Raw genomic sequence first — 57,671 nt, forward strand, 5'->3', positions numbered from 1 at the left:
TAAGGTCTTCTGCCTTGTCGATAAAGATCCCGCTCGGCATACCGCTATTCAGTGTAATGATTTCACCGCCTTCCGGTGTCTTTGTTGATTTCGAAATGTTTGCAAGCGCCATCGCTTTTGAGTTTACCCAAATAGCGTGACCATCTACTCGAGTGAGCATGACGGGCTTATCTTTTACGTATTTGTCGAGATCGGCTGCGGTTGGGAATTGTCCGCCGGGCCATAAGGTTTGATCCCAGCCTCGACCTATTATCCATTCACCTTCATGGGCTTTTGCGTAGTGGCTAAGCCGTTTTCCTACTTCTGCAATGGTTTTGCTACCGCGCACGTCGAGTGTGAGTAAATTATTGCCAAGGCCAATGATATGACCGTGCGCATCAATTAAACCAGGTAATAGGGTTTTTCCCTCACCATCAAATTTGGTTGCACTCGGGTATTGGGTACTCAGATCCTTTGAACTTGTTTTTACGACTTTACCGTCTTTAATTACCAAAGAAGAAAAGCGCTCAATTTGCTGCGATTTAGTGGGCGTATAGCCATTTACATTGTGAATTAAGGTTACTTGAGCTGTTGTTGACAGGCTAAAGCTAGCCAAAAGCGCGAGGAATGTTTTTTTCATTATATTGTCCTTCACTGAGAGTATTTATTCAGAATAATCATCTAACTCAATAAAGCCAAGTCTTTGCGTTGAGAGTATACTTGGGTTTTAAAGGAGTGGAGTGTCAAAGTGAAGTTGTTTGTTGTATACCTAGGCGGCCGTATTCAAGGTTGCCATATTGAAATGCATGATGTGCGCTTTGTCGCGGCAAATACAATTGAAGAAGCTTATCCCAAATTAAAGCAGCAATGGGTTGGTGATAAAAACTCGGTGCATATGGATAGCTACACAATCATTGAACATGCCGATGGCTATGCCATTGAACTTACCGAAGAGCGTGTTGAGCAAGCTGAGCATTTGTATTTTGTGAACTTGGGAGGATATAAGCCAGATAGTTTAGCTGAGGCGCATGACTTTGGGCTGTTCGTTGCAACGAATGCCGATGAAGCAAAAGAGAAGGCAAAAGCGTTTTTGCTTAACGGTTTTAGCCATATTCATAAAGACGATTTACATGATGTAGATGACTGTTTTGCCATCGATTTATTTGATCAAAACTTAAATATCAAGCTCACCCACAGTGGCCAATCAACACCGCTTACCCCTTTGTGGTTTGGTTATCATCCTCTATAACCAATGTGAGGGATACTTTAGCCCTCACCCTCATTGTTTTCATCGTTATCTGCTTTTATGGCTATTTTGATAGCGACAATCACGACGGCAAACATTAAAAACGGTAGTGCAGCTAGAGAGTATTCGACAATGTGGCTGTCTTTGTAGCTAGGTTGCAAAATAAAATGGCCACCCACACACATTAAGATCACTACAAACAGCAAAGGTAGCATCATAATCTCTTTGTTCTTTTTGTGTTTTTTCATTCTGAACTCAGCTAATTATTCTTTCATTGAATGGTGAACACTCTCTCACACGCGGTGCAAAAAAGCCTTGATCGAAATCAGTGCGGCGGATTATACCAATTCACTCTGAGTTAGAAATAAAATTCATGAGTTTATACCAATGCAATTGGTATTATTACTTGGGAGGGGGGAAGGTCCGTGGTATAACGAAGCTCTATCGCTGTAAAAACCAACAAATACTATGACCAAAAACAATAAACAAACCATTGTTATCAAGCTCGGCACAAGTGTCTTAACTGCAGGCAGCCAGACCTTAAACAAGCCCAGACTTGTTGAGCTGGTAAGGCAGTGTGTAACGTTGCGTCAAGCTGGTCATCAGGTCATTGTTGTATCTAGCGGTGCTGTTGCTGCTGGGCGCGGTGTATTGCAGCAACAAATTGGTCATTCACTCGCTGAAAAACAGATGTTGGCTGCGATTGGACAAGGTCAATTAATCCATTTATGGCAGTCATTGTTTAGTATTTACGACGTCACTGTGGCGCAAATGCTACTGACACGAGCCGATCTTGAGCACCGCGAACGTTATCTAACGGCACGGGATATGCTTACTAAGCTTCTAGAACATCATGTCGTGCCTATCATCAACGAAAACGATGCGGTGGCAACGTCTGAAATCAAAGTTGGCGATAACGATAACCTTTCTGCTTACGTCGCAATTTTAGCAAATGCTGATAAATTGGTATTACTCACCGATCAGCATGGTCTTTTTACCGCAGATCCCAGAGCCAATCCAGATGCGCAGTTGATAGAGCAAGTAACACATATAAACGACGAACTTAGAGCACTAGCTGGTGGCAGTGGCACACAACTTGGCACGGGTGGTATGGCGACTAAGTTGCAAGCCGCCGACATCGCACAACGAGCAGGCGTTGATGTCGTGATTGCAAAAGGCAGTGAATACGACATTTTACCGCAAGTACTTACGCAAACCGCACCAAGCACGACGTTTTTGAAGTTTGACGCTCCGGTTGGAGGGCGCAAGCGCTGGTTGCTGTCTGGCCCTAAATCAACCGGTAAAATAATTTGTGATAGTGGCGCAATCAATGCGGTATGTAATCAAGGAGCAAGTTTACTAGCAAAAGGTATCGTGTCGATTGAAGGGCAATTTAAACGTGGTGAGCTGGTTCAAGTGTTTTGCCAACAAGGCACGCTACAGGCACAAGGTTTAACTAGCTTAAGTAATCAAGAACTTGGTTTGGTAATTGGCCGTCATAGTAGTGAATTTGCGCAGTGTCTTGGCTTTGAAAGTGCAGAGGAGATCATCCATCGCGATAATTTGGTGCTCTTAAATCAACATAGCCAACAAGAAGTATTAAATTAGCCTATAAATTACTGTAAATTCAGAAGGCTGTTCTACACTTATCAAGAGTCAACTTTATTGAGAGGCCTTGAATGTCGGTTAGCTATTCACCCTGTGGTCACGAACTTACTTTAGAGCTCTTGGCGCAAAAGAGTGAACTGGTGCTAATGCAGGCCCTTGAGCGGGTTATCTCCGATGTTTGTGGGGAAAGCTATGCATTTTATTTCAGTAAAAGCTTATCGGAAAAAGAAGTCCCAAAATCTATATTTGTGAGCCATCGCGACTTTTGTGTTGTGGTGGGACCGGTAGAGGCCGTGGTAGATAAATTACAGCAGCGCCAAGATGACAAACACCTCATTCAATACCACGGCGATAGTGTTATCCCGTTTTATCACCAAGCTCAGCTCGTTGGTTTTTTATATATAGAAGGCCAAGTAAACCTCACCACTGCGACTTTAATGAAGCACTTACTCACTGTTTTTGCGCATCAAATGGCAACATTGCACTTTGCTCGTATCGATCCGCTTTCCGAGCTACTTAATCGCCAAACGTTTGATGAAAAAGTCATGGAAATAACCAATGGGGACGGGTTTACGGTATGTCGTGATGACAGTGAAGACCGCAAGTGGTATTTAGCGATGGTAGATATCGATCACTTTAAACAGGTAAATGACAATTTTGGCCATGTGATTGGCGATGAAGTGATCCTGTTGGTGGCACAAAAGATCAAAGCTAACTTTAGAGCAGAAGACTATGTGTTTCGCTACGGCGGAGAGGAGTTTGCGGTGCTATTTCAAAGTCGCAATGATGACTCTGCTGCAGTAGCACTTGAGCGCTTGAGAAGTACAATAGCTTCCAGCCGATTTCCGCAAGTAGAGCATGTTTCTGTGAGCCTAGGTTTTACTGAAGTGGTCGATACACTACAAGTTTCTGAGCAAGTTCATAAAGCTGACCTCGCGCTTTATCACTCAAAAGAAAATGGCAGAAACCAAGTTACAAACTACCTCGCTTTAGGGTTAGCTGAATCACAATACGCATGTGCAGAAATAGAGTTGTTTTAAGCTCCGCTTATATATAGCGCTTAAAGATTATGCTAAACTCCCCAACCTATTTTTTAGCGAATGTAGCAAAAGGTTTGGGAAACGTTATGCAATTTGTAAGATGGTTTTTAGGACGTCTGATTTTACTTTTTGATTTTATTTTTACCCCGCGCAGTAAAAAACGTGCAGCAGAACAACAGCAAAAGCTAGATGCTATGACGGCAAACTTAAAGTTATACCAATTTAAGGCATGTCCATTTTGCGTTAAAGTGCGCCGTGCTGCCAAGCGTGAAGGGCTTAAGCTCGAAACCCGTGATGCCAAAAATGATGAGCAATATCGCCAAGAGTTGCTAGAGCAGGGTGGTAAAGTGAAGGTGCCATGCTTGCGAATCGAAGAGCAAGGCGAAGTCACTTGGCTGTACGAATCCAATGATATTGTTGCTTATCTAGAAAAGCTGGAAAAAGCAGCTTAATTCACGCGCCTTACTATGCGCTAATCAGGCGCTATGCTAGCATAGCGCCATTAATCGACTAATCCATTTTTAAGAGAATTTTGATGACTATCCGTACTCGTGTCGCACCCTCTCCAACCGGTGATCCGCATTTAGGAACGGCTTATATTGCCTTATTCAACTATTGCTTTGCCAAGCAGCAAGGTGGTGAGTTTGTATTACGAATTGAAGATACCGATCAGGTACGTAGTACTGTTGAATCTGAGCAAGCTATCATGGACAGCCTACGTTGGTTAGGGCTTGACTGGGATCATGGTCCGGATGTGGGTGGCGAGTTTGGTCCATACCGTCAATCAGAGCGTTCTGACTTATACAAAAAGTTTGCACAGCAGCTTGTAGATGATGGTAAAGCGTTTTACTGCTTTGCGACGGCTGAAGAGCTAGACCAAATGCGTGAAGAGCAGATGGCAGAAGGCTTACGCCCTAAATATGATGGCCGTGGCTTACGTTTATCTGAAGAACAAGTAAAGGCAAACCTTGAAGCTGGCAAGCCTTACGTAATTCGCATGAAAATCCCAGAAGAAGGCACGTTTAAGTTTAACGATTACCTACGCGGTGAAATTGAGATCCCATGGGAAAACGTAGACATGCAAGTTTTGTTGAAAGCCGACGGCTTCCCAACTTACTTCCTTGCAAACGTAGTAGATGATCATCACATGGAAATTAGCCATATCTTCCGTGGTGAAGAGTGGATCAACTCTGCGCCTAAACTACTAAAACTGTACGAAGACTTCGGCTGGGAAGCACCTGTGCTTGGTCACTTACCGCTACTTCGTAACCCTGATAAGTCTAAGCTGTCAAAGCGTAAAAACCCAACTTCAATTAACTACTACAAAGAAATGGGTTTCTTACCAGAAGCACTACTTAACTATTTAGGTCGTATGGGTTGGTCAATGCCGGATGAGCGTGAAAAGTTCACTTTGGCTGAGATGATTGAACACTTTGATATGAAGCGCGTATCGCTTGGTGGACCTATCTTTGATATTGACAAGCTTAACTGGTTAAATGGTCTGTGGATCCGCGAAAACCTAACCGATGCAGAACTTATCCAGCGCTTTGTCGACTGGAAGTTTAACGGTGATATGTTGGCTCGCGTACTTCCTGAAGCCAAGGCGCGTATCAACACGCTATCTGATTTGGTGGGGCTAGCAGGCCACTTTGTGGCGGGCTTACCTGAATACGATCCAGCGTTATTAACGGCTGGTAAAGCGGACGAAGAAGTGGTTCGTCAAGCTCTGCAGTTCTTTATTTGGGAATTGGAAAAGCTGCGTATGTGGAACAAGTCTGAGATCTTCTCTATTGCAAAGGCTGTGGCGACACACCATGAGTTAAAGATCAAAGAGTTCTTAGAGCCTATCTTCGTTGCTATTACAGGCAAAACCTCATCGACCTCAGTAGTAGATGCGATGGAAGTGTTAGGTTCAGACCTTTCTCGTGCGCGTTTAAGAGTGGCACTAGAGCATATTGGTGTATCTAAAAAGCAAGCGAAAAAGCTTGAAAAAGCATACCGTGAGTACCCGTCTATTGCATAATAGCGAGACCGTATTGTAAAAGCCGCTGATGTAGCGGCTTTTTTATTGTCCGAAATGTATCGTGTTTACCGCTTTCCTTGTGCCATCAACACATCAAGAGACTGCCTTAACAGTTGAATTTGCTCCATACTTAAGCCCGCTTTTGCCATCATTTGTGCTGGGATACAAGCGCATGATTGCTCGAGGATTTTACCTGCTTGAGTTAAGTGAATGAAGGTTTGTCGTTCATCATCAGGATTTTTGCTACGGGTAACGAGACCACGCTCAGCTAAGCGCTTAAGGAGCGGTGTTAGGGTGTTGCTATTGAGTTCAGCTCGTTCGCCTATTTCTTTCACGAGCTGTCCGTCCTGCTCCCATAAAATCAATAACACTATGTATTGCGGATACGTGAGCCCAACCTCTTTGAGTAACGGCTGATAGAGCCGTGTAACCTGTCTTGATGCACTATATAGCCGAAAACAGATCTGGTTATCGAGATTGAGCTGCGGGTTAGATTGACTCATTTAGTAACTTTTCAATATCTTTGGCTATTTGTTCAGGCTTGGTGATTGGGGCATAGCGCTTAACGGGTTCACCCTGCTGGTTAAATAAAAACTTAGTGAAGTTCCATTTGATTTTATTACCAAATAGCCCCGGAAGCGCGGACTTTAGGTATTGATACAGTGGGTGTGCTTTATCGCCATTAACCTCAATCTTTTCCATCATCTGAAAATCAACACCATAGTTGATTAAGCAGCCTTCTTGAATTTGTTTTGCATCGCCGGGTTCTTGTTTACCAAACTGATTGCAGGGAAAGCCGATGATCACAAGTCCCTGATCCGCGTATTTTTGGTGTAGCTCTTGGAGTCCTTCATATTGTGGTGTTAATCCACACTCACTAGCCGTGTTAACAATAAGCACAGCTTTGCCTTGTAAGTCGGTAAAATGATATGCCTGACCTTGTAACGTGTTTGCTTCAAACTGATAGAGTGTCGTCATTTTTAGTCTCTTGTGATTTAATCGTGTGCGATTTAATTTAGACTAAGTATGACCCTTGTGCAACCGCAGTTGAAATTATTTTGCAGGAGTAAGTTGATATTTGGCGCTTAGCATCGCAAGCCGCCTGGTGATCAATGCGTGATCTTGCTTGGGGAGATATTTTAAGTGTGTGGTTAAGTAGGTACTGGTGGAATATAGTGCACGGATCATCTGGTTGGCCTTGTCGATAAATGCTCGTGTTTCTTGGGTGTGGCTACAAGCAATATGGCCTTCAAGATGAGGGAGGTTATTTGCAATCGGTAATGAGCCCACTAGATGGGCTTTGTCCTTTGGAAAGCTTTGCTGAAAAATAGCGGGGTAGGCTAATATAAAGTCGACTTTACCTGCACTAAACTGCTCCATAATGGTTTGTGCTGAGGTTTTATACGGTCTAATGGCAACATTTTTGTGCTCAAGTAGCGCTAATGCAGAGTCAATGGTATTGCCATAAGATTTGCCGACCTCTTTGATGATAGTGGTCTGTGGATAGTAAGCCATTAAACTTGCAAGCGACTTTAGCTTACCCGTGGCGTTCACAAGGCTGGCATCCATCGGGGTGCGCTGTTTGAAGTAATATAATCTATGGCTCGGATATAGGTGGATGGGGATGGTAAACAAGAAGGCTTGCTGGCGACTTGGGGTTTTTAGGCGAGACACCGCGCACACAGGCTCTTCGCTTGCTAGTAATTGGTTAAGCTTGGTTGGGGTGACAATGTTAAAGTCAAAGTAATCTCGGCCAAACTGGTTTAAAAGCAAGTTGTTGGTATCTGACTCTAAACTATGGGCTTGTCTGGTAAAAAGTCTTTGCTCATCGGCAGGTTCATTCGAGATCAGCAATATTTTTGCGTTGCAGCACGCACCAAATAACAGCAGCATTAGCAGTAAATATTTCATTATTGCTCCAACCCAGTAAAGCAAACACCAGTTTACTATAGAACATTATTACTCGGAGCTGCGAAGTTTGCGGCAAAAACATGTCTAAAAGCCTAACAAACATCGGACAGATGTATATAAATTGGACGCAAAATACGGTGCCAAATCAAGATAAGTGGTTATTTAACCTTAACTCTTTGTGCTGAGTTTTATAACCTGTCATCATTGCAATGATTTTTACCTATGGGGCAAATAAACGATGACCAAAGTGTGGGATGGATTTATCCGCGGGTTTCACTGGCTGCTCGTAGCAGGACTAGTAACCTTATATATTACCGGTGAAGAAGGCATGATGGATCTTCACTTTGTTACTGGCTATTTATTGTTAGCACTGATGGCAGCGCGATTAATTTGGGGTGTCATTGGTAGCCAAACCGCTAAATTAAGCGCGTTATTTCATTCACCTAAAGCAATTTTATCGGCCATTAAATCAAAACAAAGCCATGTAGGACATAATCCTGCGGGAAGTTTGATGGTGCTGCTATTTTTTGTGCTGATCATTGTCCAGCTTGTTTCTGGCTTGATGACAACAGATGATATTTTGGTGGAAGGCCCACTTGCACAATATGTATCTTACGACTTAGTTGAATTAGCAGGTGATATACATCACACCAATATTGAGCTGTTAATTGCGGCCATTGCACTGCATATATTTGCTATTGTGGTGTATCGCCTAAAAGGTCAAAACCTAGTAAAGACATTAGTTACTGGTAAGCAAGAACATGCAGTCAGCACGCCTGTCATGAAATCGGGTGTTGTTGCATACCTTATCTTTATTGCACTTTCAGCTTTGTTACTCTTTACGTGGGGCGCTGAGCCATTACAAGGGTTAATGTAACTTAACTCTAAACAGAGGTTAGCGAGGTCATTGTTTTCAATAACTTCGCTAACTTTTAGTGCCAAGTCCGGTCAATGTAATATTTGTTAACAGATTATCGTAACAGATATGACCTCTATTTCAGAAAATTCTGGTAACATGGCGCAGTTTTATCATAGAGGTTAGAGAAAAGTAGCGATGTTAGAGCCGTATTATCAACAACAAGCAAATGAGATCACCATTACCAGAGAGCAGGGGAGTTTATTTGCAAAAGGAGTCGCGGACGACTACAACCCACTGCACGACATCGATGCAAAGAAGTTTTGTGTACCGGGTGATCTACTTTTCTCCTTAGTGTTAAAGCACTACGGCTTAAGCGAGAATATGGAGTTTAGCTTCGTGGGCATGGTTGATGAAACAACAACCCTTACATTGCCAGAAGGTGCTGCACAATTTGATATTACCGCAAATGATAAAGTGATGCTGTCCGTGTCGCGCGCTGGCGAAACCAGCACGTGCCCAACGCTCATCAATAGTTTGACGAGAAATTACGTAGAATTTTCAGGCACTACCTTTCCTCATGTGATTATCCCATTGATGGGTGAGCAAGAGGTAATGATAAACCCAGCAAGGCCAATGGTGATATACGAATCTATGTCTATTCATATGGATGATATATCGGTAACGGAAGTAACATTGGAAGCGGCTAAGCCAGAGTTTAGCTATGAAGGCAAACGTGGCAAGATCAACCTGCGTTTTAATTTACTGTCGAACGGCACTAAAGTCGGTTATGGTGAAAAGCACATGTTAGTTTCTGGGATCCGTGAGTATTGTCAGCAAACCGTTGATGATTTGATTGCCTATTACAACGATAGAAAAGTAGCATTAAAGCCGTAACCTCCCAATACACGCTGACGCACCTGTCAGCGTGTTGCCCACACCGTTTTCCTTTGAAACAATAATTCATCCACTCTTCAGCTGTCCGCTATACTGTTTAGATAAAATGTAATTGAATTAAATGGTATTACTGTGCCGTATGCTGACTTGCTCAAACCAGAAGCCTCACAACAAACATTATTAAAATGGCAAAAAACAGTCGATTTGATGGCGAAGATTTTTTCGGCGCCTGCTGCGTTTGTGGTACAAAAAAAAGAAGACGGTTTTGCAGTGATGATTGCAAGTGACCAAGAAGAAAACCCGTATCCTGCAGGTGGTTTTATACCGCAAGAAACCAATATCTTTTGTAAGCATGTTGTCGCTAATAATCGCAATCTATATGAGCAGCACGCCAGCGTAAACTATCAATGGGACGATAACCCTGAGGTTGCCAATGATGGCTTTGAGTCTTATTTGGGTGTACCAATCCACTGGCCCAATGGAAAATCGTTTGGCACATTGTGTGTGATGGATTTTAAGCCTACAAATTACAACGCTTCGTTGGTTGAATTTATAGAGCACTTACGCGATATGCTAGAAGACGATTTGGTGATGATTGAGCGCTATAGCAAAATCAAAGCGATAGCGATGCAAGATCCGTTGACTGAAGTACTAAATCGCCGCGCGACTGAAATACTCGGTGAACATAAGCGTGATATTGCCTTAAAACTGGGTGGTGCGCTTTACTGTGTCTTTCTTGATTTAGATGGTTTTAAACCGATAAATGACAGCTATGGTCATGAAGTTGGAGATCAGGTGTTACAAAGTTTGGCTGAAGCCTTGAAAGCCGCAAGTAGCGAAGATGATATTATTGGGCGCTATGGCGGCGATGAGTTTCTGGCTATTGTACAACGAGATAATGAAGAAGCAGTAAACGACTTTATTTTTCAAAGTGAGGCTAATTTCTATCAGGCGTTAAAAAAGAAAAAGCTCCCCAAGTGTGGTTTTTCTGCGGGATTTGCCAAGAGCGACAGTAAGTTTGAAAGCATGACCAGTTTATTCTCTCGAGCAGACAAACACATGTATCAGAAAAAAATGAACTAGCGTGCCTACAAATCGCGCTTTCCTTAAATTAATTCCCTTAGTCACCGTCTACTAAACAGAGTGCATGTAACCTCATGACTCGGTTACTAAATCTTTCAAACGGGCTTTGTCGCTTCAATGACAGTCGTTTGTGTAATTTAAGTGGAAAAGTATGTATTCAATTCACCCTTTGTGGCAGCAATTCCCTTGTACCGACAAAACCGCGCTGCAAGGTACAGAGCTTGCCTCGTATCACAACCCGCAGCTCAATAAGACGGTGCGCTTTAAGCTGATCTCAAAAGCGGATTTACCACTATTTTGTCAGTGGATGAACGATCCTCGAGTTGCACATTTTTGGCAGCAGGCGTGGTCAGAAGAAAAGCAGTGGCAGTATCTCAGCGAACGTTTAGCAGACAACTTTAGTTTGCCGCTCGTCATGTATTTTGATGAGCAGCCATTTGGCTATGTTGAAGTTTATTGGGCTGAGTTAGATAAGTTAGCGGGATATTATGAGTGGCAGCCCAAAGATAGAGGCGTCCATTTATTAGTTGGCGAGCAATCATGTAGAGGTCCCGAAAATTTTCGTGCTTGGATGACCAGTTTAAGTCACCTTATTTATTTAGGGCATGAAGATACTCAGCGTATTGTGCTAGAGCCTCGCCATGATAATACGCGGCTACTCACTCGCATTGCAGAGCTTGGTTATCATAGCCAGTTTGAGTTTGACTTTCCTCATAAGCGTGCTGCGTTAGTGATGGCTGAGAAAGCTTCATTCTATCGAGACGTTTTTCCTCAGTTTGCTTAGGTTACTTAGCGCGGCTTTTCTTTGCACCATATTGTGCTTGTGTTTGGGACAGTCGCGGCAGTAATTGCCATTTTCTCGGTCGTGGAGAAGGCAGCATTCAGGGCGGATTTGATATTTGCCACTCGGATCATGTGCGGTTATTTCGGCAAACTTAAGCGGATTCTTTAGCGCCCCTAAGTGGGCGGATGTAGTCAGTATTTGTTTATCTTGAAGCAATGTTGGATGCGTACCCACAAGCCCCATAATAATGTCGAAAAAGTCATTCAAGCGATAAAAGCAATTACTCCATAACGTCCGCTCTTTTACGCCGAAAGCTTGATGTAGCAGGTCGTGAAGCGGTGATAAGTGATTGAACAACAAGTCGTGATAGCGTGTTTCTGTGTCACTGTTTTTAAGTGCTTTACCTTGATGCGGCAGCAAAATGCTGAGCTGCTCAGGGTTGTAGCTCAATTCGCAAAGCTTTAGTGGCAAGGGTGTTAGCAATAATGAATGGCTTACGATGATGCTTGGGAAAATATTGAAGGTGTAATACATATGCCACACGGAGGCTTGAGCCCTTGATTTCGTTACGCCTTTCTCTAAGCTAAAGCGAGTTATATGGTCGATAAAATGTGGTGACTCTAATAACTCAGAAAAAGTCGCTGTAGATCGTAAAGGGGTGAGGTCAACACCATGCGCATACGTATCATAAGGAGGTTTAAAAAAAGGCACTAAATTCGGCAGCATTGAAACGAACAGCTATAGAGGTTTATGGTTAATGACGAAGCGCAACTTCATTAATTTAATACCGCCTTTTAGTCTCAAACTCCCACATTACTTTAGTGCTTATGTTTGTTTGGCTGTTATCTGCCAAAAACGGCACTAGAAAAATGCAGTTAATGGTCAAATTACATGTTTTGGCGGGGTAAAAAATACCGAACGCCGACAAATCAATAATCTTATGTAAAAAAATTTAGTTTAGTTTCGTCACTAGTCTGAGTGTCGTGGTTGCTGCTTAAAAGTGGTGTGCAACAAAAACAAATATTCGGCTTGGGAACTAGGCTCTACATGCAAGAACTAACTAAAAAAATAACCCAAATAAGTACCTCTATAAGTCTTCTACAGGAGTTCATCGCGGCGCCGTCTGTGACGCCTTGTGATGCCGGGTTGATCTTAACAATCGCCCAATATCTTGAGGAACTCGGGTTTGAAACCTCATGGTTTGAAGAAAATGGAGTGCGTAACCTTATAGCCAAGCAGGTTTTTTCTGAAGGGCCAAGTTTTGCATTTTCTGGTCATGTTGATGTTGTCCCCGCTGAGCAGGAGCATTGGCATTCCGATCCATTTAAAGCGACTGTCGTAAACGATGTTATCTATGGTCGGGGCGTGTCCGATATGAAAGGGGGCATTGCTGCCATGTTGAGTGCCACACGCGTCTTGCTGGCTTCGAGGCAAAAGCTTAAAGGCACTTTTTATTGGTTGCTGACATCCGACGAAGAGGGGGAAGCTGAATTTGGTACCAAGCGAATCGTCGAGCGACTCAGTCAAGATGGTGTAACGATTGATGCTTGCCTTGTTGGAGAGCCTACGTCGCACAATCGAGTGGGTGATGTGATCCGAAATGGTCGCCGCGGCTCAATCTCAGGTGCCATAAAAATTGAAGGGAAAGCAGGCCATGTCGCTTACCCCGAACAAACGGTCAATGCAGCACATATCGCGGGTAAAGTAGTGGCGATACTATGCAGTTTACAGTGGCAAAAAGACCAACCAGATGTCAAAACAACCCTTCAAGTCACGGGCGTCAATACGACGACTGATGTGGATAATATCGTACCTGAAGCGTGTCAGGTTAATTTCAATATTAGATACAGCCATGGATATTGTAATCAAGAGATCATCGGCATTATCGAAAATCATCTGGCAAGATTTAAAGACAACCTGAGCCTAGATTGGTCAAGGGCATGTAACCCCTACTATACCAGTGCAGATATCGAAGATTCATTCTTAAACCTAGTGGAAAACGCGATAGTGCAGTGCACTGCGAGATACCCCATAGTGAACACCGCTGGAGGTACGTCTGATGGGCGTTTTTTTGCCAATGGTCACACCCAAACGATTGAATGTGGTGTTAAAAACGACACGATACACCAAGCCAATGAGTGTTTACCCATAAGTGATTTACTGGAAATCGAGCAGATTTATTTAACGGTGCTCAGTGATTTTTTTGGCGCTAAGCAACACCTTAATTTGCCCGCTGGTGAGTAAGTTGCTCGCCTTTAGGCAGACAATACCAGTTTGACTTCATACTTGCTCGATTTGGAGGGATTAAATCTGACGCGAGCTGTGTTAAAAATTTATCAGTTAGAACAACTAAATAGCAAAATTTTTGCCTGGCTAAAGACAAGATTTTCTGGCCTCAACATTTAGGTAAATTGGTATAAATCTAGTTTTTTTTAGACTTTCGTTAAACAACTTTAGAAGTGCTTCGTCTTGTTGCTATCAGACTCAGTAATTGAATTATGAGGAAATCGTGTGCTTGGGTATTTAATTCGTCAATCAAAATGGTTGTTAGGTGCGGCTGTGTTCACGAGTGCAATCTGCGGTGTGTGTGCCGTATTGTTACTCACGCAAATTAATAAGGTATTGAATTCATCACAACAAGAAGCCAATCAATTTTTTGGTATTTTTGTGGCTTTGGTGGTGGCTGTGCTGGTTTTTCAGGTGGTGGCTTCAACATTGTTTGAGCGATTGAGTCAACAGGCACATGCTGTGCTGAGAAGGCATATTTCAGATAAGGTGCTGCAAGCAGATTATCGTCAACTTGAAGAAGTAGGCGGAGCCAAGGTGCAATCAGCGCTGTCTGAACACTGTTTAAAAGTTGCTGAGTTTTTCGTCCGGTTACCGGTGATCGTCGTCAATGGTATTATTGTAATTGGTTGTATGGCTTATATCGCTTGGTTATCGCTGGATGTATTTGTGATGGCGCTGGTGGTCTTGGGTTTAGGCTCTATTGGCTATCATTTGGTTCACCTCAAAGCCATCGGCTATTTAAATGGTGCAGCAAAAGAGCAAGATCGCTTGTTTGGACACTTTAGTGCTTTGGTTGATGGTGCCAAAGAGCTACGCTTGCATGCTGGTAAAAGACAGCGATTTGCAGATAACGTGCTTGGAGATTCCATTGAATCGGTTCGTAAGCAACGGACGGTGGGCATGTCTGTCTTTGTTATTTCTACCGCTTGGGGAAATTTCTTAATCTACGCATTTATTGGCGCGGTTTTGTTCGCGCTGGTAGCAGATTCAGCGCAGCGTACCCAAATACTAACGGGCTTTGCGTTGGTCTTTATATATATGATTGCGCCCTTAGAGAACTTACTAAAGGCTCTGCCCGCGGCCAATATAGCGAAAGCATCAGCTGCACGCATTGAAGCTGTTACCGCGCATTTATCCGAAGGAGCGAAAGAAAAGCACTTACCGAATGCGCCTTCCTCGTTTAAACAGCTTGAATTAAGCGGGTTAACACATCAGTTTTATCATGAACCTTCTGATGATTTATTCACACTTGGACCTATCGATTTATCGTTTAAACCGGGGGAAATTGTCTTTTTGGTTGGCGGTAATGGCAGTGGCAAAACCACGCTGGCTAAGATGTTGGTCGGATTATACAAGAGTAATACTGGTCAACTTCGCTTAGATGGCAAAACCATTAACCCTGAAGATCTAGATGAGTATAGACAGCTTTTCACCGCAATTTTCTCTGACTTTTATTTGTTTGAAGAATTGCTGGATATCCCTTCAACTGAATTAGATGCGGCCGCAAACTCACTGTTAGAAAAGCTCCAACTTAATCGTAAAGTGCATGTTGCCAATGGTGCATTTTCAACGCGTGCGTTATCTCAAGGGCAAAGAAAGCGGCTAGCCATGGTGGTAGCCCATTTAGAGCAGCGTCCGTTTTTAGTCTTTGATGAATGGGCGGCGGACCAAGATCCTATATTTAAAGAGGTGTTTTATCGCCAGTTATTACCAGAGCTTAAAGCGCAGGGTAAAACGCTGTTGGTTATCTCTCATGACGATAAGTATTTTGACTGCGCCGATCGACTGTTGCGAATGGAGCACGGCCAACTTTATCAGCGTGAAGAGGCAGCTGCATAAATAACCTGAGTGGTTAAAGTTGAGCGCAGTGCAAGCCAACACTATCACTGCGTTTAACTTGATGACCGCTTAGCGGCTAAGCATATTTAGGCCGCGATATCCCTACCTATATGCTTGCAATTATCTGCACTGGTAAAAAATCAGAATATAGACGCTTTTTTCTTTAAACAATTCGCATTTCTATTCGTCTACAGAGGCAATATCGCCAAATTTATTGGCATGTTGAGAAGGTAGCACGGAGATACATACCTCATGGCTACCCAACCTCATCAGAATGTAAACCGACTGCCTATAGTAGCAGTGCAATATTTATCAGGAGATGTCATGTCAGTGAGCTGTTTTGACCGCGAAGATGAAACCTTCATCGTGCTTATTAATCAAGAAGAACAATATTCAATTTGGCCCGAGTGGAAAGCGGTACCAGCGGGTTGGCAAGCTGTAGCTGGCGTTCAGGGCGATAAGGCCCACGTGCAAAGCTACATTAACGAGCACTGGACTGATATGCGTCCTGCTTCTTTGCGTCAGTGGATGGCTGAGCAAGCGCAACAAGGTGACGCGTGAGTACACCAAGCATTAAGCTGTTGTGCCTGCCTTGTGCTGGGGCGAGTGCCTCAATGTACTTACGTTGGAGTCGGCAATTGCCTAGCTGGATAAAGCTAGTGCCCATTGAGCTTGCAGGAAGAGGCCCTAGGTTAGATGAAGAGAAAGTCGAAAACTACTACGAGCAAGTGAGTGCGATACTTCAGTGTTACCAGCATGAGATGATCGGTGATTATGCTTTTTTTGGTCATAGCATGGGAGCTTTGCTTGCCTATGGCGTAACACTGCAGTTGCAACAGCGCAATTTACCTTTGCCTAACACTTTGATGCTATCGGCGTGTCCTGCGCCACAGTTTATTCATCCTGAGCGCTATCCAGAACCTAATGATCGGCAAGCGCTCATTGCTGAATTGCGAGCGCAGGGAGGAACGCCAGACATGCTATTTGACAATGCTGATTTATTGGAAATGACGCTTGAGGTGCTGGCCGCTGACTATCGCGCATTGCGCTCGTTTGCGCCATCTAGCCCTTCGCAAATAACCGTGCCGGTAACCACTTTTTATGGCCACGATGACTTAATCAGTGTTAGCGAAGTGCTGGCGTGGCAGCAGCACGCCCGTCATCCATTATCGCAACAAGGTTTCGCTGGTGGGCATTTTTATATTCACAGTGCCCAAGCTTCAGTGTTGTCTGCACTTGAGCAAACACTGAGTCGCCATAATACATCAGCGGCTGCTTTGGTCAGTAGTTGTGAGTAAAACCAAGCGCTGCACTTGAGGACTTGGGTTATCACACAGCATTAAACACTTGGTATTAGTCGGTTCGCTTTTTAATCTTGTCTCTAGTCGCGAGCCCATTTAGAAAAATTGAGGTAGAGCTGCAATATGCAACACAAGCCATTACAACTAAACCCGTATCTCACGGGCGAGACGCCCCACAGCATGGTTGAGCGTTTACAACACCTTGCCCAGATCCAAGCAGATAAAACCGCGTTGGTGGTCGTTAGTGACAAAGAAGGTGTGCTGGATGAGCGCTCATTTACCTATGGTGAATTAGATATACAGATTAAAAGACTAGCGGCCGAGCTGCAGCTACAGTGTCGTCAAGGTGATCGCGTGCTGTTGATGCTAGATAACAATGAACAGTATGTTATCAGTTTCTTCGCATGCCTTTATGCCGGTCTCATCGCGGTTCCTTTATTTGTTCCCGAATCTTCACGTTCTCAGCATATTCAGCGCGTTGTTGGGATTGCGTTAAATTGTCAAGCAACCGCTATTTTAGCGCATTCTGCAGATCATCAGTTAGTTGAACTAGCCAAACAAGAAATGCACAACAGCGGCCTAAGTGCTGCAAGTTTAATGTTTGTTGACCAGTTAAATTATCAAGAGAATACCTGCTGGCAAGCGCATACGCCACAACCACAAGAGTTGGCATTTTTACAATATACCTCAGGCTCAACGGCAGCACCAAAGGGTGTTATGGTGAGTCACGGTAATTTGATTGCAAATGAAATTGCCATCAGCGAAGGGAGTGGGGTGATAGCAGACGAGGTTGTGGTGTCTTGGTTACCTCTGTACCACGATATGGGATTAATGGCTGGCTTGATTTTGCCTTTATTCAATGGCTCAAAATGTGTCTTGATGTCGCCTCGCTACTTCCTTGAAAAACCGATCCGCTGGCTTGAAGCAATTGCTAGACATCGAGGTACGTCAAGCGGTGGTCCAGATTTTGGTTATCGCTTGTGTGTTGAAAGGATAAGACCAAGCGCAATGGCGAATTTGGATCTGTCTTCTTGGCAAGTGGCCTTTAGTGGCGCAGAGCCTGTAAGGGTCGATACGCTTGATAGCTTTTTTGCACAAGCCACGCCTGCAGGTTTTAATCCTCAAGCCATATACCCTTGTTATGGATTGGCTGAAGCCACCTTATTTGTTACTGGGCCAAAAAGACAATCTGGCTTAGTGGTACAGTCACTTTCTGCCGCCTCGCTTGCACAAGGTATCGCACAACAAGCTGAGCACGGCGTAAAACAGGTAGCCTGTGGCGTACCAGCTTCACATCATAGTATACGGATCACAGACAGCACGACCAAGGCGGCATTGCCGGCAGGACATGTGGGTGAAATTTGGGTATCGGGGCCGAGTATTGCTCAGGGCTATTGGCAAAACCCAGCTGCAACAGCAGACACCTTTGTAGAACATGAGCAAGCGCGCTGGCTGCGCACTGGGGACTTAGGAGTGTGGCAAGATAATCAACTATACATCGTTGGCCGCATCAAGGATTTGATCATTTCTCATGGTCGCAATATCTACCCTCAGGATATTGAAAAAATTATCGAAGCAGAATTTGAGTTCGCCCGTAAAGGTCGGATCGCGGTATTTGCAGCCACGGATAACCATAGCGAAGGCGTTGGCGTGGCCCTAGAAATTGCGCGCAAGGTTCAGCGCCAAGTGAGCCCGCAGTTGTTGGTTAATCGCTTAAAGGAAATCGTTGCAGAATATTGTGATGAGTCCGTCACAGGCGTTTTGATGATGCAACCTGCAAGCTTGCCAAAAACGTCCAGTGGCAAATTGCAGCGCAGCGCCTGCAAACAAATGTGGACGCAAGCCGCTGAACTGAGTGTCGCTGCGCCATTGTCAGAAGATAATGCTGATAAGGCTTATGCGATTTATGCACATAATCAGCTGGTGCGTGGTCAAACACTGGCAGATACTTTGGCCCCAGCACCTTTATCAGAACACGAGCAAGCACTGGCCAATATCTGGCAAGCCGTGCTCAATCGTAAGAGTGATTTTAGTCGTGACGCACACTTTCTAGCAGAAGGCGGTAACTCGCTAAAAGCGGTGCAGTTAATTCACGCCATTGAGCAACACTGGCAAGTGAAGTTTGATCCTACAGAAATATTTCATTGTTTGCGCTTAGGCGAGCAAGCCGATGCTATTTTGGCCGCGTCACAACGCCAACAGTTGGTGGCTAAAGAAGCTTCCAACGTGTCATCAATCAATTCCATTATTGCCAACGAGTATGGAATTGAGCAGGCCGTTCCAATGTCTCATGCGCAAGCGAGACTATGGTTTTTATGGCAACTAGAGCCCCATAGCAGTGCTTACAATATTGGTGCGCGCATCAACCTACACTCAGATATCGACGCTACGCGCTTGCAAAACGCATTAAATACTCTGGTGGCTGAACACCAAGCGCTGCGCACACGCTTTGATACCGATGAACTTGGTACGGCAATCCAAGTGGTTGCGCAAACGGGTCATTGGCCGCTGCAACAATTTGACTTAAGTAATGTTGCAGCGCCGCAGCAAACTTCGGCATTGACTGAATTGGTTGCCACAGTGAGTCAATACGCATTTGATTTAACTAAAGGGGATGTCGTCAACGCGGCGCTAATTAATCTAGGTGAGCAAGGCTATCAGCTGATTATAGTGATGCATCACATCGTTTCCGATGGCGTATCGATGCAAATATTACTAGACCAACTTGCGCATATTTATTTGGGAACCTTGAGTGCGAGTAAAGTGCGAGAGGGCGCAATCACCTATCAAGATTTTTCTTTGTGGCAGCGCTCATATCTCACCTCCGATGCGGCACAAGCACAATTAGCGTGGTGGCAAGCACTACTCGCCTGCGATGAGCAACCTATTTTGCAGTTATGCACGGATTTTCCTCGAGTCAATAAATCGCACTCTCCTGAAAATAATAAGCAACTGTTAGGTGCAAATCACAGTGTCGTCTTACCGGCTCAACTGGTTAAGCAACTTCGTCGCCAAGCGGCCAAACAAAACGCCAGCTTATTTATGGTGATGTTAGCCAGTTTTCATGCTTTGCTTTATCGTTATACTGGGCAACATGACATTCGAGTGGGGATACCAGTTGCGAACCGCCATTTGCCTCAACTCCAAGAGTTAGTAGGCTTTTTTGTAAATACCCAAGTGATCCCTGCGAAGTTTTCGGGTCAGACTTGTTTGCAAGATATTGTGGCGCAAGTCAAAACTGCCGTCTTGGGCGCACAAGCAAATCAAGATGTTCCTTTTGAGTATCTAGTCGAAGCGCTAGCGCCGGAACGGAGCGTCGATACGCATCCGCTTTTCCAGGTAATGTTTAGCCATACGGAGCATGATACTCGTGCATGGCAGCCGTTGGTCGCAACGGATACTAACTTATCAGCCCGCGCTTGGCAGCCGCTAGAAGTGGCGCCGCAATTTGACTTAACGCTCGAAACTTACGAGCTAGAAGAGGATCAAGTAGCGCTAGAGTTTGTTTATCCCAGAGCACTATTTTTGCCGCAAACGATAGCGCGTATGGCTGAGCGATATGTTGCTCTGCTACATGCCCAGCTTGAGTCTGACGCAACGCCACTTGCGCAGCTATGTGTGCAAACCTCGGCAGAGCAAGCGTGGTTGACTCAGGTTGCCAAAGGGCCTGCGGTTGCAACGGATGACTCTACCATTTATCAATTGTTTGAGGAGCAAGTGAAGCGCACGCCAGATGCGCCCGCACTTATCTTCAACCAACAAACCGTGAGTTATAACGCATTAAATCAACGAGCCAACCAGCTCGCGCACTATTTAAAAAGTCGAGGTATTGGGCCTGAAGATTGTGTCGGTATGGCGCTTGAGCGCGGTATTGAGATGTATGTCACCCTATTTGCGATTTGGAAAGCGGGAGCCGCCTATGTGCCACTCGATCCGACGTACCCTGAGGACAGGCTTGTTCACATGGTGAAGGATAGCGGGGTTAAGTTGGTGCTGACGAATGCTGCGCTCGTGGCGCATATTCCAAACGCTGAAAACGCCATCCCAGTGCTTGCATACGAGCATATATCACTTGGCGACTTTGCGACGACTAACCCTGCGATTGCATCACATTCCCAGCACTTAGCGTATGTTATTTACACCTCAGGTTCGACCGGGTTGCCCAAAGGGGTTGCCGTTACGCATGGCCCATTGTCCATGCATATTCAAAATATGGTTGACGTATATGGAGTGGATAGCGAGCACACGGAGCTGCAGTTCTTTTCGATTAACTTTGATGCCGCAGGTGAGCAGTGGATGACACCACTGATCAAAGGTGGTGCGTTAGTGCTGGCGACTAAGGCGCAGCTCAATGTGGAGGCCGTCAGTGAGTTAATAAACGTGCACAAGGTGACGGCACTGCATTTACCGCCCGCCTATTTACGCCTTTTGACGCCGCATTTGCACGACTGTAAGCAAATTCGCACCTGTATTGTCGGCGGTGAAGAATTTAGCCGCACAGATTATCAAGACGCTCATCGGGCGTTTTCTGCGCCTCGGATTGTCAACGCCTATGGGCCAACTGAAACCATTATTACACCAACGGCATGGATCAGTTTACCAGGTGAGCTACATGAGGTTAGCACTGTACCAATTGGCAAGCCGATAGGTGCGCGTGAGGCCTATATTTTAGACGCCGATCTGAATCCTGTACCACAAGGAGCAAGCGGTGAACTTTACGTGGGTGGTCGTGGTGTTGCTCGTGGTTATTTGGGGCGTCCAGCCCTGACCGCAGAGCGTTTTGTTGCCAACCCATTTAGTAGCGATGGCGAAGTCTTATATCGAACGGGAGACTTGGTTCGTTGGAATCAACGCGATGAACTGGAATATTTAGGGCGCATCGATCATCAAGTCAAAATTCGTGGTTTTCGGATAGAGCTCGGTGAAGTTGAAGCGCAATTAATGGCACTTCCACACATTAAAGAAGCGGTTGTATTGGCCAAAGACGGTGATGGCCAACATGGTCATTCTGGGACACATTTGGTGGCTTATGTTGGCGCTGAGGCGAATGGCCAAGGCGTATTACCTAGCGCGCAAACACTGAAGCAAAGTTTACTGCAAAAACTACCAGACTACATGGTCCCGAGTTGTATCACCGTATTGGCAAACTTGCCTGTGACGGCCAATGGCAAAATTGACCGTCATCACTTACCCGAACCTCAGTGGGGGAGTGGTGAAAGCCATCAAGTACCAACAGGCGGCTTAGCAAATAAAGTCGCTGCGATTTGGGCGGAAGTGCTAGGTCTAGATGCGAAACAAATAGGCCTGCATGACAACTTCTTTGACTTGGGCGGTCACTCCCTATTGTTTGGTCAAATTCAGCAACGTCTTGAAGCTGAATTTAGCTGCAAATTGACCATGTTAGAACTGTTTCATATGACAACCGTAAGTGCCATGGCCACTTACTTTGAACAACGTACACCTGAAGGCGTTGCGAATGCACAGCAAGCAGTTGCCAAAGAACTGAAAAAAGCATCGGCGCGCGGTCAACGCCAGCGCCAAGCCTTCTTGAAAAAAACACGCACAAAAGTGGAAAGCTAAGCATGACTACAGAAACTTATTCAAGCACAGATATTGCCATTGTCGGCCTAGCAGGTCGTTTCCCAGGAGCTGAGAACGTAGATGCCCTGTGGGAAAACCTAAAAAACGGGGTTGAATCAATCAAAACCTTCACAGAGGCAGAATTACGTGAACTTGGGGTGCCGGAAGCGACTATTGCTGACCCCAACTTTGTCCCTCGGTGTGCATTGTTGCCTGATCAAGACAAGTTTGACGCGTCATTTTTTGGCTATTCACCGCGTGAAGCCGAAGAGCTTGACCCGCAGCAACGTCTCTTTTTAGAAACCGCTTGGCAGGCGCTGGAAAATGCTGGCTACGATGGTGACAAGTGTGACTTTCCAATAGGTGTCTATGGCGGCTGTGGCGTAAACACTTATCTAATCTCTAATTTGATGCAAAGTGGCCGTTTTAGCGATCTTGGTAATATCTCGCAGCTACAAGCGCTGATGAACGGTAATAACAAAGATGCCATGACCATGACACTGGCCTACAAACTAAACCTAAAGGGCCCTGCGGTAACGGTACAAACGGCGTGCTCAACTTCCTTGGCTGCAGTCCACATGGCGACACGCTCATTATTGAATTATGAGTCAGATATGACCTTGGCTGGCGGCTCATGGTTGAACTTTTTGCATCAGGGCGGTTATGTATATCAACCCGGCGCAATTTTGTCTCCAGATGGTCACTGTCGTCCGTTTGACGCAGATTCTCAAGGGACGGTAATTGGTTCTGGCTCTGGTGTCGTGGTACTTAAACGCCTTGAAGATGCAATGGCTGATGGCGATACCATTTATGCCGTGATCAAGGGCTCTGCAATGAATAATGATGGTAATACTAAAGCAGGTTACACCGCACCTAGTGTGGATGGGCAGGCTGAAGTTATCGCCGCAGCACTGGAAATGGCTGATACCCCGGCAGAGAGCATTGGTTACGTTGAAGCGCATGGTACCGGTACGGTGATTGGCGACCCCATTGAAATTGCTGCGCTCACCCGCGCCTACCGAATGGATACTGAGCAAACGCAATATTGTGCTGTAGGCTCGGTAAAATCGAATGTTGGCCACCTAGATGCAGCCGCAGGGGTTACCGGGTTAATTAAGGCCGCGCTGACAGTGAAGCACGGACAAATCCCGCCGAGTTTGCACTACAAACAAGCTAACCCAGAAATTGACTTTGCCAATAGCCCGTTCTATGTCGCGGATAAGCTGACGCCTTGGTCAAATGAAACAGGCCCACGCCGTGCTGGGGTGAGTTCATTCGGTATTGGTGGCACCAATGTGCATGTGGTCCTTGAGGAGCCACCAGTTCAACGTGCGACGCAGTCGCAGCGCAACTGGCAAATCTTACCGCTGTCGGGCCACACCAAAACTGCACTGGCCAGTCGCCGCGAGCAGTTAGCAACTTGGTTTAAGCAAGCTAGCACTCAGCCTTTGTGGCAAGACAGTGCTTACACTTTGCAAGTGGGTAGGAAAGGCCTAACCCATCGTGCCGTCGTGGTGGCGCAAAATAGTGATCAAGCGATTGCAGCACTGGCTGACGATACCAGCACATTAAGAGCGCAAGGGCAGTTAACGGTTTCAGGTGACAGGCCCGTTACCTTTATGTTCCCAGGGCAAGGTTCGCAGCATATCAATATGGCCCGCGCACTGTATGAGTCAGAAAGCGTGTTTAGAGATGCATTTGACCGCTGTCGGGAGGGCCTGATAGCGCATGTTGGGCAAGATATTAAAGACCTTATTTTTGTTGATGAAGCGGACGTTGAGCACGGTGCGGCGCAACTAAAACAAACCTCAGTCACTCAGCCGGTATTATTTGCTGTGGAATATGCATTGGCGCAGCAATGGTTGGCGTGGGGAGTAAAGCCCAGTGCTATGATTGGCCACAGTATCGGCGAATACGTCGCCGCGTGTATTGCGGGGGTGTTTAGTTTAGAGGATGCATTATACCTGGTCGCCAAGCGGGGCGAATTTATTCAGGCGCAAGCACCGGGCTGTATGTTATCGGTGGCGCTCTCAGAAGCCGCTTTAGCTCCTTATCTTGATACCGACAATCTTGAGCATAAAGTTGAGCTGGCAGCGGTGAATAGCCCTGAAAACTGTGTTGTATCGGGCTCAGAGCAAGCGATAGCGGCACTATCAAATAGGCTCACTGAGCAAGGGGTCGTAGTACAGCCTTTACATGTTTCCCATGCGTTCCATTCGTCCTTGGTGAGTGATGCAGGTGATCAACTGGCTAAGTTGATTGCTCAGGTTCAGCGCAATGCCCCAAGCATTCCATTTGTATCGAATGTAACAGGCACTTGGATAACCGACCAACAAGCGACCGACCCTCAATATTGGGCGCAGCATTTAGCACAAGCGGTGCGCTTTAACCAAGGTCTGCGCACTATCGTCAATCTTGACAATCCAGAGTCAGAAAATGGCTTAGAACAAACTGTGCTACTCGAAGTGGGACCAAGTAATACGCTAAGTCAACTTGCTGGACGGGATGCAGAAGTAAAAGCGCAAACGAGTATTGTCACTTCGCTACCACACCCAAGAAAAGCGCAAGAGACAGAGCAACACTTTGCCTTAGCCTTGGGACGTTTATGGATTGAAGGCGTAGAGATTGATTGGGATGCCTTGTATGAGCAGACACCTCATCGCGTCGCCTTACCTGTTTACCCGTTTGAGCGAAAACGTTTTTGGATTGAAGCCGATGCAAATATTGTGGCGCAAAACAACCATAACGCCTTGGCACCAAAACCGATTGAACAGTGGTGTTACATCCCTTCATATAAGCGCTCGGTTCCTGATTTAACTCAGCCGGTTGAACTGGGTTGTACTTTGCTATTTGAAACACAGCATAAGGCCTGCGACCTGCTCCTTGATAAGCTACACACGCAGAGCGATAAGCTAATTCGGGTCAAATTAGGGCAAGCATTTCAGCAAGAATCGGATAATGAGTTTGTGATCCGCGCGGCTCAGTTGAGCGACTATCAGCAACTTATTGCAAGCGTGAATCAAATTCATGGTCCTGTATCGCATATATTCCATTTGTGGAGCTTGCCGACCAGCGAGCCTGCTGATTTAAACCAAACTCAACAACAGGGCATGATGAGCCTAATCGCACTTGCTCAAGCACTTGAATCGCAACAGTTAGGTCAGCCGGTTAATTTGAGCGTAGTGAGCCAAGGGTTGGCCGATGTGTCGGGTAATGATGAGATTTCACCCGCTCAGTCGATGTTACTTGGCCCATGTAAAGTCATCCCGCAGGAGTTCCCACACATTCAATGTCAACTGGTTGATTTTGGTGCACAACTTCACGGTGACTGGATAGATTGGTTGTTGTCAGAGCAGCATGGCGAAGCGGGCGAGGTGGTTGCTTATCGGTCTTATCATCGTTGGCTGATGGGCTTTGAAGCGACGGCCAAACCTAAGCAAAATGAAGCGATTTATCGCCAAGGTGGGGTGTACTTAATTACCGGCGGTTTAGGTGGCGTTGGTTTGGTAATGGCTGAGCATTTGGCGGAGCACTACCAGGCTAAATTAGTCTTGCTTGGTCGCAGCACGCCTTCAGAGGCACAACAGCAAAAGTTAGCACAATTGCAATCTTTTGGTGCGCAGGTACTGGTTAAACAAGCGAATGTGGCGGACTTTGAACAAATGGCAGAGGTTGTCGCACAAGCACATCAGCAGTTTGGGCAGATCAATGGGGTGATCCACGCCGCTGGGAGTGGTGCAACGTCCTTAATTAGTTCGACGGATGCTGCGTTTATCGAGCAGATGTTTGCTGCCAAAGTTGTGGGAACGCAACATTTGTTGGCTTTATTTAACGAGCAGCCACTGGACTTTATGGTGTTGTGCTCATCGCTTGCCAGCATTGCAGGTGGTTTATCTAAGGCCGCCTACGCGTCAGCGAATGCCTATCTAGATGGTATTGCACAGCAATACGCTCAGCAATCGGTGCAAACAGGCGGTTATCCAATACTGGCCGTTAACTGGGACAGTTGGCGAGAGGTCGGCATGGCTGGTGATATGGATATGCCTGACGGAGTCGGTATCGCGCCTCAGCAAGGGGTTGAAGTTATGGCGCGCATACTCAGCGCACCAATATTGCCGCAAGTTGCGGTCTCAACGCTCGACCTTCCTGCACGATTAGAAGCCACCAAAGGTAACCTGTTAGATGCAGAATTGACTATGGCAGATGCGACACCTCGCAGTGGTGGCTATGAGCGTCCTGAGTTATCAACGCCATATGTTGCGCCAGAAGATGATTTACAAGTTGGTATTGCGCAAGTCTGGAGCGCCATGTTGGGGATAGAGCAAATAGGTATTCACGATAATTTGTTTGAGCTGGGCGGTGACTCCTTAATGGGGGTACAAATCATGTCGCAACTAAGCAATAAGTTCGAAGTGACCTTGTCGCCAGCATCCTTTTTTAAAGAGCCAACCATATTGGGTCTTGCTCGAGTAATAGAAGCCATTCTAATACAAGAGCTCCAGCAAGAGCTGGCCGAAGAGCTGGCTGAGGGAGCGAAATAAGCATGTCGATCAATGCACTATTGGCAGCGCGCAAAGGTAATATGACACTGGCGCAGAAAAAAGCCATGCTTAAACAGCTCGAGGATAAACAGCCAGTTCAGTCGAGTGCGCCAGTAATTAAAAAACTTGGCAAACTTCAAGCGCCGTTATCGGCGGCGCAGCAAAGGCTGTGGTTTGAGTGGTTGATCAACCCTGAAAATACCGCATACCACCTTGGTGGGGGGATGTGTTTAAGTGGCCATCTAGACAAAGACGCGCTGCGTGCAAGCTTAGATCACTTATCTGAGCGCCATGCTGGGCTGCGTACTCAATTTGTTGAGGGGGAAGGGGCTAAACCTGCGCAAGTGGTTTTGCCGACACTGCGCTTACCGCTGGAATGGGTTGAGCAACACGAATTAGCCGCTGAAGTCGCAGCACTGCAAGCACATGATACAGAGCTGAGTCACGAACAGGCGCAAGAACAGGTTTATAAAACAAGGTTGGCGCGTTTTGCAGCAGCGCCCTTTGATTTACGGACCGGTCCTTTGATGCGAATGCAGTGGTTGCAGTTTGCTCCAGAGCAGCACGTACTCTTAGTCGTGATGCACCACATAATTAGTGATGCGTGGTCGAAGAGCTTGATTATTAAAGACTTCGTTGAAATTTATCAAAAAGCGAGTCTCGCTCAACCCATCACCCATGACGCGAACCGGCTAGATTATACTGACTTTGCTCAGTGGCAAAATGATTGGCTTAACAGTGATGCGGAGCAAGTACAGCAGCAGTGGCAATTTTGGCAGCAGCAACTCACAGGTTCCTTGCCTGTGGTTGAACTTGGTGTGGCAAACTCAGCGAATAGTGTACCTAAGGCAGAGCAACTCGTTACTCAGTTACCCGCGCAATTGGCAGCACAAGTCACACAATTTGCGCGTGAACAAGGGGTCTCGCTATTCGTCGTGTTATTGACTGCGTATCAAGCTTTGCTGCATAGATACACAAACGAAGATGAGCTGCTGACGGCGGTTCCGGTGGCAAATCGGAATCAGTTTGCTACCCATAATGTGGTCGGCTTTTTTGTTAATATACAGCTGATGCGGTTACCTGTTGCTGGTGAATTGACGCTACAGCAGCTATTGCGTAACTGTGCCAAACAGGCATTAGCAATCCAAGCGCAACAAGACATCCCCGTAGATTCACTGATGAAGCGTTTTCAACCTAACTTGCAGGGCGCAACGCCTTATCAAGTGATGTTCAATCACCTCAAAGATAGCAGCAGTGGTTTAGCACAATTGCATGGTGCCTCGTTGACCAATTACTTTAGTTTGACTCAGGGCATAATGTGCGACCTTGCGCTAGATACAACCGAGCTAAGTGATGGTGGCGTGCAATTACAATGGCGTGTTGATAGTAGTAAACTTTCAGCGGCTTGGATCTCTACATTTGATGAGCAATATCAGTCACTCCTGCGCACCTTTTGCCAAGCTCCAGAGACTCAAATTCGCGATCTTTCACTGAACAGTGCTGAGCGGAAAGCCGCTTTAGCGGCGCTTGAATCCGGCGGTAAAACTTCAGCAAGCTTGCTTAGCGTACCTCAAGCATTTGCGCTTCAGGCACAGAAAACCCCAGACGCGATTGCGTTAAGGTTTATGGGCGGGTCTGTCACCTATGCTGAATTACAGCAACGGGTAAATCAATTAGCACAGTATTTGGTGGCGCAAAATATCAGCCATGAGTCGAAAGTGGCATTGCTATTTGAGCGCAGCATTGAGATGGTGGTGGCGATGCTGGCTACGCTTCAAGCAGGTGCGGCCTACGTACCAATCGAGCCTCAACTGCCCGAGGCACGCTTACACTATATTATTGAGCAAAGCGCCTGTGCTTGTATCTTGAGTCATGCTCCAGTAAAAGCGCAGCTGGCAGAGAATATCAGCGCTCAAGTAACATGGCTTGAGCACTTAGAGTTAAGCGCTTATCCAACCACAGCACCCAATGTGACAATCCATTTAGATAACTTAGCCTATGTGATTTATACCTCAGGCTCAACCGGCAAGCCCAAAGGGGTTGCATGTGTACATCGCGGCGTCGCAAATCGTTTGGCTTGGGGGCAAACTCGCTATCAGCTGCAAGGCAGTGATAGGGTGTTGCAAAAAACGCCATTTGGTTTTGATGTTTCTATTTGGGAGTTTTTCTGGCCATTAACGCAAGGTGCAAGCCTAGTATTAGCAGCGCCAGAACAACACAAAGAGCCGACACAAATTCGGCAACTTATTGAAACAGAAGCGGTGACGGTTTGTCATTTTGTTCCCTCCATGTTGCAAGCATTTATGACGGGGATAAGCAGCTCACGCGAAGCGCTGGGCGGAAAAACCTTATGCCCAAGTTTACGCCAAGTATTTACGAGCGGTGAAATGCTTACCTTGCAAACCCAACAGCAATTTTTTAGCTACTTTGAACAAACGGCACTGCACAATCTTTATGGACCGACAGAAACGGCGATAGAGGTGACAAGCTGGCAGTGTCGCCAGCAAGATGACGTTATTCCAATTGGTAAACCTATCTCTGGCGTACAAGCTTATGTATTGGATGGTGCGCTCAATCAAGTGCCGATAGGGGTGGCAGGAGAGTTATATCTCGCCGGTGAGTGCTTGGCGCGCGGTTACTTATCTAGACCGGATCTCAGTGCCGATCGTTTTGTCGCGAATCCATTTGCCGATAGCAACAGCCAAGGCGCTAGAATGTATCGCACTGGCGACAAGGTAGTTTGGAATGATGAAGGTCAACTTGAGTTTTTAGGCCGCTTAGATCAGCAAGTGAAGATCCGTGGTTTGCGGATTGAATTGGGCGAAATAGAGAGCCAGCTAAGGCAATTAGCCAATGTAGTTGATGCTGCGGTGTTAGTGAAAAGTAGCGTTGGTGGCGAGCAATTAGTGGCATATTTGGTGTTAGCAAATGACGCTGAGTTTGAGCCTGATACGCTTAACTCGCAACTCACTACTCAGTTGCCGCAATATATGCTCCCTAGTGTGTTTGTGCAGCTTGAAAAATTGCCGCTCACCGTGAATGGCAAGCTAGACCGTAAAGCTTTACCTGAGCCATCGTTACAGCAATTTTCAACGTTTGCGGCACCACAAGGTGAAATCGAAAGTGGACTGGCCGAGATATGGCAGCAGGTGCTGCAGCTTGAAAAAGTCGGACGTGACGACAACTTTTTTGCACTTGGCGGACATTCTTTACTTGCGGTGGAAACCCTGAGTCAAATCCAAGCACAATTTGGTGTAGACATTGCGGTGCGCGACGCCTTTGCTAATCCAATACTAAAAGACTTAGCTGCAATTATTTCAGCACAAACAAATCCAGAGCAAGAAGATGCCTTGCTCGACTTAGAAGCATTTATGGAGAACCTATAATGAGCAGTGAGGTCATCCAACGCATTGCTGAGCGCTTTCATCAGTTACCTCAAGAAAAACGTCAGCTGGTCTATCAAAAGGTGCAAGCCGATGGGCTGAACATGCGTCAGTTTCCCGTTTTACCTTTTCATCACTCAGCTGAGGCTGCTGAGCTGTCTTATGCACAGCAACGTCAATGGTTTTTATGGCATTTAGACCCAGACAGTGCAGCGTATCACATCACTGGGGGGTTACAGCTTGAAGGTGAGGTAAACCTGAGTGCGTTGACACGTGCTTTTCAACTATTAATTGCTCGTCACAGTTCGCTTCGCACGCAATTTGTACAAGTTGAAGCTGAGGTAAAGCAGCAGGTGCTACCAATCGAGATTGCCAATGATTTTCAGGTAGAGGTAGGAGCAGGTGATAACATTGATGCGGTGCGTCAGCAATGGTTAAACACACCGTTTAATCTCACCCAAGGCAACTTAATCCGCGTGGGGTTACTCACGCTTGCGCCAAACCAATATCAACTGGTGGTGGTAGTGCATCATATTATTGCCGATGGTGGTTCCTTACAGCTTTTAGTGGGAGAATTTGCCGCGCTGTATAGCCAATTGCTTAGCGCTGAAATTGCACCGGGAGATTTATCGAGCCAGCTGGCCCAATCAGCGCTACCAGCACTGAATATTGCCTATGGTGATTATGCTAAATGGCAGAAAGACTGGATGACGGCCGGTGAGCTTGAGCGTCAGTTAGCGTATTGGCAGCAAAAGCTCGGTGACGAACAGCCAGTGTTACAGCTTAAGGTGGATAATGGTTTAGCTCAAAACTCAGAGCATGGCAGCGCTCGCGGTGCCTCACACGCTTGGCAATTACCACAGAGCTTAACGCAGCAGCTAGGTACTTTTGCCACCAGCCATCAGGTTTCTCATTACATGGTATTGCTGACGGCATTTCAGGTATTGCTACAGCGCTATACTGGGATGGAGCAGATCCGTGTCGGTACGCCAATCGCGAATCGACAACGGGCTGAAGTCGCCAATTTGGTCGGCTTATTCGTCAACACCCAAGTGCAGGATAACCGCTTTGACAGCCGCACTTCATTGCAACAGGTTTTAGCACAGGTAAAGGCTTCCACACTTGGAGCACAAGAATATCAAGATTTACCTTTTGAGCAATTAGTTGAAGCCTTGCAACCTGAGCGAAGTAGCGAAGTGCATCCGTTATTTCAAATATTGTTTAACTATCAGTTTGGTGATTTAAGCCAGTTACAACAGTTGCCTGGGCTCAAAGTGGGTGAATTGCCCGCAACCACAGGAGAAGTGCAGTTTGAGTTGGTGTTAGATGCTCATGAAAACCGAGCGGGCGCTTGCTTGTTGACCTTTACTTACGATCAAAAGGCCATCTCCACTCAACGCATTGTTCGCATGAGTCAGCACTTTGAGCGAGTGCTTGCTGCCTTGCTCACTGAGCCGACTATGGCCCTTGGTGACATTAACTTGCTAGACGATAGTGAAACGCAGCAATGGCAGCGTTGGGGGTTAAATCCACAACTAGAAGACACCACCCCAGTGCAGCAAAAGTTTAGCCGTTTGGCTGACACCCAGCCAGATGCAGTGGCAGCGGTATTTGCAGATTTAACGTTGAGCTATAAACAACTGGATGAACGTTCAAATCAGCTTGCGCAGCACCTTCAAAGCCTAAATATTGGTCGCGAAGATAGAGTCGGTGTAGCGCTACAGCGCAGTATGGATACGGTAGTGACGTTATTAGGCGTGTTAAAAACTGGCGCTGCCTTTGTGCCTATGGACCAAGATTATCCGCCAGAGCGACTGGCTTACATCGCAGAAAATAGTCAACTCACAGCCATTATCACTCACCCTGACGCACAGTCGAAATTAACCGAGGTGCTGCAAGATACGCAGATCACACACCATTTGGCTTCTCTGCCAGTCGTCAACTTAGCACAATTGCCTTGGCAAACGTTGTCAGCTCAACCGCTCGATGTGGCTATTCATCCCGAGCAATTGGCTTATATGATTTATACTTCGGGCTCAACGGGTCGCCCGAAAGGAGCTGCGATCAGCCATCGTGCACTGAGTAACTGCATGGCATGGATGGCAAGACAATATTCTCCACAACCTGAGGAAGCGGTATTGCACAAAGCCGCTTTTGGGTTTGACGTGTCTTGCTGGGAGATTTTCTTCCCTCTGAGTGAAGGGATGTCTGTGGTGGTTGCAAAACCTGGTGACCAACGCGATCCGCTCGAACTGAAGCGACTTATCCAACAACAAAGCGTTGCAATAACCTCATTTCCTCCTGCTTTATTACAGGCCTTTATCGAGCTACCTGATGTGGCCGAATGCACCTCGCTGCGGCATATCATGTGTGGTGGTGAAGCCGTGCCTGCTGAATTATTCCGTGACACATACAAGGCACTGCCTGATGTTGTGATGAACAACTTGTATGGGCCAACAGAAACCACAATTCATGTAACCCACTGGCCTTTTATTAACGACAATAGAAGCTTAGCGCCTATTGGCCAAGGTATTTCACAAACCCATACCTATATTTTAGATGCCAGTTTAAACCCCGTGCCAGAGGGCGTTACTGGAGAGTTATACATAGGAGGCATCCAGCTGGCCAGAGGGTATTTTGCCCGACCAGATTTAACCGCCGAACGCTTTGTTGCAGACAGCGTGTTAGGTAATGGCCAAAGGATGTATCGTACTGGTGATTTGGCGCGCTGGAATCAAAACGGTGAGATTGAATACCTAGGTCGTAGTGATGACCAAGTACAGATCAGAGGGTTTAGAATAGAACTAGGTGAAATTGCCGAGCAGTTAAGACGCTTACCTCAAGTGCGCGAAGCCAAAGTATTAGTGAAACACTTGGCGACCGGCGATAAATTGGTCGCTTATGTAACTGGTAGTATTCAAGATGAGCAGCAATTAGCTCAAGCGCTTGGTGAAAATGTCCCGGATTATATGGTGCCCAATGCGTTTGTGGTGTTAGATAAAATGCCACTGACAGCCAATGGTAAAGTCGATAGCAAAGCTTTGCCTGAGCCGCAATGGGCCAAAGCGCAAGAATACAGCGCACCGATAGGTGAGGCTGAAACCATGGCTGCACACCTATGGGCAGATTTACTCGGCCTTGAGCGAGTGGGCAGGGATGACAACTTCTTCTCGTTAGGTGGCCACTCATTGCTGGCGATTAAGCTGGTGGAGCGTGCCCGCCAAGCTGGCTGGCAAGCACAAGTGAAAACCCTATTTAGTCAGCCAGTGCTCAAACACTTCGCGGCTGCCCTTACGCCTTACCGCCAAGATACGGCACCAGAAACCGCATGGTCAGGGATTGCGACGGATACCGCTGTTATCACCAGTGAAATGCTGCCATTGGTCAGTCTAGATAATGATCAGATAGCTAAAGTCGTCGAGCAAGTAGATGGGGGCGTACAAAATGTCCAAGACATTTATCCGCTGGCACCGCTGCAGTCGGGAATTTTATTCCACCATACTTTGCAAGAAAAAGGCGACGCTTACATTACGCCTAATCTATTACGTTTTGAAAGCCGCGCGCAGCTAAGTGCATTTGTTGATGCGCTTAACCTGGTTATTGCCCGTCATGATATTCTGCGGACAGCCATTTTTTGGCAGGGCCTGCCTGAGCCTGTGCAAGTCGTGCAGCGTCAGGCCAAAGTGGAAATCAAGTGGTTAGATTATGCCTGTGATGCGCCATTAGCTGCTGATGAAGCAGGCTTAACGGCAGCAGCAAGACGCTTAAATGAAGCCGTAGATCCAACCCACTTTAGACTAAACACACAGTGTGCACCTTTAATTGCCGCCATCGCTATTGCCGAAGTGCAAGACGAGACCTGCTGGTTGCAACTGCCGAGTCATCATTTAGTGATGGATCACACCAGCTTAGAAGTACTCGTTGAAGAAGTGCAGATGATTTTAGCGGGTAATGCCGCGCTACTGCCAGAGCCTGTGCCGTTTAGACATTTTGTGGCGCTAGCGCAGCAAAACCCAGAGGCCGAAGCGGAGCAAAATACGTTCTTTAGCGAATTATTAGGGGATATAGAAACGCCAACTGCGCCATTTGGGTTGTTAGATATTAAGGGCACAGGTGAGGACATTCTAACGCACGAAACTGCCGTGCCTGAAGCACTGGCCGCCCAAGTGCGCCACCTTGCCGTAAAGCAAAACACCAGTGCTGCGGCGGTATTCCACCTAGCTTGGGCGATGGTGCTACAAAAGCTGACCGGACTAAATGATCCGGTATTTGGCACGGTGATGTTTGGCCGCTCACAAGGTGGAGAAGGCGCCGATAGGGCTGTTGGCATGTTTATCAATACATTGCCGATCCGTTTTCGATTGCGCCAAGCAGATCTTAAATCAGGATTGCAACAAGCGCAGCAGCTGTTAACTGCGCTTATTTGCCATGAAAGTGCGAGCTTATCCAAAGCACAATCTTGCAGCAACGTAGCGAAAGGAACGCCGCTGTTTTCGACGCTGTTGAACTATCGCTATAGCCCAAATGCGCACAAACATGGTGATTCGAAAAAGCTCTATGTTACCGATGATGGCTGGCAAGTATTTGGCGGTGAGGAACGCACCAATTACCCTATTGGAGTTTCTATTGACGATGCTGGCGATGGCTTTAACATCGTAGCGCAAACACTACCGAGTGTTGAACCTGCGCAGTTGTGTGGCTATTTACTGAATGCTTTGACTCAGCTTGTCGCAGAGCCTGCACTAAAACAGCTAGGTGATTGGCAAGCGTTGACTGACAATGCGTGGCAAACTCAGCGCTTGTGGAGCGAAAACACCACCAAAGAGAACACCCAGCAAGCGGTCTACCGCTTATTTGAAGCACAGGTGCAAAAACAGCCTGACGCTATTGCCGTCACATTTAAAAACAATCACGTGCGTTACGCTGAGCTTAACCAACAAGCGAATCAGCTCGCGCATTATCTACAATCACGAGGCGTGGGTATAGAGAGCCGAGTCGCTGTGGGCATGTGGCGTAGTGTTGAAACCGTGATAAGTCTGTTGGCAATCATGAAAGTGGGTGCCTCGTACGTACCACTAGATTTAGATTATCCAGCGGAGCGTTTGCAATATATTGTGGCATCGAGTGGCGTACAGTTGCTATTGACTCATGCTGAAGGGGTAGATGCACTGCCGCCATTCCCTGAGCAGATCACGCAGTGTGTATGGCAACAGATAGACTTAGCGCCATACAGCCAAGATAATCTCATTGTCGATGCTCACCTAGAGCAACTGGCTTATGTGATTTATACCTCAGGCTCGACGGGACGACCTAAAGGCGTGGCTATTAGTCACCGCTCACTGGTTAGCTGTATGCAGTGGATGCAGCGCGAGTATCAACTCACACGGGAAGATGCGGTGTTACATAAGGCGCCGTTTGGCTTTGATGTGTCTTGTTGGGAGCTATTTTTCCCACTGAGTCAAGGCGGCCGCATTGTAGTATCTGAACCCGGAGATCATAAAGATCCAGACAAATTAATTGCACTTATCAAGGCGCAACAAGTTACAACAGCAAGTTTTGTACCGACGATGCTACAAGCCTTTATTGAGCAAACTAACCCCAATGAAGAGAACTATTTACGTAACATTATGGTAGGAGGAGAGGCTGCGCCACCGGAACTTCGTCAACGTATGTTCGCCGCGCTGCCAAATGCCAAGGTGCATAATTTATATGGACCAACAGAAACCACAATTCATGTGACCAACTGGGAGTTTACGCAAGCGCCACGAACCACAATTCCAATCGGTCGTGCTATCTCAAACACCAGTTGCTACGTACTCGATGAATACTTGACGCCAGTTCCTCAAGGGGTAGTAGGTGAGCTCTATTTAGGTGGAGTAGGGTTGAGCCGGGGTTATCTTAACCGCCCTGACTTAACTGCAGAGCGGTTTGTTGCCGATCCGATATCCGCATCAGGTGGTCGCCTTTACCGTACCGGTGATTTGGTGCGTTGGAATAAAGAAGGGCTGATAGAATACATGGGCCGACTTGACCACCAAGTTAAGATCCGAGGCCTACGTATTGAACTTGAAGAAATTGAAGCTCAGCTTGCAAGTATTAGCGGTATTCAAAAAGCCGTTGTATTAGCAAAGCCTTCGCCATCAGGCGAGCGTTTAGTTGGCTATGTGCAGTCTCAACAAGTACAGTCAAGTGATGAGCTAAAAAGCATCTTAGCCAAAGTCTTACCCGACTATATGGTGCCAAACAGCATTTTGAGTCTTGAGCGCTTGCCACTTAGCCCGAATGGGAAAATTGACCGCGACGCTTTACCGGAACCGGTTTGGCAAGATAGCGGAGAGTTTGTTGCGCCAATAAACGACATGGAGCAAAGTGTGGCGCAAGTCTGGTCTGAGGTTTTAGGAATCAATAATATCAGTCGTTTTGCTAATTTCTTTACGCTTGGCGGCGATTCTATCGCATGTCTAAAAGTGGTGTCATTGATGCGCCAACGTGGTTTTGAAATGGCGGTAAAACACATGTTTGAAACCGCAGATCTGAGTCAGTTAGCCTTGCAGTTGACTGAATTGCAAGGCGCTACCGGCTCTGGAAATACACTTTGTAGCGAGCCTATTATCGCACTGAATCAAAAATCAGCTGCTGCAAGTGCGCTATTTTGCTTACATGATGGTTTTGGTAAAGTGTTGGACTACACCACTTTGGCAAGGCATCTCGATGGCAAGCGTACGGTGTACGGGCTGACTTATCAGCCTGGTTCTTTAACTGGACAAGCTGCTGATTTATCTGCACTGGTGGCATCGCATCTGAGCGAAATTCGCAAAGTGCAAGCTCGCGGACCATACCGTTTATGTGGCTGGTCTTTAGGTGGCGTGTTGGCGCACGCTATTGCCGCTGAGTTAGAACAACAAGGTGAGCAAGTAGAGCAGCTGCTTTTACTTGACCCTTACTCGCCACCTAATGCAAGTGCACAGCGCTCAACACTGGCAGAGCAAATAGGCCCAATGATGCAGCTACAAACTTTCTTCAGCTTATTACTGAGCGAAGAAAGTGGGTTTGCCTTGATGCAAGACGTTGAAATACAAAGTACGCTGGCTGAATGTTCTGCTCAACAGCAGATATCAAGTGATGACATTCAAAGGTTGATGCAGCAAGTGTTTGAGCACCCAAGGACGGAGTTTATGACGGGTTATGGACAGTTAACGGCTCAAGACTTATACGATTTATATCTGGCCTTCCAACCGCTATTTTTGGCTGCTGTCAATATTGAGACGCTGCCTGTTTTCACCGGTAAGGCTGAACTGTTTTGGATGAAAGATCGAGAACAAGCGCATAAAGCATGGTGGTACGAATGGTTGAATAGCCAAAGTGTTTCGTCTCACGACTTGGATGTTGGACATTTCGCGGTGGTTAAAGATCGCACTGTATTAGAACGTGTCTAGCGAAGTTTAAAGTTAAAGTATAAAGCGGCTCTAAGTCGCTTTATTTTTATCTTTAGGGTTGTCTTTGGAAATAATACCAATTGAATTAATTCTTCAATCAATTTGAAGGGTGAAATATCATATTAGCTTCGTTAAATATTTCTCATTTAGAACAACTAAATAGCAAAATTTTTGCCTTGCTACTAAAGCTATTTCCCCGCTTCAAAATAGCTCATTTACTTAATACAATTGGTATAGCGACTGCCATAGGAGCAGGATGTTTCACCACATGAAGCGATAACCTTTTTGTCGGTTAGATTACGCACATTGAGTGCAAAGCGCCATTGTGCCAGATCATAGCTTGCCATGGCATCAAACAGGGTGTAACCCTCAACGGTTTTAGGTGCTTTTTCACCAGTACCTTTGTTACTACCCGTGTAACGTGCGCCTAAACCTACAGTGAAGTCGTCAGTAAGTTGATAGTCACTCCAGATATTAAACTGATGCTTTGAAACTGCTTTATCCTGTTTGCCGACTTCGTCAGCAAGTCTTGGATCTAGACCACTCTCAGTGACATCCGCTTTTGGAATGTAAGCGTAAGAAGCGGTTAAGTTCATTTTTTCAGTTGGTTGCACAAAGGCATCGAACTCTAAACCGCGCACAACGACGGCACCCGTTTGTTTGTAGCCAGCAGGTTCGGTTGTCCATACCCACTGAGTGAAGTCACTACGCTCAATCTCAAATACCGCTGCACTATAGCTTGAAGTTGAGTCCTTTGGTTGATAGCGTACACCGGTTTCGTATTGTTTACCTGTTTCAGGTGAGAAAGGACGAGCGGTAGCAGGGTCAACATTGGTTGTCGGTGCAAAAGATTCAGAGTAGCTAAAGTAAGGTGCTAAGCCGTTGTCAGCTAAATAAACAACCCCGGCGCGAGCACTAAATTCTCTGTCTGTACGCACTGATGTCGGGTCTACTTGACCTTCTAGCGTCTCATTTTTTAGCTTTGCTTCATCCCAACGACCAGCCAAAGAAATGATGATCTTCTCATTAATTTTGATTTGGTCTTGGATATAAATACCAAATTGCTCTAGCTTGGAAACACCCTTGATATTAGGTTCAGGCTGGATCACACTTGAGCCGTAAGTCGGGTTAAAGATATCAAGATCAGCTAACACACCGCCGTAGCGCGCTCTCACTTCAATCTCTGTATCTTGATAATCGGCACCAATGAGTAATGTGTGTTCTACGTTGCCGTGTGAAAACTGACCGATCAAATGCGTGTCGATAGTAGCGCCGCTGACTTTCTCTTTACTTGATAGTGGAGTACGGGCTAAGTAACGGAAGTTTTCAGGGTCATTTGGGTTATCAGCATTTTTTTGCGCCCATTTACCCCAAATGATGCCATAGTCAACGTCAAATTCTGCATAGCGCGCGTGTTGCTTGATTTGCCAGCTGTCATTGAAATGATACTCGCCTTTATAACCTACTACCCACTGCTCTTGGTTGTAGCGGTTGAAATCAGGCTCACCAATCAATGTTGAAAACGGGATTTGGCCGTTAGGGTTCGGCAAAATAGTACCTGTTGTTGGGTAGGCGTGCCAAGCAGCGCCAGACTCAATGTCGTAGTATTGTGAGTAAAAGGTAATTTTCCCTTGGCTACTTGGTTGCCAAGTCATTGACAGTGCTAGGTAGTCGCGATCGTTTTCTAGTGGATCGGTACTCAAATCAGATTTTTTGGTTAAGCCTGTCACGCGATATAAATACTCGCTGTCGTCGTCAATTGGACCTGACATATCAACGGCTAGTTGTTTGAGGCTGTTATTGCCAAGCTTGATCTGCAGCTCATTTTGCGAAAATGGCGTTGGCATTTTACTAACTAGGTTTACTACGCCACCCGGACCATTTTGACCATATAATACCGAAGAGGGGCCTTTAAGAATTTCTATACGCTCCATACCGTAGCTTTCGGTCTGCCATAAACCCCAGTTACCACTGTTACGGATCTGAAGACCATCTTGGTAGAAACCAGGTGCATAAGCATCGAAACCACGAATGTATAACCAATCGTATTGTGGTAAGTCACCCCAAGGTGCGGTATTCACACCTGCGGTATATGATAATGCTTCTGTTACACGCGTTGCGCCAATGGCTTCAATTTTATCTGCGGTGACAACATTGATGGTTTGTGGCACTTCAATTATTGCAACATCGATTTTTGAGCCAGTTGCACTGCGGCGTGCATTGTAACCTTCAACCGGACCTGTTGCCGTTTCTTGGTCGGCATCAGCATTGACGGTAACCGCTTTTAGTTTGCTTGGCGAGTTACCTTCAGCATGCGCAGTTGATACCAGTGTTAAACCTAAAATGGCGGCAGCAATGGGTGATAGGGTTAACAATGGGGTTGAGCGTTGTTGTTTCACAAAGACTCCTTATTATTTTTGAGAAGCAGATTTAATTATTTGGTGATTGAGCAGAGCTTTTCTCAATCACCCGTTTTAGTTCGAGGCTAGTCCACTAGCGCCGTGTTATCAGTAACTTGAGGCGTTGATGTTTGTTTTAGTTGTTTAAGTACCTCACCAATTTCTTGGCTACGGACTGCCAAAATTGATAATAAAGTATCGCTCAGTCCATGGGAGCTTTCGCATGCGCCTTGCAAGAAAATATTCGGTTTAAAGTCTTCCGTGCTTTGAATGCGGTAGTCGCGTCCCACAGTAAAGTCACCTAAGTATTTTGATAAAGGCGCCAATAGCGTTTTGTGCTGATCTCGTACATAGCCTGTTGCCAACACTACCGCATCGTAGCTACACACTTTAGTGTCGCCAGTTTTGCGGTTTGTGAGGGTTAGATGAATACCGTTTTCGTCCGCATCAACCGCTGCGACTTCTGTGCTAGAAAGGAAGCGATGGCGATAGTGGCTGCGTACTTTTTGTTCGTAAAATACGCCGTAAATTTGTTCGATAAGGGGTAAGTCAGGACAAGCGTAATTGGTCTGGCGGTATTCTTTTAAGAAGGCTTCGCGTTCGATATCGGATTTGGAGAAAACTTTATCAGTATATTCTGCATTGAAGATTTCATTTACAAATGGACTGTCGTCCGATGGCTTAATAGAGTTTGCACGAATAACAAAATCGACTTGGTTATCATCTGCGCGGCCGTGTAAATCCATAAATATTTCGGCGGCACTTTGGCCTGCGCCAATTACGGCAATTTTCTTAGCTGTGTTATTTGCTTCAATAGCAACTTTGTAATCATTACTGTGGAATACGCGGGTGTCGCCCGCCAGCTTTCTAAATTGTTTTGGTATATATCCACCACCACCAATGCTGACGACTAGGTTATCTGTTTCAACTACTTTTTCACTGCCATCAACACCTCTGGAATGCACTTGTAGCGCAACAACTTGTTCGTTTTCTAAAATCGGTTGGACATCAAATACTGTTTCGCCATAGCTGGTTTGATCTTTAAAATGCGAAGCCGCCCATGCTAAGTAGTCGTTAAACTCATGTCGGCTTGGGAAAAATGTTTGAAGGTTGATAAAGTCTGCTAAGCGATTTTTTTGGTGTAAATAGTTAATAAACGTAAATTCACTTTTAGGATTACGAATAGTGACAAGGTCTTTCAAAAAGGAAATTTGCATGTGGGTGTTTTCGAGCATCATATTTTTATGCCATGAAAACTCTGGCTGACGTTCCATAAACAAGGCATGGTTAGCCCAATCTGTTAGACCTTGCTCGCGAAGTGCGATTGCTAGTGCAATATTAGAAGGTCCGAAGCCAATACCTACTAATGAAAAGCGAGATGTGTTGTTCATACTTAATCCTCACAGTTACGGTTAGCTACTGCTATTGTCCTAGGGCCTGCTGAGCGTCAAGACCGACAGGGCGCTATTAATACCAATTAGTCTTAATACTTGCTCAATTTGAAGGAGTAAATCTGACGCTAACCGCGTTAAAAATTTCTCATTTAGAACAACTAAATAGCAAAATTTTCGCCTTGTTATCGACAAGATTTTCTCGCCTCAAAATAGATCACTTAATTAAGCGAATTGGTATGACTATCAGAAGCTCAACTAAAATTATGTTTTGGATTAGACGAGTGAGAATTTAATTTATTTAAATATTTATGAAATTAATTCGTATTTAAACTGTCTAACGAGATCCTTCGTCGTTTAGTGCCTAATCTCTGCCCGTTGCACTGTGTTAAAAAAGCTAAGTTCTATCTATTTATCAATCTTCATAGCGCTATAACAAGGCGACACCCCGCTTAGCGCTATCTTGCTTTTATTACTTGGTTTGTGTCACAAAGTTCAGCGAGTTAACGCCCGATTGCTGCGCCAGTGCCATAACCTCGACTATTTTTTCATAGGGGACTTTGGCAGCGCCTTGTAATTGGACCGGAGGCTGAGGTGATTGTGCTGCAACTTCAACTAAACGTTGTTTAAGTTGCGCGAGCGTGATGGCTTGTTGTTGCCACTGAATATCACCATTCGCTTGTACTATCAAAGAAACGCTGTCGGGCAATATCTCTGCGCTGGTTTCTTGCAAGGCTGCTTTGGGCAGCTCTACTTCAATGGACTGAGTGATCACAGGCATGGTGATAATAAAAATGATCAGCAATACCAGCATCACATCCACAAGTGGTGTCATGTTTATTTCAGCCATGACCTCTTCGTCATCTTCAAACCCTTGGCCAAACGCCATTATTTACCTCCGACCGATTTAAATACTGGGCGCTTAGCGTTTGCATTTGGTGCAGAGCCCATCAGTAAGAATGCGTGTAATTCGTGAGCAAAGTGGTTCAGGCGGTTTACAACGCGTTTGTTTCCCCGAGTGAGTGCGTTGTAACCCAGTACTGCGGGGATAGCGACGGCAAGGCCAAAAGCAGTCATAATTAATGCTTCACCCACAGGACCTGCTACTTTGTCGATACTTGCTTGGCCACTAACGCCAATGCTTATCAGGGCATGGTAAATTCCCCATACAGTGCCAAACAAGCCGATAAAGGGAGCGGTGGCACCAATGGAAGCGAGTATCGCTAAGTTACTCTGTAGTTCCGATTTACTTTCGTCAATAGAAGTTCGTAAGCTGGCAGTTAACCATTCCGCGATAGGTAAATTACCATGCAAATCTTCTTTGTGTTGCTCATGATGCGCCTTGGCATGCATGCCTTCGTTGACCAGTGAACTAAAGGGCGTCGCTTGGCCCGTTGGAGTTTCGAGCAATAAAATACCTGACTGCACATCTTGTGCGTGCCAAAACTGCTTAGAGCCAACAAGTGGCTGTTTTAATTTATAAAGCTTAATGCCTTTAATTAATATGACGCACCAAGTTGCGATTGACATAAACAGCAGACTAAACGCTACTGCTTTAATGACGATATCGCTTTGTGCCCACATGGCGGCGATTCCGTATGGGTTCTCCATGACTGTTCCTTATTTAATTTAATGCAAAATTGACAGGCTGTAGGTACCAATAACCGATCGCTTGTCCGTCTTGAGTTGCCGGTTGGTATTGCCAGTGTTTTACAGTTGCTTTTGCAGACTGATCTAGGCGACCGTGGCCACTCGACTCATGTATTTCTATCTCAGAGACGCTGCCGTCCGCTTCAATATAAATTTTTAATAAGACTGTCCCTTGTTCTTTAAATTTACGGGATAATCTTGGGTAAATAGGTGCCGGGTTGTTTAATGCATTAGCGTCGCTCATGTGCGGTAATACAAGCCCAGGCGGTAAACTCGGATCCTGAGAAGTAGTGGCCGTCTCTGTCGTGTTACTAACATCACTTTGTTCTGATTGAACAGTGGAGCTGACTGGGGCTGGCTCTACAATAGGTTCAGGCTCTACAATAGGTTCAGGCTCTACAATAGGTTCAGGCTCTACAACAGGTTCAGGTTCTACAACAGGTTCAGGTTCTACAACAGGTTCAGGCTCCACAACAGGTTCAGGCTCTACAACAGGTTCAGGCTCTACAACAGGCTCAGGCTCTACAACAGGCTCAGGCTCTACAACAGGCTCAGGTTCTACAATAGGTTCAGGCTGTTGAACTGTCGTTACCTCTGTTTGGGATGGTAAGTTGATAAACTTGCCCTTAATGCTAGAGTGCTGAGAAGATATTTCCATTGGCTCCGGTATTGAGGTAGTTGTCCACGCAAAAGCAATGCCTCCGATATGAATAGCAATAACAAGGAAACATGAACTTAAGGACGCGACGTCTGGGGTTTGCTGTCGCAAAGCTTTTGTGTGTGAGGTAGGCACAACTACGTACATCCGTTACTAATTTAAATGCAAATCGTTATTACTTTATTTTGTTTGTTACAAAAATACAAGAACGATCCCTCTAATTGATGGATATTTTGTTTATGAATGATTCATCTACTGCAATAAGGTGTATACCTAAAAATAGTAATATAACGCTGTAGCAATTGTTACGATTGCAACCTTGGAAGAGAAACTATTGCAACAGCTCCTTTTTTATCGTTTCTATTTTGAATTTGTAAATCACCTAAATGGTTGAAAAGTATTTGCCGGCTAAACACTAGACCTATACCGCTGCCAGACACTTTGGTAGAAAAAAACGGAATAAAGAGGTTGTCAGTATTACTAATGCCGACACCCTCATCAATTATCTTTATACTGCAATATTTGTCGCTTTGTTCAAACTCAATGGTAATCTCTCCTGTTGTTGTACTCATGGCTTCTTGAGCGTTTTTTAAAAGATTCACAAAGACTTGTTCTAATTGGTGTGGATCAGCATATAGCTGGCATTTCGTTGGATTTAGTAGTGATATTTTGCTATCGGGAAATAGTAAAATACATTTTTCGATAAGTTCACAGATGTCGAGCGGTTGCTTATTAGGTTGAGGTAGCTTACTAATTTTCTGAAAGTTGCTAATAAATTTGTAGAGCGAAGTTGAGCGATTATGGATCACCGTAAGACCCTGCTCAAGAGCCGGTGTAGCACTTTCTAGTTTCTGAAGCTGTTTCAGTAACGTGGCACTAATAGAAGAGATCGGAGCTAAACTATTGTTAACTTCATGACTGAGTACTCGATGTAAGCGTTGCCAACTCTCTCGCTCTTTATCTATTAATAACCATTGTACGTCGCTGATAAAAAATAGATAGTTGAGCTGCTGATGATGAATGTATTTTACTACCGCAATTCGATAGGTTTTACTAACAGCACCATCTTTAATGGTAAAGCTTTGTGGCTGTCTTGTAACTTGTTCTACAGGGATTGTAGTGCAGCTTAAGTTTGCGCCTTGTTGTGACGATTGAAGGCCTAGTAGCTCATTAGCTGCGGGGTTTGCAAAGGTTATGTCGTAGTTAACATCCGTGGCAATTATTCCTACATCAATGTGAGTGATCACTTTTTCCAGTAAAAGTTGGCTTTCTTTTATGGCAACATTTTGTTGTGCTAGCCTTTGTGAAAGTGTATTGAGGAGCTGTTTTATTTCTAGCATCTCATCATCTTCAGCACGGATGGCTGACCGTATGTTGTAGTCTTCGTCCACCAGTGCTTCTAGTAATACAGCAATGTTTCTAGTTTGGTTGTAATAGCTCGCTTTTATGTGGTTAGTTAAAAACAGGCAGGCTGGAAGTAGAAATAGCCCTGTCAACGCTATGATATATTTAGATACCGATAGTAAGCTTAATAAATAACAAAAGGCTAAACTCAATACTATGAGCATTCCAGTTGTGGTTTTAAGTGTGGTAGACAAGGTCAAAGCTGCTATGTTTTAAAGGTTGTATTTTTCAATTCTACGATAGTAGCCGCTTCGGCTAAGGCCTAATGATGCTGCTGTCTTTTTCACATTTCCTGCATAATGTTCAAGTCTTTCGATGATGGCTTGTCGTTCGAGTTCATCCAAAGTCAGATTTAATGGTACCGCTGCGGTAACCGCAGCGTTTGCTGTTGTAGCTGCAGGCTCAGTAACTAAGTGCAAATGATGTGCATCTATAACACCGTTTTGACACATAAATACTGCCCGTTCAATACAATGGTTAAGTTCTCGAATATTGCCTGGCCATGAATGTGCTTTAAGTTTCTCCATGGCGCAATTCGTAAGCCTTATTGGTGCGAAGCTATACTCAGCGATGAGCTTATCTAACATATGATCTACTAAAAGAGGAATATCTTCCAAACGCTCCCTAAGTGACGGTACACGAAGTTCGATAGTGTTTAGACGATAAAATAGATCTTGGCGAAATGTTCCTTCCATTATCGCTCTGACTAAATCCATATTAGTGGCGCTAATGACTCTGACGTCAGCGTGATATACCTGTGTGCTCCCAACAGGTGTATACATTTTCTCTTCAATCACGCTAAGTATTTTAGCTTGTTGAGAAAGGGGAGTGTTCCCTATTTCATCTAAAAATAATGTGCCACATTGAGCCTGTTTGACAAGACCTTCTCGACTAGTAATTGCTCCTGTAAACGCTCCTTTTTTATGGCCAAAAAATTCACTTTCAAACACACCATCAGCGATAGCTCCCATATTTACGGAGATAAAAGGCTGCTGACTTCGTTGTGAGTCATTATGTATATAGCGAGCGAGTAGCGTTTTTCCTGTGCCGTTTTCACCGGTAAGTAAAATGCTCGATTGGCTTTCTCGTAATCGATCTATTTCTGCAATTAATTTCTGCATCGCAGGTGAGTCTGCGATTAGAGTGCAGTGATTATTACTGAGTTGCGTACGTAACTGATTGTTTTCAGCACTTAGTTTTTTGCTTAACCTTTGGCTATCGCTTAAGGCTAATTGGGTTTTAATGCTGTTTGCGAGGTGTTCGTTCTGCCAAGGTTTTTGGATAAAATCATTAGCACCTTGTTGGAGAGCCGTTATTGCTAACTCTACAGTAGCCCATCCGGTCATGACTATTACGGGGATGTCCCATTTGGCTCGAATATTAGCTAATAACTCTAGACCTTCCATACCTGAGGTGCTGTCTAAGTGATAATTAAGGTCCATGAGTATTAGATCGAAGTGCTTTGTTTCCAGTGCATTAAGTAGCTCTGTTGGGGTAGTAGCACTGAATACCTGATAGTCAAACTCAGCAAGCAGTAGTTGTACAGAGGTGATGATGTCTGGATTATCATCTGCTACAAGAATCGATTCACTCATCGTGATTTCCTAATTAACAGGCAGCAATTCGTAGAGCATATCTTGCCATTTTTGTCATTTTACTACTCCTCTGGTGGCGACAATGCAACCCGTAAGACTATCTATATCATATATTTGCTTAGCTGAAGCGGCGTTATTAGTATCTAACGCCTGCTATATTAAAACGGTAATTTGATATTACAACAACAACTGCTTCACAAACATTACGCTTGCTGCTTCGAGGTATCATGTGTATCAAGGAAAAAAATCTTTATCTATATGATTTACATTATAAAAATTTAATCTTTACTCATGATCTTTGCTAGGATAAATAATAGCAATAACTCCATCTTGCTGAATTACTTGTGTTTTTTCAAGTCAATTTTTACCTTCTCTATATTACTAATGTCGCTTATTGGCTTACTTTATCGAGTGCACGGCGAATATCTCGCTTTGTTGAACTGTCATTGCTAAGTGTTAGCGCTTGTTGATAAGCACTTTTAGCCTTATTGTTGTCCTTTACTGCTCGACTTAGTTCACCTAACAGCATTAAGTATTCTATGTGCTGCTCATCTTCTACTTGTTCTTTGCTTATTAAGTGCTCCATGGCATCAACTGCTAATTGCTTATCCCCGTGTTCCTGTAATGCTAAATAAGCGGCAGACACACAAGTATCTCGCCAAGTAGGTAACAACCCAGTGGCTACATTATTAATTTGGCACCCTTTAGCGAACAGATTCTGTGCTTGTTCTTTGGCCGAAAAAGTCCAAAGCAAATTAGCGGCTCGGTTTACTAAGGCAATATCATGAGGGTAGTGTTGATTCACAAAATCTACAGTTTGTAACGCGAGGCTTTCATTTTGAGTGTTTTGAAGGTAATCCATGAGAGCCAAATAATAATAATGTTTATCCATGTCTTTCAGTCGTTCGACGATGGCTTTCGATGCTTTCTTTTCTGAGTCCCAAAAGCCGCTTTCAATAGCTAAAGCTTTTGCAGCAGCAACTAAATATTTAGGATTGTTTGGTGCTAACTCAGCAGCTCTAATTGAATGCTTATTAGATTTTTCCACTAGACCAAGTTTATTAAAGAGGTTCGATTGCTCCTTAATTTGATACCATAATTCGCCAGCTACAAAATGCACTTCGGCATTTTCTGGATGCCGCTTGATCAAGGCATTTAGCATCGCTTCTTTATCGTCGCTATCTTGTGCTACTGCAACGGATACAGCCATTATTTCCGAGTTAAGATCTTTGTTTTTTTGTGCCGCTAATACTTCAGCGACTTGCTCATATTGTCGATTGTAAAATGCCGATTCAAGCGAAGTGGTTTGTGGGGCGGGTTGTTGTGCTTGCGACGTCGCGCAGAGCATAACAAGTGCTGTAAAGCCGACGCGTATGACAGTAGTTGTAAACATTTCCTTCTCCTTAGGGTCTGATTTTAGGACCTAGCTGACAAAGATCGTCAGCTAGGAGGTTTGCTACATCAGTCTTCACAGCGCAGTGTTTCACTCGGCTCTAATTGAATTGAGCGGCGCGCAGGAAGGTAAATGGCGCTTAACACAGCCGTGCTTGTTATTACAATTACAACCAAGGCGCTAATCGCGTAGAGATAGATATCTAACGCGATGATCTGCCAAGTGGCAAAGCTGAGTATGGCTGACAAAACTAAACCAATACTTAGACCCTTTAACATCGGTCTTGCTCCGAGTTTAACGAGCCAGCGGATGATGTTTTGATCGTTTGCACCTAATGCCCTGCGGATCCCAATTTCATGTTGGCGTTGGGTAACTGAATTGGCCGTGAGGCCATAAATACCTGTCACTCCCAATGCCAAGGCAAATAAGCCGCATTTCAAAAATAGTTGGGTTGCAGAGTGAGTGAGATCCCTTAGCATTACGAGTAATTCTTCCATACTTTTAAGTGCACTGATACGTACTTCTGAGTCTATTGCGTATAGCGTTTCATAAATCACTGAGCGAGCTTGTTGCTCTGAACCAATAAACTTGTATTCTATATTGATATTACCGCTATCTAGTTGACTTATTGGACGATAAATTGTCATTAGATTTTTAGGATCGCTAACTGGAGTGCCTTCAACACGATCTGAAACTACGCCGACAATTGTTGCCCAAGTACTAGCTGTTTCTACTTCGTCACTTATTTTAAGTTGTTTACCTATGGCCGATCCTTCAGACCAATAAGTCTGTGCTAAAGTTTTACTGATCATTGCTGCAGGCATGGTGTTCCCTTGGTCCCTTGAATCTATATAGCGGCCTGTGAGTAGCTGGACACCTGTGAATTGAATGTTGCCTGATACACTTCTAATCACAGCTTGTGGTTTATCTTGCTCCAGCTGGTATTTTATACCTTGTTGCATGAAGGTATTTTTACCAAAGCTAGTAGTGACAACTGCATCAGACACACTTGACTGTTGCTGTAGCCTAGATCCGATATTTTGGTAGAGTGCATTGCGGCGAGGGTGGGAGTCGTAACGTTCTGCTGGCAGAGAAACTTGGGCAGACAAGATGTTTTTGGTGTTTAAGCCAATATCTAAATTGATCAGCTGATTGGCAAAAAAACTAGAGACAATACCTAGGTACATTAATACCGTAACAACAGTAATTTCGGTAGTGAGTAGCATTCTAGTAACTTTGTTTCCTTTGCTGCTAGCCGCGCCTCTGGTACCACCTCGCAAAATGGCGTTGAAGTCGCCACCTGTTACATGTAGCGCAGGTAATACACCCGTCATGATAATAGCGACAAAAATGAAGATGATAGTCGCAAAGATAGTATTCAGGTCAAGTCCCCAGTGCCACCAATAGGCCAATCCGTCAGCTAGATTCATGTTAATCCAAAACTGATTAACTTGTTGCAGTGCCCAGCCTGATAAAAGTAAAGCAATAACGCCACCAGCTACGCAGATAATAATACTTTCCCACATCATTTGGACGATAAGCCGTTTCTGCGGCGCACCAAGGGCGACTCGGATAGATATCTCTTTGGTTCTTGCATTCATGCGGGCTAACAGTAAATTCCCCACATTAATTGCTGCTAGCAGAAAAATAAATCCGGTGACTATGTTTAGAATGGTGAAAACGATAATACCATCAGCGCCATTGGTTTGCGCGGCTTGAAAAGTCGTGATGTAAATGTCATCGATTGCAGTATCACTATTTTGACGACGCATCTCATAAGTGTTTTTGGCGATGCGAGATAGTGCGTCATTGGCAACATTTTGTGCTATATCGGGTTTTATCCGAGCGTATACATCTACATAAACTTGATCCCTATTTTGAGTCGTAAACAAGGGATCAGGAATCGGAAGCCATAATTTTGAAGCAACAGGGAAACCATATCCCTGAGGCATAACGCCAACGACTCGGGTATTTTTACCATTGATTTTAATTGTGGAGTCAAGAATATCCGGCGTGCCGAAGAACTTACTTTGCCAAAGGTCATAGCCTATCACGGCAACTTTTTCTGACCGGGGGGAGCTGTCATCAGGTCTAAAAGCTCGACCCATTAGCGGTTGGACGCGGGAGAATTGGAACAAGTTCCATTCACTAAAAGTAGCATTGTGAGACTGAGCTTGACCATTAATATCCAACAGCACTGAAGTTGAATAATACATGCCATATTCACTTAGCGTTGATATTTGTGGCCGAATGGCAGCAAAGTCAACGGCATCAAACATACGGTCATAGCCCTGTTCTGTCGCTTGTAGTTTCACTATCGACTCGCCTTCGGGTAATGGTAAATCAGAAAAGACGAAGGTATGCAAAAAAGAGTAGCTGAATATACTGACCGCAAGACCGCCAGCCAATACGATGGTTGTCAAAATAGTAAAAAGCGGAGACTTTGCCAAAAGTCGAAAAGCGTATTTTATATCTAATAAATAATTCATAGTGCACACCTTAAGCGGCAGAGTTTTTTGCGCTTACGACTTGATCTGCAACGATTTTACCATCAAACATCTCAACTTGGCGGTTGGCTTGTCCAGCTGAGCGCGGGTCATGTGTCACCATAACAATCGTCGTACCTTCATTGTGTAACTTTTTTAGTAATTCTAAAACCGCATCAGTGTTTTTAGAATCAAGGTTACCAGTTGGTTCATCAGCTAAAATTAAAGCTGGCTTTCCTGCAATCGCTCGGGCAATGGCAACACGTTGCTGCTGGCCCCCTGATAGCTGACTTGGGAAATGCTTACGGCGATGTTGCATATCAACCTTTTCTAGTGCGAAGTCAATAAGATGACTAATTTGTTTTTGGTCGATGTTGTTTCGATAACTTAGTGGTAGAGCAATATTTTCCTCAACAGTCATATCGCTAATTAAATTAAAAGACTGAAATACAAATCCAATATGCTCATTACGGATGGCGGCTCGCTCATCTCGACTGATTTGGCTGACATCATGCCCACTTAGTACGTATTGACCTGCTGACGGCACATCAAGTAAGCCAATGAGCGATAGCAGTGTCGATTTACCACAACCAGAAGGGCCTGTAATTGCAATATAATCGCCAGAGTTAATAGTGAGACTGATCTGACTTAATGCATAAGTTTCAACATCTTCCGTTGAGAATTTTTTCTCGATATTGTCCAGTTGAATAATTGTTTTATTTGTCATAAGGCTTCCCTAATTGAGGATAATTTCCGCATGCTGCTCCCAAGCAGATTGGTCTGAAATGATAATTCTGTCACCTGCTTTGAGCCCAGACAGTATTTCAACGGTGTTTGTTGATACTTGGCCAAACTCAACTTTAACGCGCTGGGCTGTTTTTGAATTGTTATCTACACGATAAACATATGCTTGTGTATTTTCTGAGGCAAATACTGGGCGTTTAACAAATAGAGTGTCCTTTTTATCTGCGATCGCAATAGTCCCTTCGACACTTAAGTCCGGTCGAGCCTCAGGTGGAAGTTCTCCTTGCAAATTGACTTCCACTTTAACTGTTCCTTCAACAACATTGGGATCGATCCGTTCAACAACTCCATTAACTGTCGAAGTCCTTGTGTCTATTTTTACTTTTTGTCCTTGTTGAATATTTTGTACTTGAAGCTCTTGTACTTTTAACTCGGCCTGAAAGTCATTTAAGCGGGCTATCTTGGCTACGCCATCGCCACTAGTCAATTGTTGCCCGAGTTCCAGCTCCATCTCTTGTACAACACCATCGGAAGTCGCCACTATATCTAATGCGTCGACTTGACCTTGAACTTGTTGTAATGTCTTTCGCATTTTATTTAAGCGCGCTTTAGCACCTGCGATATGAGCTTCGAGATTCTCTTCCATTTTTTTATATTGCTGAGCTTGTAAGTTTTGACGCAGCTCAATGTTTTTCATGGTCAATTTAGTTTTCGAGTGGTCAAGTGCTGAAATAGTTGAGTTACCAGCTTTTATAAGGGCTTCTTGGGCATCCAGTACCAGTTTGGTGGATTCAAACTCGGCATCGGTCTCCAGTAGCGTTGTTTTGAGTTGGAATAATTGCGATTCTAATGCCACGCGTTCAGCCTTTTTCTCGGCAATCAACGCCTCGAGCTCCCATGTGGTTTCTTCCTTTTTTTGTATTAACTGGGGGTTTTGCAAAGAAACTAAAATGTCACCACGCTTTACGCTATCTCCAGGTTTAACCCACAGTTGTTTAACTCTGCCGTTAATATCAGTAGAAATCCAATGGATCTCTTTAGGGACTAATGCACCATAGCCTCTCACGTTAATAGTGAATTGGCCTTGCTGAACGTTAGCAAAAAGTAAACTACGATTATTGGCTATATAAGAAGCGTTGGAGTATCCGCTATTAAAGAATAAATAAAACACAATAATGACCATTGCACTGGCTGTGATAATTAACCACATTTTTTTGCTGACGTTTTTCTTACTCTTTTTATTAATAGTTATATCCATGAACTCTACCGTATATCTTCTGATGTAAGCTTGGTTAGCAGATTTAATACCAACTTCTACTTTTGTTTTATTTGTCAATTGGAATCAATTGGTTATGTATTTTTAAAAGACTTTACTTACAGCAGGCAAAAGTCCCACTTTCGATACATTTGCAATTTTTTGTTCCGGAATTGATATATCTCGCGATTAACATCTTGGGTTACATGTTTTATGAAGTAGACCACTACTGGCAAGACCACATACCCTCTAGCTGTTTTTCCTTTACTTATAAAGCTGATGTTAAAACAGATGAAAAATTAGCCATTAGTTTGTTTTGTTTCACGAATGGTTGCAAGTGTTATTTTTTTGTTTTCTTAGTTGATTTTGTGTTTTCTAAAGGTTAAGTTTGATTGTGGTTATATTTTACCCTAGTCAGCGACTTAACCAATTTCAACAGATTAAGTCTCGCTCATTCATGAACACGATTTCGTTTTAACAGCCCGAGTGACTGGAGGCAGTCGTCACTGGGAGTTCAGGGGATCTTAGGGGTTGTTGGGTTTAGCAGTACAGGTGCTAGAAATAAATTATAATAAAAAAGGATTAGTTCGCTCGTGTTTAAGAGTTACCCATTGATTTCAAGAGTAATTTTAGTGGTCTTACTACCTTTACTCGTTATTCTGATATACGGAGTTAACCATCTTCAGGCAAGCCTCCCGCCACTCAAAGGGCAGCTAAAGGCTCCATGGTTGAGCGCTAATGTAAAAGTTTATCGTGACCAAAATGGCGTTGTTTATCTCGACGGTAGTGATGATCAAGATATTTTCTTTGCAACAGGGGTTGTCCATGCTCAAGATAGAATGTGGCAGCTTGAACTTCAAAAACGCATGGCTCAAGGACGCTTGAGCGAAGTACTCGGTCGAGATGCTCTAGGAAGTGACATTTGGATACGAAGCCTTGGAATTTATGGCGCTGCAGAGCAAGCTTGGCAAAACCTCTCTCCCGAAGCTAAAAAGTCAGTTACAGCGTATGTTGCTGGGATTAACTATTGGATTGCGCAACAGACTGTTTATCCAGCTGAGTTTACTTTACTAGATATAAAACCACAGCAATGGCAAGAAATAGATACTATTGCTTGGGTTAAAATGTTTGCGCTAAATTTGGCTGGCAATATGAATGATGAGATTCGAAACTATATTGCCGCTCAGTCTTTGCCAGAAAAGCAGCTTACTCAGTTATTTGGTGGCATCACCAGTAAGTTTAGTATTGCTCAATACTCCGAATTTAATCAACAATCTACTTTAGTCGCACTTGAAAATGTGATGCGACGTAACTCGAAGTTACAAAAACAATTTAACTTTGGTGGTCAATATGTTGGTAGTAATGCGTGGGTTATAAGTGGCAAGCATAGCAAAGATAATATGCCTATTCTGGCAAATGATCCGCACTTAGGACTGCAAATCCCCTCATATTGGTATGCACTTTCGCAACAAGGTGAGCATCTATCAGCTAAAGGAATGGGCTTGGTTGGTACCCCGTTGATTATCTTTGGTCAAAACGATCATATCAGCTGGGGGGGGACTAATATGATGGCTGATGTGCAAGACCTATATTTCGAAACTTTAAACATTAACCAAAAAGGCTTATATGAGTCTGGGAGTTCATGGCAACCACTTGGTGAACGAATTGAGATCATAGAGGTTAGAGCTGACACTCCAGAATTACTGAATAAACGTATAAAGCCAGTAAAAATCAATGTTCGAACTACTGAGCGTGGTCCCTTGATCAGTGATATCAAGCAGTCAATGATGCACCCTGTTTCCCTAAAGTGGACAGGATTAGACCCTGATGATACGTCTTATGAGGCTTTTTTTAAGCTTAACTATGCCAACAATTGGTCATCATTTGAAAATGCTCTCAGCTTTTTAGTCGCGCCAGCACTGAATATGCTTTATGCCGATACCGAAGGGAATATTGGTTACGCTGGAGCAGGACGCATACCTATAAGGGCTGTTGGTGAAGGGGTAATCCCATTGCCTGCTGGTCGGGTTAATACCGATTGGGCTGGTTATATTCCGTATCAACAAATGCCTAAGCTATATAACCCGGAAAGTGGCATTATCGTGTCAGCCAATGATGGTTTGTTATTTGATTCTTATCCATATTTTATCAGTCATGCATTTGCCCCTAGCTATCGCAGTAAGCGGATTAGCGATTTAATAAAAAATCCAGAAAGGCTGCTCACAGCAAAGGACATGATGAGCATACAAGGGGACACATTAGATCTTGAAGTGAAAAAATTGCTACCGCTGGCGCAGCAAATTCAACCGCAGAATGAGCATCAACGTCAAGCGTTAGAGCTGCTGAAAAGTTGGTCCGGCAATATGTCAGCGGATAGTCAGGCGCCAAGCATTTTTATTGTGTGGCAGCGTGAGATAAGAAAGTTGCTATTAAAGGACGAGCTGGCTGGCTTTTGGAATCAGCAAGGGCAGCTAGATATTTTGCAGGACATTGCATCTACTTTACCGCTGACGACTGTTGTTGAGTTGCTGCAGCATCCGCAATGGTGTGTGGATAGTGCAGCAAACTCCTCTAGTGATAATTGTCAACAACTTATAAATAAAGCGTTTAAAAAAGCCTTACAGGTGTTATCAAATCAACTAGGTGAAGACATTGCTGGGTGGAATTGGGGAGAGTTGCAACATACTGAATATGCTCATACTCCCTTTAGTCATATAAGAGTATTGGATGGCTTATTTGAGCGCAGGGCTCCTGCTGGCGGCTCAATACATTCGGTCAATGTTGCAGCCTCATATTACGACAAATCACAAGGGTTTGTGCAAAACTTTGGTGCTGGTATGAGGCAAATCATAGTGATGGGCGATCCTGAGCAACACTTCTACATGAACTCAACTGGGCAGTCTGGCAACCCGATCAGTGAACATTACGATGACATGGTTATGAAGTTTAGTCGAGTAGAGTTCGAAAGGTTTGATGCAGAACCATCGCAGCTTGCTTACGTTGAATTGATTGCGGGTGATTAGGCACGTCATGGAAATGAAAAACGACGCTATTTTCTTGGCATTAGTCTAACTAAGGATAACTATGAAGCTGTTTGATGTATTTACAAAAAAGGCGCCTAACAAGGTATTTTGTGCCATCTTTCTCGGAGCGCTGGCGGGCATCGCTTATTCACTTCTTATTCCATTGGTCCTAAAAGCGCTTCAGCCGTCGTTGGGAGGGTTGGCAACAGAGTCAGATCAATTAGAACTCTTTGGTTGGCAGGTAAGCAGTGCCAAATTTGCAATTGCGTTTGCTATTTTATGTGCCCTTATTTTTGTAACACGTTCACTTTCACAAGTATTACTGACTCGTGTTGCGCTTGAGGTCACGACGCAGATGCGTAAGGACATGTACGATCGCATCCGTAAAGCACCAATAGTGGCGTTGGAAAAAGTAGGTTCAGCTAAATTGATTGCAGCGCTAACGACTGATGTTCAGAGGATCGTGATGGGAGCGAGAGTGCTACCTGATTTATTAACAAATGGTGTAACGCTACTGGGCATGATGATCTTTCTCTACTATCTCAATAGAGATGTTTTTCTGTTTGTCGGTTACTGCATTGTATTTGGTGTGGTGACTTATCAATTACCCATGTATGTGAGCCGAGTATATATAACAAAGTCCCGCAAGCACGTTGATAATTTACAAGAAGGTATCCGCGGTATTATTAATGGTGCGAAGGAGCTCAAACTAAACAGAGCCAAAAGTGACGATTACTTTGATTATGCATTGCATCAGCAAGAAAGCCATATCCTAGCCTCCGATAAAATAGCGCAAAGCGTACTGCGAGTTGCTGTGAATTACGGTGATATTTTGAGTTTTATGGTGATTGGAATGATCAGCTTTGTCTTTGTCAATTATCACCAAATATCTTCATCTGAGTTGATTGGTGTAGTGATGGTGTTGTTGTATATCGCAGGTCCAGTATCGGTGATTTTGAACGCTATTCCCCAGATTGCGATTGCTAAAGTCTCAGTTAGGAAAGTTAACACTCTGCTAGAAACATTACCCGAAGAGCAATTTATCGAGAAAATTTCTCCACTTCCAGAATGGCAAAGTATTCGTTTTGATGACGTAAGTTTTCGATATTTGAGTGTTGATGATAAACCCGGATTTAAAGTAGGACCGTTGAGTTTCGAAATTAGCAAAGGTGAGGTTGTTTTTATTGTCGGAGGGAATGGTTCTGGGAAATCCACGCTAAGTAAATTGATGACACTGCATTATCAAGCAACAGAAGGCGATATTTACTTTGGTGACACAAAAGTAACAATGGAAAGCCTAGCTAGTTGCCGTGAAGAAGTTGCAGCCATTTACTCTGATTATCACTTATTTAAGCGTCTTTTTGGTTTGAAAGTGGATCCGGAAAGAATTACTCAATTGCTTCGTGCATTGGATCTTAATGAAAAAGTGAAGGTTGTAGATAACGCATTTTCAACGACTTCGTTATCGGATGGGCAGAGAAAGAGATTAGCACTTTTGGTTAGTGTCCTTGAAGATAAAAGCTTATACCTTTTTGATGAATGGGCAGCCGATCAAGACCCCGAGTTTAAAGAAATATTTTATACGGAAATTCTTCCGCAATTAAAGTCAGCAAATAAAGCCGTAGTAGTTATAAGCCACGATGACAGGTACTTCAAAATCGCTGATAAGGTGATCCGAATGGAGCAAGGTCAGCTATCAATCTTGCAACCAATCGCTACCGACTCCTCTCCCACAACAGAACTTAAACAACTAAGTGGCCAGTTGAACGCGATAATCCAATGAGCTAGGAAGATGATGATGGATGGACAAAAGCAAGGCTCAACCTGCTACTTAGCGTTGAGTTTAACGCAGCGCGACATTTATTTGGACCAACAAC

The 57,671-nt window shown here is 44.8% G+C and carries 37 protein-coding genes (2 of these 37 cut by a window edge); 20 read left to right on the forward strand and 17 right to left on the reverse strand.

What is annotated here, in order from left to right:
- A protein-coding gene (locus MHN32_RS09770; protein ID WP_239421617.1) for an amidohydrolase crosses the window boundary here: on the reverse strand, window positions 1-619 show its 5' end (the start). Its footprint begins 1,022 nt before the window's first position; 619 of the gene's 1,641 nt are visible here — the first part of the coding sequence; the start codon lies at window positions 617-619; its stop codon lies off the left edge, out of view.
- A gap of 108 nt (window positions 620-727) precedes the next feature.
- Between MHN32_RS09770 and MHN32_RS09775 the strand changes: the two genes are divergently transcribed.
- On the forward strand, window positions 728-1,228 hold the full coding sequence (locus MHN32_RS09775; RefSeq protein ID WP_010607693.1) for a DUF1543 domain-containing protein: 501 nt from the start codon (window positions 728-730) through the stop codon (window positions 1,226-1,228).
- Between the two features lie 17 nt (window positions 1,229-1,245).
- Here the strand turns inward: MHN32_RS09775 and MHN32_RS09780 are convergent, their stop codons facing one another.
- Window positions 1,246-1,473: a hypothetical protein gene (locus tag MHN32_RS09780; RefSeq protein WP_010379194.1), complete on the reverse strand. Its 228-nt coding sequence runs from the start codon at window positions 1,471-1,473 to the stop codon at window positions 1,246-1,248.
- A 220-nt stretch (window positions 1,474-1,693) separates the two neighbouring features.
- Here MHN32_RS09780 and proB point away from each other — a divergent pair, with 220 nt between their 5' ends.
- The 4 genes from proB (at window position 1,694) to gltX (ending at window position 5,896) form a co-directional block, all read left to right on the forward strand.
- Window positions 1,694-2,833, forward strand: coding sequence for a glutamate 5-kinase (gene proB, locus MHN32_RS09785; RefSeq protein ID WP_099031975.1), 1,140 nt, complete (start codon window positions 1,694-1,696; stop codon window positions 2,831-2,833).
- Between the two features lie 71 nt (window positions 2,834-2,904).
- Complete coding sequence (locus MHN32_RS09790; protein WP_239421618.1) at window positions 2,905-3,873, forward strand: GGDEF domain-containing protein; 969 nt, start codon at window positions 2,905-2,907, stop codon at window positions 3,871-3,873.
- Between the two features lie 86 nt (window positions 3,874-3,959).
- On the forward strand, window positions 3,960-4,325 hold the full coding sequence (locus tag MHN32_RS09795; protein ID WP_026000901.1) for a glutaredoxin: 366 nt from the start codon (window positions 3,960-3,962) through the stop codon (window positions 4,323-4,325).
- A gap of 83 nt (window positions 4,326-4,408) precedes the next feature.
- The gene (gltX, locus tag MHN32_RS09800; protein WP_239421619.1) at window positions 4,409-5,896 is read left to right on the forward strand and encodes a glutamate--tRNA ligase; all 1,488 of its coding nucleotides are present in this window, start codon (window positions 4,409-4,411) and stop codon (window positions 5,894-5,896) included.
- A gap of 65 nt (window positions 5,897-5,961) precedes the next feature.
- Here the strand turns inward: gltX and MHN32_RS09805 are convergent, their stop codons facing one another.
- The 3 genes from MHN32_RS09805 to MHN32_RS09815 form a co-directional block, all read right to left on the reverse strand.
- A complete protein-coding gene (locus tag MHN32_RS09805) occupies window positions 5,962-6,399 on the reverse strand; it encodes a MarR family transcriptional regulator (RefSeq protein WP_102056188.1) in 438 nt (145 codons plus the stop codon).
- Window positions 6,386-6,874, reverse strand: a complete 489-nt coding sequence (locus tag MHN32_RS09810; RefSeq protein ID WP_010379179.1) for a glutathione peroxidase — start codon at window positions 6,872-6,874, stop codon at window positions 6,386-6,388. Before MHN32_RS09810 ends, MHN32_RS09805 begins: the two co-directional genes overlap by 14 nt.
- 75 nt (window positions 6,875-6,949) lie before the next feature.
- A complete protein-coding gene (locus MHN32_RS09815; RefSeq protein WP_239421620.1) occupies window positions 6,950-7,807 on the reverse strand; it encodes a transporter substrate-binding domain-containing protein in 858 nt (285 codons plus the stop codon).
- Window positions 7,808-8,045: 238 nt separating this feature from the next.
- Here MHN32_RS09815 and MHN32_RS09820 point away from each other — a divergent pair, with 238 nt between their 5' ends.
- The 4 genes from MHN32_RS09820 (at window position 8,046) to MHN32_RS09835 (ending at window position 11,427) form a co-directional block, all read left to right on the forward strand.
- A complete protein-coding gene (locus tag MHN32_RS09820; RefSeq protein WP_102056190.1) occupies window positions 8,046-8,684 on the forward strand; it encodes a cytochrome b/b6 domain-containing protein in 639 nt (212 codons plus the stop codon).
- A gap of 177 nt (window positions 8,685-8,861) precedes the next feature.
- A complete protein-coding gene (locus MHN32_RS09825; protein ID WP_010607683.1) occupies window positions 8,862-9,560 on the forward strand; it encodes a DUF3581 family protein in 699 nt (232 codons plus the stop codon).
- Between the two features lie 132 nt (window positions 9,561-9,692).
- Window positions 9,693-10,643 carry a sensor domain-containing diguanylate cyclase gene (locus tag MHN32_RS09830; RefSeq protein WP_211867924.1) on the forward strand — a complete coding sequence of 317 codons (951 nt, stop codon included), beginning with the start codon at window positions 9,693-9,695 and terminating at the stop codon, window positions 10,641-10,643.
- Window positions 10,644-10,794: 151 nt separating this feature from the next.
- On the forward strand, window positions 10,795-11,427 hold the full coding sequence (locus MHN32_RS09835; RefSeq protein WP_211867926.1) for a GNAT family N-acetyltransferase: 633 nt from the start codon (window positions 10,795-10,797) through the stop codon (window positions 11,425-11,427).
- On the opposite strand, the gene MHN32_RS09840 is transcribed toward MHN32_RS09835, so the two are convergent.
- Complete coding sequence (locus tag MHN32_RS09840) at window positions 11,392-12,153, reverse strand: IucA/IucC family C-terminal-domain containing protein (RefSeq protein ID WP_239421621.1); 762 nt, start codon at window positions 12,151-12,153, stop codon at window positions 11,392-11,394. The two genes, MHN32_RS09835 and MHN32_RS09840, sit on opposite strands and share 36 nt — an antisense overlap.
- A gap of 321 nt (window positions 12,154-12,474) precedes the next feature.
- Between MHN32_RS09840 and dapE the strand changes: the two genes are divergently transcribed.
- From dapE to MHN32_RS09880, 8 genes are all read left to right on the forward strand, one after another.
- Entirely contained in the window at window positions 12,475-13,671 is a 1,197-nt protein-coding gene (gene dapE, locus MHN32_RS09845; protein ID WP_239421622.1) for a succinyl-diaminopimelate desuccinylase, read from the forward strand.
- A 267-nt stretch (window positions 13,672-13,938) separates the two neighbouring features.
- A complete protein-coding gene (locus MHN32_RS09850) occupies window positions 13,939-15,555 on the forward strand; it encodes a cyclic peptide export ABC transporter (protein WP_239421623.1) in 1,617 nt (538 codons plus the stop codon).
- Window positions 15,556-15,879: 324 nt separating this feature from the next.
- Window positions 15,880-16,116, forward strand: coding sequence for an MbtH family NRPS accessory protein (locus MHN32_RS09855; RefSeq protein WP_010607677.1), 237 nt, complete (start codon window positions 15,880-15,882; stop codon window positions 16,114-16,116).
- Complete coding sequence (locus MHN32_RS09860) at window positions 16,113-16,853, forward strand: alpha/beta fold hydrolase (protein WP_239421624.1); 741 nt, start codon at window positions 16,113-16,115, stop codon at window positions 16,851-16,853. The genes MHN32_RS09855 and MHN32_RS09860 overlap by 4 nt, the downstream gene beginning before the upstream one ends.
- A 126-nt stretch (window positions 16,854-16,979) precedes the next feature.
- Entirely contained in the window at window positions 16,980-22,436 is a 5,457-nt protein-coding gene (locus MHN32_RS09865) for a non-ribosomal peptide synthetase (protein ID WP_239421625.1), read from the forward strand.
- A gap of 2 nt (window positions 22,437-22,438) precedes the next feature.
- Window positions 22,439-26,977: a type I polyketide synthase gene (locus MHN32_RS09870; protein ID WP_239421626.1), complete on the forward strand. Its 4,539-nt coding sequence runs from the start codon at window positions 22,439-22,441 to the stop codon at window positions 26,975-26,977.
- Between the two features lie 2 nt (window positions 26,978-26,979).
- The gene (locus MHN32_RS09875) at window positions 26,980-30,363 is read left to right on the forward strand and encodes an amino acid adenylation domain-containing protein (protein WP_239421627.1); all 3,384 of its coding nucleotides are present in this window, start codon (window positions 26,980-26,982) and stop codon (window positions 30,361-30,363) included.
- The gene (locus tag MHN32_RS09880; protein ID WP_239421628.1) at window positions 30,363-37,796 is read left to right on the forward strand and encodes a non-ribosomal peptide synthetase; all 7,434 of its coding nucleotides are present in this window, start codon (window positions 30,363-30,365) and stop codon (window positions 37,794-37,796) included. Before MHN32_RS09875 ends, MHN32_RS09880 begins: the two co-directional genes overlap by 1 nt.
- Before the next feature lie 215 nt (window positions 37,797-38,011).
- Here the strand turns inward: MHN32_RS09880 and MHN32_RS09885 are convergent, their stop codons facing one another.
- From MHN32_RS09885 to MHN32_RS09935, 11 genes are all read right to left on the reverse strand, one after another.
- On the reverse strand, window positions 38,012-40,195 hold the full coding sequence (locus MHN32_RS09885) for a TonB-dependent siderophore receptor (protein ID WP_239421629.1): 2,184 nt from the start codon (window positions 40,193-40,195) through the stop codon (window positions 38,012-38,014).
- Between the two features lie 86 nt (window positions 40,196-40,281).
- Window positions 40,282-41,586: a lysine N(6)-hydroxylase/L-ornithine N(5)-oxygenase family protein gene (locus tag MHN32_RS09890; RefSeq protein ID WP_010607670.1), complete on the reverse strand. Its 1,305-nt coding sequence runs from the start codon at window positions 41,584-41,586 to the stop codon at window positions 40,282-40,284.
- A gap of 472 nt (window positions 41,587-42,058) precedes the next feature.
- Window positions 42,059-42,475 (reverse strand): biopolymer transporter ExbD, encoded by a 417-nt coding sequence (locus MHN32_RS09895; protein ID WP_239421630.1) that lies wholly within the window; start codon window positions 42,473-42,475, stop codon window positions 42,059-42,061.
- Window positions 42,475-43,197, reverse strand: coding sequence for a MotA/TolQ/ExbB proton channel family protein (locus tag MHN32_RS23845; RefSeq protein ID WP_010607668.1), 723 nt, complete (start codon window positions 43,195-43,197; stop codon window positions 42,475-42,477). Before MHN32_RS23845 ends, MHN32_RS09895 begins: the two co-directional genes overlap by 1 nt.
- Window positions 43,198-43,210: 13 nt before the next feature.
- Window positions 43,211-43,894: an energy transducer TonB gene (locus tag MHN32_RS09905; protein WP_239421631.1), complete on the reverse strand. Its 684-nt coding sequence runs from the start codon at window positions 43,892-43,894 to the stop codon at window positions 43,211-43,213.
- 305 nt (window positions 43,895-44,199) lie between these two features.
- Window positions 44,200-45,492: an ATP-binding protein gene (locus tag MHN32_RS09910; protein WP_102056207.1), complete on the reverse strand. Its 1,293-nt coding sequence runs from the start codon at window positions 45,490-45,492 to the stop codon at window positions 44,200-44,202.
- Between the two features lie 18 nt (window positions 45,493-45,510).
- Window positions 45,511-46,893 carry a sigma-54 dependent transcriptional regulator gene (locus tag MHN32_RS09915; protein WP_102056208.1) on the reverse strand — a complete coding sequence of 461 codons (1,383 nt, stop codon included), beginning with the start codon at window positions 46,891-46,893 and terminating at the stop codon, window positions 45,511-45,513.
- A 391-nt stretch (window positions 46,894-47,284) separates the two neighbouring features.
- On the reverse strand, window positions 47,285-48,286 hold the full coding sequence (locus MHN32_RS09920; protein WP_239421632.1) for a hypothetical protein: 1,002 nt from the start codon (window positions 48,284-48,286) through the stop codon (window positions 47,285-47,287).
- Between the two features lie 68 nt (window positions 48,287-48,354).
- Window positions 48,355-50,775, reverse strand: a complete 2,421-nt coding sequence (locus tag MHN32_RS09925) for an ABC transporter permease (protein WP_239421633.1) — start codon at window positions 50,773-50,775, stop codon at window positions 48,355-48,357.
- 10 nt (window positions 50,776-50,785) lie between these two features.
- A complete protein-coding gene (locus tag MHN32_RS09930) occupies window positions 50,786-51,499 on the reverse strand; it encodes an ABC transporter ATP-binding protein (RefSeq protein WP_206471356.1) in 714 nt (237 codons plus the stop codon).
- Between the two features lie 9 nt (window positions 51,500-51,508).
- Complete coding sequence (locus MHN32_RS09935; RefSeq protein ID WP_102056211.1) at window positions 51,509-52,774, reverse strand: HlyD family efflux transporter periplasmic adaptor subunit; 1,266 nt, start codon at window positions 52,772-52,774, stop codon at window positions 51,509-51,511.
- A 725-nt stretch (window positions 52,775-53,499) separates the two neighbouring features.
- Between MHN32_RS09935 and MHN32_RS09940 the strand changes: the two genes are divergently transcribed.
- The 3 genes from MHN32_RS09940 to MHN32_RS09950 all read left to right on the forward strand — a co-directional run.
- The gene (locus MHN32_RS09940; protein ID WP_239421634.1) at window positions 53,500-55,794 is read left to right on the forward strand and encodes a penicillin acylase family protein; all 2,295 of its coding nucleotides are present in this window, start codon (window positions 53,500-53,502) and stop codon (window positions 55,792-55,794) included.
- 61 nt (window positions 55,795-55,855) lie between these two features.
- The gene (locus tag MHN32_RS09945; protein WP_239421635.1) at window positions 55,856-57,577 is read left to right on the forward strand and encodes a cyclic peptide export ABC transporter; all 1,722 of its coding nucleotides are present in this window, start codon (window positions 55,856-55,858) and stop codon (window positions 57,575-57,577) included.
- 9 nt (window positions 57,578-57,586) lie between these two features.
- Window positions 57,587-57,671 carry part of the coding region annotated (locus tag MHN32_RS09950; RefSeq protein WP_239421636.1) for a non-ribosomal peptide synthetase on the forward strand (this coding region is incomplete at its 3' end). Its footprint extends 6,419 nt past the window's final position, so 85 of the 6,504 annotated nt are shown.

Origin of the sequence: Pseudoalteromonas sp. Of11M-6 (assembly GCF_022347905.1) — a bacterium.
Lineage (GTDB): Bacteria > Pseudomonadota > Gammaproteobacteria > Enterobacterales > Alteromonadaceae > Pseudoalteromonas.

Coding starts and splice junctions, on each gene's coding strand:
- MHN32_RS09905 (WP_239421631.1), bottom strand. CDS start 43,894: ATGGAAATATCTTCTCAGCACTCTAGCATTAAGGGCAAGTTTATCAAC.
- MHN32_RS09880 (WP_239421628.1), top strand. CDS start 30,363: ATGAGCAGTGAGGTCATCCAACGCATTGCTGAGCGCTTTCATCAGTTA.
- MHN32_RS09790 (WP_239421618.1), top strand. CDS start 2,905: ATGTCGGTTAGCTATTCACCCTGTGGTCACGAACTTACTTTAGAGCTC.
- MHN32_RS09815 (WP_239421620.1), bottom strand. CDS start 7,807: ATGAAATATTTACTGCTAATGCTGCTGTTATTTGGTGCGTGCTGCAAC.
- MHN32_RS09835 (WP_211867926.1), top strand. CDS start 10,795: ATGTATTCAATTCACCCTTTGTGGCAGCAATTCCCTTGTACCGACAAA.
- MHN32_RS09935 (WP_102056211.1), bottom strand. CDS start 52,774: ATGGATATAACTATTAATAAAAAGAGTAAGAAAAACGTCAGCAAAAAA.
- MHN32_RS09805 (WP_102056188.1), bottom strand. CDS start 6,399: ATGAGTCAATCTAACCCGCAGCTCAATCTCGATAACCAGATCTGTTTT.
- MHN32_RS09895 (WP_239421630.1), bottom strand. CDS start 42,475: ATGGCGTTTGGCCAAGGGTTTGAAGATGACGAAGAGGTCATGGCTGAA.
- MHN32_RS09925 (WP_239421633.1), bottom strand. CDS start 50,775: ATGAATTATTTATTAGATATAAAATACGCTTTTCGACTTTTGGCAAAG.
- MHN32_RS09875 (WP_239421627.1), top strand. CDS start 26,980: ATGTCGATCAATGCACTATTGGCAGCGCGCAAAGGTAATATGACACTG.
- MHN32_RS09890 (WP_010607670.1), bottom strand. CDS start 41,586: ATGAACAACACATCTCGCTTTTCATTAGTAGGTATTGGCTTCGGACCT.
- MHN32_RS09780 (WP_010379194.1), bottom strand. CDS start 1,473: ATGAAAAAACACAAAAAGAACAAAGAGATTATGATGCTACCTTTGCTG.
- MHN32_RS09915 (WP_102056208.1), bottom strand. CDS start 46,893: ATGAGTGAATCGATTCTTGTAGCAGATGATAATCCAGACATCATCACC.
- MHN32_RS09930 (WP_206471356.1), bottom strand. CDS start 51,499: ATGACAAATAAAACAATTATTCAACTGGACAATATCGAGAAAAAATTC.
- MHN32_RS09820 (WP_102056190.1), top strand. CDS start 8,046: ATGACCAAAGTGTGGGATGGATTTATCCGCGGGTTTCACTGGCTGCTC.
- MHN32_RS23845 (WP_010607668.1), bottom strand. CDS start 43,197: ATGGAGAACCCATACGGAATCGCCGCCATGTGGGCACAAAGCGATATC.
- MHN32_RS09810 (WP_010379179.1), bottom strand. CDS start 6,874: ATGACGACACTCTATCAGTTTGAAGCAAACACGTTACAAGGTCAGGCA.
- MHN32_RS09795 (WP_026000901.1), top strand. CDS start 3,960: ATGCAATTTGTAAGATGGTTTTTAGGACGTCTGATTTTACTTTTTGAT.
- gltX (WP_239421619.1), top strand. CDS start 4,409: ATGACTATCCGTACTCGTGTCGCACCCTCTCCAACCGGTGATCCGCAT.
- MHN32_RS09920 (WP_239421632.1), bottom strand. CDS start 48,286: ATGTTTACAACTACTGTCATACGCGTCGGCTTTACAGCACTTGTTATG.
- MHN32_RS09840 (WP_239421621.1), bottom strand. CDS start 12,153: ATGCTGCCGAATTTAGTGCCTTTTTTTAAACCTCCTTATGATACGTAT.
- MHN32_RS09865 (WP_239421625.1), top strand. CDS start 16,980: ATGCAACACAAGCCATTACAACTAAACCCGTATCTCACGGGCGAGACG.
- dapE (WP_239421622.1), top strand. CDS start 12,475: ATGCAAGAACTAACTAAAAAAATAACCCAAATAAGTACCTCTATAAGT.
- proB (WP_099031975.1), top strand. CDS start 1,694: ATGACCAAAAACAATAAACAAACCATTGTTATCAAGCTCGGCACAAGT.
- MHN32_RS09945 (WP_239421635.1), top strand. CDS start 55,856: ATGAAGCTGTTTGATGTATTTACAAAAAAGGCGCCTAACAAGGTATTT.
- MHN32_RS09855 (WP_010607677.1), top strand. CDS start 15,880: ATGTCAGTGAGCTGTTTTGACCGCGAAGATGAAACCTTCATCGTGCTT.
- MHN32_RS09870 (WP_239421626.1), top strand. CDS start 22,439: ATGACTACAGAAACTTATTCAAGCACAGATATTGCCATTGTCGGCCTA.
- MHN32_RS09825 (WP_010607683.1), top strand. CDS start 8,862: ATGTTAGAGCCGTATTATCAACAACAAGCAAATGAGATCACCATTACC.